Below are 57671 nucleotides of genomic sequence, written 5' to 3'. Positions count from 1 at the left end.
CCGTACTTGGTTTAGGCGGAGGCTGCCTTATAAGAGCGCTCTTAGATACAGTACCTGGTATCAAGTTAACGGCTGTCGAGCTTCGTCCAGAGGTCATTAGAATCGCCGAAAAGTACTTTCATCTCCCTCGCTCAAAAAGGCTACAAATACTCGAACAAGACGCTAAAACCTATATTACTCAAAAACCAGACAAGAAAGTGGACCTACTCTTTACCGATCTCTACCTAGAGGAAGGTATGGATAAGGCAGTAATAGCTGAGAACTTTATCGAGGATTGTGACAAACACTTAAAGAATGAAGGTTGGTTAGTTATAAATTGCTGGGAAGAAGATCACAATTACACCAACTTAATCGAAGTATTACGTAATTATTTTATTGATATTAGAAGCATCAATACCAGTAGTGGTAATTGGGTTATCTTGGCAGGTAAACGGATAAACTATCAAACAGCCAAAGCCCTTAAGCAAGATGCACAAAAGCTATCTTCTGACCTGGACTTTCAATTAGGCAAATGGTTAAACCGATTAGCGGAAGTTTAAAGGCTAATTTTTGTCCTTAACCTTTAATCACCATGGTCTTATTCTCATTCTGAGGATAAGGCCTTCATACTTTCTTCTCATTACAAGTAAAACAGTTACACCAAGCTACATATCATTACATCTGCCTAACTGTTTTTACACGAATTTTCCATAGACTTATATCATGTAAAGTAGCATTAAGTAAGATTTTATATTGTGAAAAATAAGGATATATCACTATGGACTATCTCAGACTTAGTTACATATCTTTTTATCCTTATGAGAAACTCACATGTCATTATCAAAAAAGCTTCTTAGTATCATTTCGATTGCTATTGCAGCAGCATTAATAGTTGCCCTTGTTGCCATTGCCAATATCAATCGTGGCTTTGAGAGTTACGATCAAATATTCACCACAGAGCTAAATGCTGAAAGAACTGCTCTCACCCTAAATATTGAATTCAAACGACAAGTCCAAGAATGGAAGAACGTTTTAATTCGAGGTAAAGACCCTAAGCAGTTAAAGAAATATTGGGGTAAGTTCAAAGACCAAGAAAAGAAAGTACAAGATATTTCAACTCAGCTAATTGCCTATCTTGATAACTACCCTGAGCAACTGACGGTAGCCAAAGAGTTTAAAAGTAATCACCTACAAATGGGTGAAAAGTATCAGCAAGGCTATAACGTCTTTGTCGCCGCAAATTTTGACATCAAAACGGGTGATAAAGCGGTTTCAGGCATAGACAGAAAACCCTCTGCGCAAGTTGAGTCTCTTTCTGATACGTTAGCTGAAATTAGTAAATCTAAGCGTGATTCTGTTTCAACCGATGTAACAAATAACATCATTTGGTCACTCGCTACATTAATCATTATCTTAATCGTGATTACCTTGTCGGCATCAAGCTTAATCAATAGGTTGATTATTAACCCGCTATTATCGCTTATCAATAATGTATCAGAGTTAGCACAGGGTAAGATAATTGCAGATTTAAACCTTGAGAGAAAAGATGAATTAGGCGATTTAAGTAAGGCTACTCAAAATTTAAAAAGCTTCTTATCGACTCTTTCAGACAAGCTACAGTCTTCAACTATCTCTCTAACTAACAGCTCTCAGAATTTGCATAATGTTGCTGAAAACCTGACAGTGAATTCTGACACTCAAACCCAACAAAGCCATGAAGCTCAGACAGCTATTTCTGAAATGAACACACAAGCAGATGACTCTGTCAGACAGGTTGAACAAACAGCTCAAGCCAGTGATCATAGCCAAAAGATTGCGATTGAAAGTAAAGATGCAATGCATTTAACACTTAACGGCATTGATAAGCTTGTAGGAGATATTGACTCAGCTTCCTCTGCAATAGAATCGCTTGCTAGCCAAACTGAACAAGTAAATTCTGTATTAGAGGTCATTCAAGGTATTGCAGAACAAACCAACCTTCTTGCTTTGAACGCAGCGATAGAAGCAGCACGAGCGGGAGAACAAGGCCGAGGTTTTGCAGTTGTAGCAGACGAAGTACGAAACTTAGCACAAAAAACCCATGTCTCCACTGAAGAGATCCAGAAAGTATTGTTAAATGTTACTACCGGAACAAATGAAGCCGTAAAAGCAATCCAAGGTGGTAAGGATCAAAGTAACCACATTCAAGAGACGGTCAATAAAGCCAGTGAAAAACTTACTATTGCCGTTGACTCAATTGCTGAAATTAACCAATTAAATAATTTGGTTAAATCTGCAATGGAAACTCAACAAACCTCTTCACAACAAGTTGAACAGCTAATAGGTGAGATAAACCATAAAATTACCGACAACGCAGAACAGGTCACACAAGCTACTCAGGCAAGTAACCAGATTATGCATGTGGTGGATGACTTCAATGATTTATCAGGTTGGTTTAAACGCTAAATCTATTTAGCACTAAAAAAGGGAGCGAATAGCTCCCTTTTTTAGTGCTAGGGGAGCTGCGAATAAGTCCTCCCGCCTCAGCGTGTGGATAAAAGCCCCTAGATTTACGGCGAGGAATGCAACTTAATAGTGATTCTATTGATAAGCTCTTCAACGTAAAGATAGGACTTTTAGACCACACCCTTCGGGTCTTTGAAGAATACCTAAACGGCATTTCAGAAAAAGTAACACCCCGTGTTGTCACTTCTCGAACAGTGCTTTTTATGTAAAGACAGAGAAGAGGTGACTTAATCGCAAGTTCCCTAGGCCAAGGCCTCATCAACCAAATTTTTTGCGCCTTCTTCAAGCTCACTTAAATGAGCTTCAGAAACAAAGCTTTCTAGGTAAATTTTATAAACATTCTCTGTGCCTGATGGCCTTGCTGCAAACCAGCCATTGGCCGTTTCAACTTTGAGCCCTCCAATTGCCGCTTGATTCCCTGGCGCTTTAGTCAATACACGACTTATATTATCTCCCGCTAGGGTATCCCCTTTTACAGACTCAGCACTTAAATTAGCCAAGATAGCTTTTGCTTCACCAGAGCAAGGTACATCAATACGCTTATAAAAAGGCGTACCATATTTTGCAACTTGTTCTTGGCTTAGCTGGTAAGGATCTTTACCTGTCACAGCAAGGATTTCAGCGGCAAGTAGCGCAAGAATGAAACCATCTTTGTCTGTCGTCCATACACTGCCATCATGACGTAAGAAAGAGGCACCTGCACTTTCTTCTCCACCAAAGCCCATCGCACCAGAATAAAGTCCATCAACGTACCACTTAAAACCGACTGGCACTTCACATAATGTACGGCCTAAACCTTCAACAACACGATCAATCATGCCACTTGAAACTAAGGTTTTACCAAACAAGGTATCTGCTGGCCATTCCGGTCTATTGTTAGCTAGGTATTCTATAGCGACGGCGAGGTAAGCGTTCGGGTTCATTAATCCAGATGATGCACATACAATACCGTGACGATCGAAATCAGGATCGTTCCCCACAGCAATATCAAAATCATCTTTCATTTTGAGAAGATTATTCATGGCATAAGGTGATGAACAGTCCATACGAATACGACCATCTTTATCCAAAGGCATAAAAGCAAAGCAGGCATCTAGATTTGGATTTACGATTTCGATATTTAATCCATACTTATCTGCGATAGGCTGCCAGAACTGAATCCCTGAACCACCCATAGGATCAACACCGATACGAATGCCAGCTTTAGCAATCGCCTTCATATCAATCACTTTATCAAGGTCAGAAACATAGTGATCTATATAGTCAAACTCTTCGACTAGATCAGACTGACTTAAAGCATTACCTCTTAAGCGTTTAACCCCTTCTAAACCAAGGCTTAAAAGCTCATTCGCACGTATCGCTATTTTATTTGTAATATCCGTATCAGCAGGGCCTCCTTTAGGTGGGTTATATTTAATACCGCCATCTTCTGGTGGGTTATGAGAAGGTGTGATGACAATGCCATCTGCAACATCTTGCTGAGCTTGATTATGAGTAAGAATTGCATGGGAAATAACGGGTGTTGGGGTATAGCTATTTGATTGAACTCTTACTCTCACTCCATTTGCAGTAAGCACTTCTAATGCGGTTTGAAAAGCCGCATCTGATAAAGCGTGAGTATCTTTACCCAAATAAAGCGGTCCGCCTATACCCTGCTCTTGTCTGTGCTCAGCAATGGCTTGGCAAATCGCCAAAATATGGTCTTCATTAAAACTTGCGCTTAGAGCGGTTCCTCTATGTCCTGAGGTACCAAAAACGACTTTTTGATCTGCATTTGATTCAATATCAGGCTTTTTACAGAAATATGCCGTCATCAATGCGGGGATATTTACGAGTTGATCAAGGGGAGCAAGTTGTCCAGCTTGAGGGTGAATTGCCATATTTACCTCTAAAATGAAGAATCTCAACTTATGGTCGCTTAAATTTATTTCAGATTCAATCACTTAAAAAAAACTTAATTTAAGGAAACATGAGTTCAAAACCCAACTGCCTTGGTAGCGCTAACATAGAGATCACTTTAGAGTGATAAAAATCAAACTGAACAGAAAAGCTTTGCCCTCTTACCCACTGACCACCTAAATCTCTTTCAAGCGACAGCTCAGCACTTCCTTGTAACCAATCTATTGCGATGACACTCATATCATCAAAATATAAATAGCTTAAAATAAGAGGTGATAAGGCTTTGATAACGCTCTTTTTCACTGAATAAATGAGTGCAAGAGTCAGTTCATCCAAATGAGTCGCAAATCTCAATCTCTCAGCCTGAGTTAAGACGCCAAAGGCTGTATTAGAACTGAGAGCAAACTCAGCTCTTGATTCTGCCCTTGCAACGATACTGACACCTATAGATTGATAGTCTTTGCTTTTTGCAATCATAACCAATGCATAAGGATAACAATGGGCAATACTGCCTATAATACCCTTCGGCCAGATTGGCACATTCTTGTCATCACTTTCTAAATACTCATGATGCACAGCAAAATCAAATAGCAATTGATGGGCACATAAGCGACCAGCAAGATATTCTGCTTGCCGAGTTTGTGTCATTTTTTGCCAAAGGTGATTTAGCGGAAAATCAAAGTATGAAAAGGTATCCTTGCCTTGATAAGCTTTATGAAAATGCTCAAGACTAAAATTGGTTGCCGCAAAAGCAATTTTCTTACTGGGCTCTTGACTCCGTTTCAGCGGCCAAGTTTTATCAAATCTTGGCCAAAACAAGTTTGATGCTAACATTTCCACGGTTAAGCCCCTAAGGTTGCACCGCCATCCACGACAATATCTTGCATTGTGATATGGGACGCCAAGTCAGATGCTAAGAAAAGCGCAGTATTTGCGACCTCTTCAACCTGCGCGATTTTATTCAGTGGAATACCTAGTTTGAAGCGATCTGCTTGCCCCAAAATAGTGGCAGCATATGCCGCTTTATCTTTAAGCATTGCCTGTAACATAGGCGTATCAGTTGATCCTGGTGATACACAATTACATCTTACTGAGTAAGGTGCTAGCTCTAACGCTAAATTGTGACTCAAACTGATCAAAGCCGCTTTAGAGGCACTGTAAGCCAACATACCTTTACGAGGAACATGGCCTGCATTAGAGGCAATATTAACAATCGCACCTGATTTTTGAGCTTTAAATTCTGGCATTAACGCCTGCATCAAATAAAAAACACCAGATACATTCACATCAAAACAGGTTTGCCAGTCTTGTTGAGATATTTCATTGGTTTCACCCAAGCGCAAAATACCAGCAGCATTAATTAAAACATCAATATCATAACTTTTAAGCAAGGTCGAAACGACGCGACTCACCGCCTCAGCATCTCTAATATCCAAGGCTTGAACAACAAAGCCATAGTCTTGATCAAAATCGCTTTTGCGTACCCCATGAAAAGCTTTATCCAAGGCTATCACCTTAGCGCCTTGTTCATGCAGCATTTGCGCAATACATAAACCGACGCCTTGAGCGGCACCCGTTACCCAAACCGTTTTACCTTTAAACTTCATATTTGCCTTCTACTCACACTAAGTCTTTCTGACTCAGCTCAATCTTTTACGTCATTTAAAATTAAATAACTTTTAGTGCTTGAGTTTTTAACGCCTGTTTATCAATTTTGCCCACTGGAGTTAATGGCATATTTGACAAAAATTGAAACGCATCAGGCAAACTGTCTTTTCCTATCCCTAAAGACACAAGGTGTTTACGAATAACCAAGGGCTTAATATCTTTATTTTTTAACACCAGAAAAGCACAGCTTTTTTCACCTAACTCAGCATCAGGCACAGCCACTAATGCCACTTGCGAGATAGCCTCATGTTTCAGCAAAAGGTTCTCTACCTCATGTAAAGCAAGCGTTTCATGGCCTCGTTTAATTTGCTCATTCACCCTACCTACTACTTTTATATTTCCCAGAGCATCCTGCTGTACAAGATCGCCAGAGCAATAAAAGCCTTCAGCATCAAAAGAACTCTGGTTATATTCTGGGCTATTAAAGTAACCTCTAAAGGTATAAGGGCCGCGTGTCATTAACATACCAATTTGACCCACAGCGACTTCCTGACAAGCCTGATTCACCACTCTAACTTCGTCAGCCTCACTCATAGGCCGACCCTGTGTCGTGTAATTAAGCTCTTCATCTAAGCGCGTATAATTCACCAGACCTTCAGCCATTCCAAAGACCTGCTGTAACTGACAACCTAATACTTGCGACACTAATCTCGCTTGCGCTTCTGCAAAGCTTGCACCGCCCACTTGAAGTAACTTTAAGCTTTTTAACTTGGCTTGATGTTCAGGTGCTGCATCTAACCACAAAGCAACCGCTGGCGGCACTAAGGCTGTCATATTGACTTGATGCTTACTAATAAGCTCAAAGCAATGTATTGGCTCCGATGACTGGGCAATAATCAAAGTAGCCCCAGCATAAAAAACGCCTAAGGCCCCTGGTGAACTCATTGGAAAATTATGTTGAATCGGTAAAGCACACAAATACCGTGTATCTTGGTCAAGCCCACACACCTCAACACTCTTTCTAACACTATAAAGATAATCATTATGGGTTCTTGGAATGAGCTTTGAGAGGCCTGTACTACCACTCGATAGCTGAAAAAAAGCCACTTCATCAGCATCAGATGCCTGATCAAAACTCGGGTTTTCAATTATCTTATGATCCGCAGAATAGAGAATATCCTGCATAGAGACGGCATAGTCACAGGCTTTTAAAGAAAGGATAGTCTCTATACTTGTTGAAGCCGTTTTTAAACCAGAAACAAACTCTTGGTTAGCAAACAATTCATGCTCTGGTGAAACAATTAATAAACTCGGCGCTAACTGCTCAACATAAGCACTAATTTCCAGCGCCTGCTGATGAAAAAAAGCATTAACCGCCGCCACACCCAGCTTTAGTAATGCAAAATATGTCACATAAAACTCTAAACAATTAGGCAGCTGAACAAGCGCCGTATCAAATCGCTTAACTCCTTGCTGATCTAAATAGATAGCAAGGGTATTAGCCATTTGATCAAGTTCGAGATAAGTTACTTGTCTTTCACCGTCTATAATCGCGACACTATTAGGATTGCTTTCCACTTGATCTTCAATCATTTGGGTTAGTGGCTCATCGCTCCAATATCCCGCTTTACGATAAGCTTCTTCAAAATTCTTTGGCCAACGACTATAGGCAATGCTCATAACCCTTCTCCTCCACCCACCTCGGTTTTATGAAAACCAAAGGCGTCCATCATGGTTGCTAACTTAGCTTGAGTTTCTAACCATTCAGCATCAGGGCTGGACGCTTCAACGATTCCTGCCCCTGCAAACAGCCTTACTTCATTATGGGAAACCGTACCGCAACGTATCGTCACGACCCATTCACCATTACCTTGTGCATCACACCAACCGACCATGCCAGTAAATAAACCACGCTCGAAAGGCTCTACCAAGTCAATCAACTTTTTTGCTAATCGAGTAGGATAACCACACACAGCCGGTGTTGGATGTAACTGGCAAGCTAAAGTCAAAACAGATTCATCTGCCTGCTTTAGCTCACCTTTAATTTGAGTTGATAAATGCCACATGCGCGAAGTGCTCATTAACTCAGGTTCATATGGCGCATCTAGCGTGTCGCAATAAGGTGCTAATACATTGCGAACATCATCAATCACCAACTTATGTTCAAAATTGTCTTTTTGAGAATGCTTAAGATCATATGCATGTTGTTCATCTATTTCTTTGTCCGCCATTCGCTTAGCCGAGCCAGCAAGCGGATTAGAAAAGACACGCACACCTTCTTTTCTGAGAAGTAGCTCTGGGCTTGCGCCAATTAAATCTGTGCTTTCATTCAGAGGGATTTTAAAATGGTAACCAGCGGGATTTTGGCTTAGCAGGTTTTTTATTACTTTTTGCGTATTAACAGGCTCTTTCGTCTTAACTTCGTATACACGAGATAAAACAGCTTTTTGAATATCACTGTGCTCAAAGTTAGCAATTGCCTGTTTTACACCACGTTTAAAGGTGATTTCATCAGGAATACTCTTCGCCATTTCAATCAGGTTTGAATAGCCCGAACTTGAATCTTCTTCTTGTTTAAGCAAGTCGTCACGGTCAAAAAATTCATACTCGCTTGGTACGTAAAGACATGACTCTTGGTTTAAATCAAATGGAATAGCGCCAATGAGAATTGGGTTCTCTTGGCCAAGTTCACGAGCCTTATCAAAGGCCTGACTGACAACACGTTGAAATCTTCCTCTTTCGCTTTCTTCACCAAATGCTGGGGTAGAAACTTTAACTAACTGTCCCTTTGCCCTTATGCTCTTATGAGCTGACATATACAAATAGTCAGCTAACTCTTCAGTATCTGATAATTCAGAAGCTGAAGTTTGATTAGAGCTGTTGTTCATCCCTGTCTCCATGAAAATGATATTTGATTCCTTATTGTTTTTTATTTCTAAAAAGCACTAATTCATCGATTAAATGACGTTAAACTGGCAACTAAGTACAAGTGAAAAACAAAAGAGACAATTGCGTACTTGAAAGATCCAAGCAAAAACCGCCCTATCTATTTCTCCTAATTCATACTTTATTTCACTAGAGATTTAGGCTGGGCCCAATGGCGATCAATATAATCAATACAGGTGTCACGATCTCCAGGACCGTATTCTAGATACCAGCCCATAGGAATATCCTGTAACTTTGGCCATAAGCTGTACTGCTCATTAAGATTACTTAAGACAACAAAGCCAACTTCATCCTGCTTGTTATTTGAAGTTCCCATCTCTATACACCTCCAAGCGTTACCAATGTTTTATTTTTGATAGCAGAGTCCAAATCAGAGGCACTCTCCTATGCGATAAATAAAATATACGTCAAGCTTTAAATGATTTCAAGAATCATTCTCATTTAGATTTATATTTATTGTTTCACCTCCTTACAGTTAAACATCAAAAAAAAACCACCTTGATTTGCATCAAGGTGGTTTTTTAAACAAAGAAAAGAATGATTAACGTTTTTTAAGAACCAAACTACCAATAGAGTAACCAGCACCAAAAGAACAAATCACACCAATATCATCTTTTATCAAGTCTTCGTGATTTTTCGCAAAAGCAATAATTGAACCTGCAGAAGCCGTATTGGCAAAGGTATCCAATACTACAGGGGCTTCATCAGCTGTGGCATCTCTGCCTAATAAGCGTTTGCTGATCAATAAATTCATATTGATATTGGCCTGATGTAGCCACCAACGTCTCAATTGGGAAACTTGCACACCCACGTCATTTAAGTGACTCTCGATATGCTCTGCCGCCATTGGACAGACTTCTTTAAAGACTTTACGGCCATTTTGATGGAAAAGCTTATCTGTCGCGAATGGGTCTTCATCTGTGACTCTCGCAACATAACCAAAATTTGAACGAATATTATTTGAGTAAGAGGTTACGCAACGTGTACCTAATACATCAAAGCTATGTTCAGATTGACAAGTCCCAGCGGTTTCAACAACAACCGCTGTGGCAACATCACCAAAGATAAAGTGCGAATCTCTATCTGTGTAGTTCACTTGAGGAGAAGTTAATTCTGGGTTGATAACAAGCACGCATTTAGCACTGCCAGCAGCAACCGAATCATGGGCACGCTGCAAACCAAAGGTTGCAGCCGAGCATGCCACTAACATATCAAATCCAAAACCTTGAATACCGAGTTTTGCTTGCACTTCAATCGCGATAGCAGGATAAGAACGCTCAGTATAAGCACAGGCAACAATGACCATATCAACATCAGCTGGCGTTTTATTTGCCGCGAGCAAGGCTTTCTCTGCTGCTGCAACCGCCATTTCAGCTTGATGGGATAATTCATCATCCCCTCTCGCTTCAAGCTTAGGTCGCATACGATTGATATCTAATACACCTTCTTTTGAATAAATATAACGGCTTTTAATACCTGATGCTTTTTCAATAAACGCAGCGCTGGATAAAGGTTTTGGTCTTAATTCATCGGCTTCAATTTGGGCGGCATGATCAATATTGTATTGCGTTGCCCAAGCATTATAACTGTCGACTAATTCTTCATTGGTAATTGTATTAGCTGGCGTCCAAAGGCCAACTCCACTGATGACAACATTATTTTTATTACTGACTTGGTTTTCCATAGGATTTACTCGTGTTTTGTCAATCATTTAGTAACATTGTCTCGTAACTGAAACAATTAGTCCATTTACATTATGTTGATATTGTTAATAATAACTATAAGTAATAACTATAATTTACCTTTTTCTTCTTCTTTCTTTTGTATAGCACAAATTATCTTAATTAAATTTATCCAGCGCTTCCTTAAAGCTAGCAAAAAACCAACAACCTGTAGCCATTTGCTTGATTCATAAACAAAATTAATAAGTGAGTTACAAAAAACGTTATTGAGGCTTGCCTATCTCTAGCATATGCTTAAATGACTAAAAGGAAGGAGACGCTGTGATGAAACAAAATCATACCGCTTTAATTCTCTCTGGCGGCGGCGCTAGAGCGGCTTATCAAGTTGGCGTTTTATCAGCAATAGGTAAGATGATGCCTAAACACTCCAGTATCCCCTTTCCTATCCTATGTGGTACCTCTGCCGGCGCACTTAACGCCGCCATGTTGGCATCTAATGCTGATAACTTTACTCGGGCAATCAGTAAGCTGGCCTATCTTTGGCGCCATTTATCACCGGATCAGATTTATCATGTGGACTCTCTATCTATGATGTCTTCTGTGAGTCGGATTCTGTTGTCTTTATTTCAGCAGGGTAACCCAAAACAACAACTCTCTTTGCTCAACAATCAGCCGCTTAGGCAATTATTACAGCGTTTTTTAGATCTTGATCGTATCAACACTTGCATTCATAGAAAGCATTTACGTGCCCTTAGCATCACAGCCATGAGCTATAGCTCAGGTAAAACCACTAGCTTTTTTCAGGGGACTTCAAGTCTTGAGAACTGGGAAAACAACCGTAACCTGGGGTTAAGAAGCAGGCTAACTTATAACCACTTACTCGCTTCCAGCGCCATACCGACTATTTTCCCTGCTCAAAAAATTGGGGAACATTATTTTGCCGATGGTGCAATGAGACAACAATCTCCTATTAGCCCTGCACTTCACTTAGGCGCTAAGAAGGTCATGATTATTGGTGTCAGTGGTAATCGTGCACCAAAACATTGGCACAACGAAATGGCCAGACCTCACCCTCCGTCTATTGCTCAAATCACTGGCCAACTACTTAACAGTGCTTTCATTGATAATCTCGAAGATGATATTCAGCAGCTAGAACGCATAAACCAGCTGAGCATGAATCAACCTCAGAGTAATTACGAGCCGATTGATACCTTAATCATTTCGCCCTCTGTCGAGTTAGACCAATTAGCCGCACAGCATTATTCTGATCTACCTCGCAGCTTGAAATATGTCATGAGCTCTATTGGTGCTACCCCTAAAGCCGGTGGAAGTTCGGCGGCAAGCTACCTTCTTTTCACTAAAGATTATTGCCGTAGCCTGATTGAGTTAGGACAAAAAGATGCCAATTGGGAAAAAGATAAAATCATGTCTTTTTTAAATATACCGGTTCATGAGAAGCCTGTTTACGAATAACTCATTTTTCTTTGTGATTAGATTCCTTGCTAAATCATCACTTAATTTCTACTTAAACCCTAAACACGTTAATTAAGAACTTGCTTATAAAGCACACATATCGGGCCTTTGAGCCTCCTTTCAAAAAACTGACATCTAACCGTCATATGTTTGCACTAAATCAGTCATAATAAATCGGCACTATCTAATCTAACCAAATCACATAAAGCCATAACTTGTTAACAAGAGGTTAGAATGAAAACCACTTTGCTGTCTCAAAAACGTGCAATGAAACATTTACCTAAAACTCTATTGGGTTTAGCTATTATCTCAGCGATGGGCTCAGCTCAAGCTGAATCATTTAACCGTATCGCGACTTGGTCGGTTAAAGACAACCTACCAACTAATCTTGCACAAAGCACAGAAACATCAGCAGAAATCATTACAGCAAGTAAAGATGGCAACACCTTAATTTATTCTGATAGCCCATTAGGTGGTCTTGGTTTTATTGATATCAAAAACGCTAATGCACCAAAGGCCGCTGGTTTTCTTGCCCTTGATGGCGAACCGACATCGGTTTCAACTACAAAAAAGTATGCTTTAACTGGGGTTAACACCTCAGCAAGTTACACGGCGCCAAGTGGTAAACTTAGTGCGATTGATCTAAACACTCATAAAGAAATAAGATCCTGTGACCTTGGCGGCCAACCAGACTCAGTCGCAGTATCTAAAGATGAGAAGTTTGTTGCCATCGCCATTGAAAACGAACGTGATGAAGACCTAAACGATGGCGCCATGCCGCAATATCCTGCAGGTAACCTTGTCATTCTGCCACTAGATCAAGGTTTACCAGTATGTGCTCAGAAGAAAATGGTAGACCTTAGAGGTCTAGCAAAAGTTGCTCCTACCGATCCAGAGCCTGAATTTGTTGACTTTAATGACGCCAACGAAATCGTAGTGACACTACAAGAAAACAACCATCTCGTTGTTGTTGACGCTGCAAGCGGTAAGATCTTGTCACACTTCCCTGCAGGTGCTGTAAACCTTAACAATGTTGACCTGAAAGAAGAAAGAGCCCTGACATTTGATGGCCAACAAGTACAAAGAAAGCGTGAACCTGATGCGGTTCAATGGCTGGATAATGATCGCTTTGTTACCGCCAACGAAGGTGATTTTGAAGGTGGATCCCGTGGCTTCACCATCTTTAATAAACAAGGTGATGTGTTATTTGAGTCAGGCTTAGAGCTTGAGTATCGCATGGCAATGGCAGGTCACTATCCTGATAAACGCTCAGGTAATAAAGGTGTAGAGCCTGAAGGCCTTGAAGTGGCTAGCTTTAACGGTGAGACCTATATTTTTGTGTTAGCAGAACGTGCTGGCCTTGTGGGTGTTTATAAAGATACAGGTGCTAAACCTGAGTTTGTACAGCTTTTACCTTCAGGTATTGCACCAGAAGGAGCCATTGCGATTCCTGGTCGTAACCTATTTGTCACAGCGAACGAAAAAGACTTAATCGAAGATAAAGGCCCTCGCTCTCACGTGATGATCTACCAACGTAGCCAAAAAGCAGCAGCCTATCCGCAAATTGAATCTGTGATGAATGGTGAGCGTCCTCTAGGTTGGGGCGCATTATCTGGCCTTGTTAGTGATACCAAGCAGAGCAAAAAATTCTATGCTGTTAACGATAGTTTTTATCGTAACCAAGCAAGTATTTTCACTATAGATGCAAGCACGACACCGGCAAAAATCATCAGCGCCCTACCTGTATTAAGAGACGGTTTACCTGCTCAAAAGCTTGACCTTGAAGGGATCACAAATGATGGTAAAGGCGGCTTTTGGGTAGCGTCTGAGGGTCGTACAGATCGTTTAACACCCCATGCGATTTACAACATCAACAAAAAAGGTGAAATCAAAAAAGAAATCCCTTTCCCCGCTGAACTACTAGCAGTTGAAAAGCGTTTTGGTGCTGAAGGTATTACCCGAATAGGCGATACCCTATGGATTGCGATTCAACGTCAATGGAAGGATGATCCAAAAAACACCACCAAGCTGGTCTCATATAACACTAAAACCAAAGAATGGGGTGCAGTTCGCTACCCTACGCAAGAAAGCAAAAAAGGCTGGGTTGGTTTATCTGAAATCACGGCTCACGGTGATTGGGTATACATAATAGAGCGTGACAACCAAATAGATGACAACGCAAAAATTAAGCGTTTATACAAGGTTGCAGTCTCTCAGTTAAAACCAGCCAAATTAGGCTCGAAACTGCCTTTGGTTAAAAAAGAGTTAGCCCACGACTTCATCCCTAACCTGAAAGAAGGTAATGGCTATGTTACTGACAAGATCGAAGGCTTTGCAATTGATAGCAAAGGCGTAGGTTTTGCACTAACCGATAATGACGGTGTGGATGACAGCTCTGGCGAGACACTTTTCTTTACTATCGGAAAAATGTAAAACTCGTTGAGCAAAAAAAGGCCAGACATTATGTCTGGCCTTTTTATTTAAAATACAGCCCTTTCTGGATTAGGCCCTTTCACTCAATCACAAACCAATTTAAAAATATGAAACTAAAATTTAATACTCAAAATTTTGTAAAACTTATTTTGCGTTATTTAAACTAAAAGCCAAAAATATAGTTAAAAAACCTGCTAAGAAAAACACCATGATGCCCAATAAAATACGGCTTAACCACTGAACCTCTTTATCTTTGCAATAACGCCACTCCTGTTTAAAGAGAAACTTAACAAAGGTTAGGTTACTGGTAACTGGATTAAAACTTAGAAGCGTTGGTCTACCTAAAGCATCGAAAACCTTAGGAAACTTCAATTCCAACACTTTAAAAACACGGTAAGTTAGCAACAGCCAAATTAGAAAAGAACAAAAAAGCACGATGACAGATAAAGTAACAAACGTTTCCAATCCTAACTCCTTAATGCCAAACAATAATGTAGAGCATATTAAACAAGAGACATATGTAAAGTAAGCGAAAAGAAAGGTACCACATTCATTCCAAACTTAAGAGTTTAGTTGGGAAAAGTTACTCTTTTTTTAGTCACCTACAGATATAAAGTTTAGCAAAAATTATTAAACTGGCTGTGAAGTGAGTCAGAGAATTGGAAAATAAATGAGATTATTTATTAGTTCCATTATAAGAAAGAGCTGAATGAGTTGTTGTTTTGCAAAAAACCAACAACTCATCTCAAACAGCTAAAAATTTCAGTAAAGATAAAGTGGACTTAGGGCCTTAAATCATACGGCTTAGTACATCGCTATCTTTACCATCAAAGAGTTTGTGCTTAATAACCCCTAATATATGAGCAGCCAAGACAAAGACCAACAACCAAGAAGTTAAGCTGTGTACTTGATGGAAAATACCTGTCCATAATGCACTTTTCGAGGTTATATCAGGCACGGTAAAGAGACCAAACATATCAATACCATCAGAATAAGCGTAAGTTGACGTCATCAAATATCCCGATAAAGGCATCATTACCATACATAGATACAGAAGGCGATGGACCCATTTGGACAACATAAGCTCCCACGGTTTTAACCCTGTCGCAGGTGTTGGGATAGGACCTTTTTTACGAAAGAAAATCCTAGCGGTTATCAAAACCATAGCCAAAATGCCAAGGGATTGATGAATAGGATAAAAGTCATACTTATTTGCGGCATCAGGATCCAGTTCTGCCATATAAATACCCACGACCAAAAGAAAAATAATAGTTAATGCACTCACCCAATGTACAAGACGTAGCCCTAAAGGATACTTTTTAACTTGGTTTGAATCTGCCATTTTGCAACCTGCTGAACTTAAAAAAATTATTATTATGTTGAAATAAGCTAGCCAAAATACGCTGTTCATTTTGGCTAGCTAAAAGAAAGTCCTTAAGAAAATAAGCCTTCATCAGCCATGGATCTCACCACTTGAGGACGTTCAGCAATACGGCCAACAAAAGCCGCCAAGTCAGGCCATTCATCTAAGTTAATCCCTAAAGGCATAGTCCAACCCGTAATCACAAACAGGTAGATATCCGCAACTGAGTATTTGTTTTCTACCAAGTATTCTCTATCTGATAACACCTTATCTAGGTAACTGAATTTAGCTGCAATCAGAGCTAAATTGCTCTCCCGCACCTCATCGGAACAATTCATAAATAAAGGGCCAAATGCTTTATGCAAATCTGAGGTTAGAAAGTTAAGTATTTCATGTAATCTAGCTCTGGCTAAGGTTCCTGACTCTGGCACCAAACCAGCCTCTGGGTGTTGATCAGCAATGTATTGCAGAACAGCAACAGACTCAGTTAATACTTCTTGATTATCCAGAGTTAAAGTCGGTACGCGACCATGAGGGTTAACTAAAGTGAAGTCGTCACCGTCTTGAGTTACCTTAGCTCTTAGGTCAACCTGAACTAAATCGAACTTAACGCCGATTTCATTTAATACTATGTGTGGAGCAAGCGAACACGCACCTGGGCTGTAATAAAGTTTCATCATGTTTTCTCCTTAGTGTCTAAATTAAGAGTCAATGAAGATTAAATTACGCCCATATCATCTGTTAATAAATAGACACATATGTAGAATAGTTCTGCATAAATGCACAGACAGATTTTAAGGGGAGATAAGCTAATGCAAGCTAACTGGGATGACTTTCGAATCGCTCTACAAGTTGCCGAATCTGGCACACTAACCAAAGCAGGTAGGATGCTAAATATGAATCACACTACGGTTCTAAGGCATATCAACCAGTTAGAAGAAAGCCTAAACCTTAAGTTATTTATCAGACATCAAAGGGGATACCAGCTAACAGATGCAGGCAGGCTAATGCTTAATTCTGTACCCAGTATCAGGCAGGACTTCGACAAGTTAGTACATGACCTAACCAGTGTGGAACAAGGAGAACATGGCAAACTCAGGATCACCACATTAAGCGGCCACTCTCCCCTGTTAAATAATGCCATTGAGTCATTCTATCGAGAGTTCCCCAATACTAAGATTCAAATCATAGCGACAGAGAAAACCATACCAGTCGAATCTGGCATCACACATATTTCAATTCGTATTGGTGCTCAGCCTAAAGAGCCCGATATTATTGTTAAAAAGCTAATGCACTTAAATGTGGGCTATTACGCCTCTGAAGACTATATTGCTCGCTATAACTTACCTAAGTCCATCAGCGACTATAATCAGCATTATTGGGCTTTTCCAAGCGGGTTAAAACAAAGCGTTCCTTTCATCAAACAAGTCGCTATGCATGTCAAAGAAGAGAGAATTATTTATCAAAGTAATTTATTTTCAGATCTACACTCTGTGATCAACAAAGGTATGGCAATTGGGCCAATGGCAGAATACGAAGCGAAGAAGTATCAGGGTTTAAAACGTTTACCGATTGAATTAGACCAAGATGGCGAAGTACTTTGGTTTGTGTATCACAAAGACTTAAAAACCAATATTCACATACAAGCTTTCTATCGCCATCTGATTAATTCTTTATCTTAAGCAGTCTGACCGATGCTTTTTAACTAGGGCTTTCCCGGTAACACCAAGTTCATTGTCAGCGCCACCAAAGAGCCTGTCGTAATGCCAGACGCCAAGACAACCTGCATTACTTCAGGTAAATGCGCCAGCAACTCTGGTCTTACGGTTACCGCCATACCCGCACAAATCCCCATAGCTACAATGGCGCTATTACGTTTACTTTGCTCTGTTTTAGCTAATATCTTGACTCCACCAGACACTATCATGGCAAAGATGACCAAACCCGCTCCGCCTAAAACCGGTAAAGGGATAATCACAACCAAGGCCGCCAGCACTGGAAACAAGCCAGCGAGCACCAACATTCCCCCCGTTAACGCCACCACATGACGGCTAGCAACCCCTGTCATACTGACAATCCCCACGTTTTGAGAAAATGACGATAAAGGGGTAGTAGAACAAGTTGAAGCTAAGGCCGAACCTAATCCTTCACATAAAATTCCACGGGAAAGCTTCTTACCCGTCAGCTTGGTGTTAGTGACATCAGATAAAGCGAGGAAGTCACCAGTAGACTCTATGGTGGTCACCAGATAAGCGATAGACATCCCAATGATGCCACTCACAGGAAAACTCATACCAAAATGAAACGGGCTAGGTAAAGCCACCCAAACAGCCTCTTTTACCGGATTAAAATCAACCAACCCCATAAAAATGCAGGCAATAAAGCCTATTATCATGCCCAATAAAGCAGCCGAGGCAGAAATAATACCGCGCCCCCATTGAGACAGAGCCATCACCACAACAAGGACTAAAAAGCCAATAGTGAGGTTATCTAGGGTGGCATAACCTGGCTCCCCTACTTGTCCACCAGCAAACCAATCTACCGCAACAGGGATAAGAGATAAGCCGATGAGAGTCACAACTGTCCCTGTCACAATAGGCGGAAAGAGCTTTCGAATACTGGCCATGTAAAAGCTGCCAATGATCATCACTAGAGATGATACAAGTGCAGAGCCTAAAATGCCTTCAACACCATGCTCTAGCCCTATGGCAATGGATACGCCTACAAAGGTAAAACTGGTTCCCATAACACTGGGCAAACGTATCCCTAAAGACCCAACGCCCTTACATTGAATAAAGGTCACCACACCCGAGATCAACATGGCGGCATTCACCAAAACCACCTTATCTTGAGTTGATAATTCCAGCACACCACCCACCACTAAAGGCACAGCAATAATCGCCCCTAATGCCGCTAACAAGTGTTGGGCCGCTAAAATTAGTGCCGTGAGTATGGGTGGCTTTTCTTCCACCTTATAAAAAAGAGACATTCATCTTCCTTAAAAGGGTACAAACAAGGGCAAGGCCCAGATAATAGAATCAAGCAGTTTAACAAAACTAAGTGTCTGATCACACAATGAAAAACACCTTGCCAGCTAAGCCAACAAGGTGTTTTATTTAAACAAAGTAACTAAGAAGTGTTAACTCAATTAAGCTTGCGCTAATTCAGTCGCATCATCGTCTTCTGTTACTTCAACTTCACGTCCTGGTAAGAAGAGGTTCAAACCCAATGCGACCAAGGAACCTGTTGTAATACCTGAAGCAAAAATCACCTTCATAAATTCAGGTAAGTTCGCTAATAATTCAGGCCTTACTGTCACGGCCATTCCAGCGCCAATACCTACCGCAACGATAATGCCATTGCGCTTACTATGAGCGGTTTTAGACAGAATGTTTACCCCAGCAGTAATAATCATGGCGAACATTACTAATCCAGCACCGCCTAATACAGACAGAGGAATAATCACAATCAAAGCTGCTAATACAGGGAATAGTCCAGCCAATACCAGCATTAAGCCAGTAATCGCAACCACATAACGGCTAGCAACCCCTGTCATACCAACAATGCCAACATTCTGTGAGAAAGATGAGAAAGGCGTGGTAGAGAAAACAGACGCGAGCGCCGACCCCAAACCATCGCACAAAATACCGCGAGACAATTTTTTACCAGTTAGCTTGGTTTTCGTCACATCGGATAAGGCTAAGAAATCACCCGTCGATTCAATGATAGTTACAAGATAAGCGATCGACATGCCAATAATGCCACTAATAGGAAAAGCTAAACCAAAGTGTAGCGGGCTAGGCAAAGCAACCAATTCAGCCTCTTTCACAGGGGCGAAGTCAACCAAGCCAAGCATGATACAAGCGATAAAGCCCAATACTATGCCAATCACAACCGCCGATGCAGCAAAAATACCACGACCAAATTGAGACAGAACAATCACAGTAAAAAGCACAAAGAAACCTATCATAAGGTTGCTTATCGAAGCATAACCTTCTTGCCCTACTTGACCACCTGCAATCCAATCAACAGCAACAGGAATCAAGGTTAAGCCGATCAAGGTCACCACAGTCCCTGTTACCACAGGGGGAAAAAGCTTGCGAATCACTGGCATAAAAAAACTACCAATAATCATGACAAGAGATGCCACTAAAGCGGACCCTAATATCCCAGCAACCCCATGCTCAAAACCAATGGCAATAGATACCCCCACAAAGGTAAAACTGGTACCCATAACACAAGGTAAGCGTATCCCCACAGGGCCAGCACCACGACATTGGATAATAGTCACCACACCAGAAATCAACATAGCAGCATTCACTAATACAACCATATCTGAAGTAGAAAGACCGAGGACACCGCCAACAACAAGCGGTACTGCGATAATGGCGCCTAATGCAGCAAGCAAATGCTGGGCAGCCAAAAGGATAGAGGTCGCCACAGGTGGCTTATCTTCAACTTTATACAAGAGTTCCATAGAACCCTCCTTTTATTTTTATATTATTGTTAATCAAATAGTTAGCCGGATGAACCGTGCTAAAAACCCGATAAGGTCACCAAGAACAAAAGTGTTAACCTTGCTCAACCGGATGCACCGTATTGATTAGGGTTAACAGGCTCTCCCTAATGGAGAGCAAAACAGCTGAACCTCTTGGTCACAGTTCAACTGCTGGGTTTACCTTGTAATCACAAGGCAAAACTAAGCTAATAAAAACGCTAACATTCAGCGCTCTCTTACCCATTCCTCATTTCCTGTAAAAATAAAAAAAGTGGAAATCTCTCATAGAGGCAAACTGTTCATTTCTGGCCAAGTGCCAGTGGCGAGCAATGGGCAAAGCTAATTAAGATCAAAGCAACAAGGGTTTTGTGCCTAAAAGTTTCGTTAAAACATACCTCCTATAAGGTTCGAATAGTCACAAAAGTAACTGGCTTTAAATCAAATTGGATTTTTGCAGGTTAATTCGGTTTTTCAGGAAAGTCTAGATCAAGTCACATTGTGAAACGGCTAATCAAATTTTCACAAAGAAGAATCGCCCTTAAGCTTGAGTTATTCGTAAAGGATTATTGAAAGGTAAAACAAAAAAAGCCTCTTAAGATACATCCTAAGAGGCTAAAAAAGGGAGGAGAGAAATAAGAGAGCTCATTCATTCCCTCTTATCATACCTAATAAAAAGCGACACTATGAGAAGTCAGTAAAACCTCTCTAGTTTGTACCTGTCGCCCATAAGGCTTGACCCGTACCCGAGTAGATGACTAGGTTACCATCTCCTTGTAGCGCTAGCTTGCTTCCTGACGGATTAGTACCAGAGGCCCATTTAGCAGAACCGTTAGCATCATAAATCACGAAATTACCGTCACCTTGGAAGCTTACTTTATAGTCTGATCCCCAATTGGTTCCGCTAGACCATAATGCATTTCCTATTTGACCATTACCATACTTGTAAAGAACGAGATTGCCATCACCTTGCATGCTCAATAATCTGTCATCCGTCACGATAGATTCACCTGCCTTTAGTACTAAACCACCAGCATTAAAGCTTAAAGATTCAGATGTAAGCGCTGAAAAATGAGTCACCTTACTTTGTACTAACCACTGACCTTCTGTTTCTGCATCCGTATGGTTTAACCAAACATGATTATAACCAACCGACTCTTTTGCTAATTTAAGCTTCTGGTTAGATTGGCTATTGGTTGGCATGCTAAAAGTGCCACCTAAGTTGGCACAGGCACTCACCCCTTCGGACCATGCGCCCGTCGTATTATCCGGAACAAACCAGTTACCACTGGCATCTTCACAGGCAAAGGCAAAACTTGCTGAGCAGGCATTATCATCCCAACGGCCATTTTCCCATTGCACAGCACAATCTTGATTGCCGCCTGAGTTATTAGGTTCATTGTTATCCCAACTCCATACAGCCGCCTCAATACGACCATCATCCATTACCATGTCATCTAAATTGACAATATTGGCCCCAGTTGCAAAGGCCTCACGGACTTCATTAGCCGATAAACTATCAATGCCACCTTCAAAGAATTCCTTAATAGTGCCCAGTGTCGTCGCATCTTCCCAAATACGCCCTACTTTACCTAACCCAGTAAAGGCAAGGTTTGACAAGTTTCCATCACTTGAACAACCACTGTCTTTCCATAAAATTATCTGCTTACCAGCAGCTAAAACATCTGCTTTAGTTAAAGTGTCAGGGATATCACCACAACCATTACTTGGGTAGATTTTATCGCCAAACCTTTCGTTCATTTGGCTATACAAATCACTATGATGCCCTTCTGTCGCATCTTCTATGTATAAGATAAGAACTTCATCTTGGCTTTCTGCACTTGCTAGCCAATCTTTGATTTCATTAAACCCTTCCGTGGCATATTTGTCGTTAATACTACAAAACCCGTGGCACATCAGAAGCCTTTTCGGATAAGAGAACAGGCTTTCCATTTTAGTCGTCCAATGAACGTCTATTTCAATGAAACGTGCTCCCATTCTTAACTGATCTCTGATGGAGTATTTTTGCTGCGGATCGAGATAACGACACCCTACAGAGAAATTACAACTGGTATAAACCTCTGAGTTATAGGTATTGTGTGTGCCTAAAATATTGTTATCGATAATAGGTGCGTAATTATCTAATGCCCTTTGATAATCCATGGCTTTACCCAACCAAGCATTATTAAAATCATCGATAGAGTCTGCGTGAACAGCAGGAGAAAAAACAAAGCTTGAACCAATAATAGTGACGCTTGATGCAGCCAAACTAAAAAGCTTATTAAGAGAATTTTTCATTCATGATTCCTTGTTATTTTTATTTTGAGAAAACAAGCACTCGGCCTGTCTTCGTCATCGTCTGCAAGAAATCAATAAGTCTGCTCACTAATTATCACATTCAAAACGCCATTTAATATCACTAATATCGAGTCGATAAATTAGCGCCATAAAAAAACAGTTTGAGGAAAAATAGCTAGCTTAATCCCAAACTTAAACGGTCATTCAAGAAACGAATCAAGTGCAGAGTAATAAATGAAATGAATAAAAAATATTACATCAAATTACTGAAATGAATAATATAAATTGCATAACTGATATTTAGTTATATATTTTTAATGTTAGTAGAAACAATGATTTACTATCTAAATAACCACATCCTGTACTTGCTTAAATGCTAATATAGCCTGCTCAAGCCTTTCAAGACCTTGGTCAAAATCAGCTCTAGCATCAAACCCACCTAAGGATAAACGTAAGCCATTTTCAACTAATTGCAGTTGGTCTTGGTCGGTAAATAAGTCTGCTGTTCTTACTTTAATATTTTGCTGCAACAAGGCGTTATTTAAGGCGTGCATATTGATATTGAGGGGCAAAGGTAACCATACATTGAGACCGCCCATTCGGGCTGAAAAGCCCAGATTGTTTAAGGTCTTAAGCATGGCATCTTGACGATAGCGCATCTCTTCTGCCAAACGATTTTGATTTTGAGAAAAAGCCGAGGTGAGAATAAAACGAGAGGCAATCTCCACTCCCATACTAGCATTCATCCAACACTGACTATGCAAGCTTTGGTTAAATTTCGCCTGCCAGATTTCAGGTACTAAGGCATAAGCGAGACGTAAGCCACCAGCAACATATTTGGATAAACTAGATAAATAAAAGACCCTATCATTCGCCATTTGTTGCAAAGGTGAACGCCAATTTTCAGGTAAAACATAATTTACATCGTCTTCGACAATATAAAAATCATAGCGCTTTGAAAGCCGAATAATCTGCTCTCTTTGTGTTTTGGAATATTGAATATTGGTAGGATTTTGTATGTTAGCTGTAAGATATAAAAGCTTAGGATTGTGTGTTTGGCAATAGGTTTCTAGTTGAACTAAATCGACCCCCTCTTCTGTGAGATCTAATGCTAACGTTTTCACCTTATTTGCCTTAGCTGCTTTGAAAAAGCCTGGGTATGCAAGGGCTTCATGCATCACAGCATCCCCTTGTACACACAGTATTTGCAAACAGGTAAAGATCCCTTGTTGCGCCCCTTGAGTGAAAATGATGCCTTCTGGCCTTACTTGAATCCCTTTAGTCCCTAACCATTTAGAAAAGAGCTGCTTATGTTTTAGTAAACCTTGATGAGCATAGGTCATTACATCAACTAAACCTACTGGGTCTTGGGCTAGCTCTTGCATCGCTTTAGCAAGGACATCCTGTTGCCCCAGCATTGGCTGCATACTCGAAGCAAAATCATATAACTTAGGGCCAGTCTCCCGCATCAAAGGTACAGCGCTGTCTCTCACATAGGTACCCGCACCAAGCTTTGCCGTCACCCAGCCACGCTTTTCAGCTAGATCATAAGCTCTGGTTACTGTGCCATGAGTCACTGCAAGTTCGTCAGCTAGCCAACGTTGGGCTGGGAGTTTTTCACTTGCTTTTAGCTCACCAGAGCGAATCGCATTCTCAATACAAGTTGCTAACGCCTTATATTTAGGCTCACTTTTACACTCATGTAAAAAGGCATTCTTGTCCACTTCCCAGTTATTTTTCATCACCTAGCACTCAAAGAATTAAAGCCACACAGACTTTGTACCCATACAATAAAGTTATTGCCCCTCAATAAACAGCATGAGAAGCTATAAAACAAATACAAACCTTAAATTGTATCGATACAATTTTCAAGTTTTTGTTTAATTGTCTTAATTTTATCTAAGGAGAGAGTTTTGGAAAGCGCCCTATTAAGCCTTGCACCCGCTATCATTGTTTTTAGCTTTATTAGTACCGTCACTCCCGGTCCAAACAACCTATTACTGGCTCATTCAGGTGCGCATTTTGGTATGCGAAAGACACTGCCTCACGTGCTAGGCATTCGTTGTGGCATGGTCATCTTACATCTGAGTATTTTATTAGGGCTTGGTAAGGTGTTTGAAGTGTGGCCAGTACTGCACCAAGTGTTTACTGTATTGGCTGCCAGCTATATTGTTTACATGTCAATTAAGATAGCGACAAGCAAGCAACCTAGTGAATCCAACAAAGGTGAGCCTATGGGGCTTTTTCAAGCAGCAAGTTTTCAATGGATCAACCCTAAATCTTGGGCAACCCTTATCACCCTAGGCACCGTCTTTACCTTAAGTGGAGATCTCTTTTGGCCATCAGCGCTTATGGGAATTATCCTGCATCAAATCGCGACGCTACCAGGCACCTTTATGTGGATCAGCATAGGGAAATTGGTCGCACATAAACTGAGTGATCCGACGTTTCATCGTCGCTTCAACCTCATCATGGGCGCGCTCTTATTAGCGAGTTTACCTCTTATCTTGATTGCCTAATTAGCTTGTTTTGATAGCAAACTGACAGAACGTTATGAGGTTTGAACGGCTAAATAAATATCCGTAATTGCCTCAGTTTCAGCAACATCAGGAAAGAAGCGCACTCTTTCAAGCACAAGAGGAAAGTCCCTTAAATCGTAGCCCTCTTGTCCAATACATGCTTGATAAAGATCACTAATTGTAACTGCAAGTTCGTCATCACTACCAAGATGACGCACTTTCAAAAACGGGCCTTGCTCTAATCGTCTCAATTCTAGCCCTGTTTCAATGCTATTAGAGTCCAATGAATCCTTTAGATATTCACAAGCAATATCGAATCGAAACTCACTCGCTGACACAGTACCAGGGTCATGATAAAGCAAATTAAACGTTCGGCTCTTACTCGGCGGTAAGCTCGATATTTTACGCCAATCAATAAAGCCCCGTATCGTCTGGCCCAATAAAGCAGAATCACCTTTATGGCTCAAATAAGCTAATGTCATACTTTCAAGGGTAACAAGCTCAACGGGGGAGCTTGCATGATTAACCGACTTAGCTTTCCTATCAGCTAAAGCAAAGTGATGATTTTTCTGCCAGAAAGACCAGTCTGCTACTTGCCTAAAAGCACTTGGTGTTTGATCAAACACCTTCAAAAAAGCCCGACTAAAAGCTTCAGGGCTTTGATAATGCGCATTTAAAGCAATATCAATTATTTTATCTTCACGATAAGCCAGCTGATAAGCAGCTCGTTTAAGCCTCAAATTCTTTATCAAGTCATAAAAATTAAGCCCGTAATAGGCTTTAAACTGTCGTTGAAAGTGGAACTGAGACAAGCCAACGAAAGCACTAATCTCTTCGGCATTAAGCTTTTTATCTAAATGAGATTCAATATAACTAAGTGCATCATCTAGCTTTTCATCATGCATAACCCTATTCCCTACTAATCGTTTAAATCAACAGATGTCTATTCAGGTGTCAGAATAGACATTTTAAGCAAGGAAAACTTGATCAATCCTGCTTTTCGAAAATAATCGACAAACAGGCCTCAGATTCAGGCAAGAATTTATGTAAAAGATTCGCTTCTATGGTGAATTGCTGGCCTTGCTTCAATACTAAGCTGTCTTCTTTAAGCATGAGGTGACATTCACCTTCTAATACCAGAATGGTTTCGCTGGCATGAGTGTGGAGTTCGTCGGGATACTCAACGCCTTCGCCTAAACGTAATAACAATTGCGTAAGCTTATCTGTCTGGCGTACTAAATGGTCTGTGTCTATTTCGAGTTGTCTTGCTGTCGTAAGTAAATCTTGTACCTGAATCATAATCTCTTCTCATTAAATTTTTAAAAGGCTAAACATTAGCCGCGAAATCATTTGGAATAAGACAGATTCAATTCAGGCAAGGCTGAAAACACCAAAAGCATGTAGAAAAATGCGGGCGTTCTAGCTGATTGCATAAGATTTGTGATGAGGTTTATAAGCATGGCTGGAGTCTAGCAAAGAAACCAAGCATCTTAAACTGATTCAGTTTCACGCCTAATCATCCAAAATGAATCAAGCGATTTTCAAATAGGATAAGGCTCTCACCTCATTTTAGATAAAACTGCTTCTTTAAAAGAGATTAAAGAGCTAAGGCCCCGAATCCATTAGGCTAGCCGCCATCACTAAGCAGAAGGTTTAAATTTTAGTAAATAGCTTGGTGAGCAACATTCTACTTTAAAGGATTCAAACACATGAAAAAGCAACTTATTAGCCTTGCTCTCATTGCAGCAGGCGTAGCAGGAAATGCAATTGCTGCTGACGTAGAAGCAGGTGTCGTAAAGCGCCTTGCGGATCTAGAAAACATGGCACCTAAAGGTATTTCACCGCTTGATCTAGCCAGTATCACCATGGATACAGGAGCAAAAGCAACGACGTCTTTAGCCCCAGCTACGGGAATTAGTTTCTTCGAGATTGGTCATATAGGCTCTAGCAATTATGGTGATTGGGAAGTCATTCAAAGCTACCAAACCAGCACAGCTTACGATCATGGTGGTGCCCAACTTTATGCTTATGTTTGGCAAATGGGCTACGGTAATATCGGTACAGCATCCTTCAATGGCGTTAGTAAGACACCAGAGCAAAGCCAGTACCGTTGCGGCTCTGACCTTCATTACTGTGCAACAGGAGAAACAGTGACAGGTTGGCTTTATGTATATAATTTAAGCGGTCAAGAAAGCGGCACCTTTAACGTTTCTGCTAATTCAGTCGCATCCCCGTTTGGTTATTGGAGCGATTCAATCTATATCCAATAAAATTTTGTAGGCCTGTATTCAATATCTTTACTCAATACAGGCCTATAAGCTAACAAGTGTAAGCTTTATTCAAGGTGCATAGAGATAATTCGGTTCGCTTCTCTCTCCCCAGATAAATAGGCGCCATGAACTGTGGCAGAGTATTTAGCATGGGTGGCTTCTCCAGCGAAAAACACCTTGTCATACATGGGTTCAGCTAACTTATCCCTCATACTGGCACTCACACCTTTAGGCACATAAGAGTAAGAACCATAACTAAAAGGGTCTTGGCTCCAACGGGTAATAATGTTGCCTGTAGGGTCTGGAATATCCTTCCCATAAATCTTTCTTAATTCTCCCATAGCCAAACTGATGATTTCTTCATTCGAGAAGTTCTCAACTTCTTTGCCATACTGGGCCACATTAAATGCGGTCAAAATTGGTAAACCTGTCGCTGGCTCAAGGTTAATCCAGTAACTCCAATGGCCTTTTTGCTCACTTACCTTAGCAAGGTTGGTCACATCCTTATCCCAAAATACCTCATCAAAGGCTAGATAGACCTTATTAAGTACACCCATAGAAAGGCTATTGATCGCCGCTTGTTTTTGCTCTGGTAACTGAGGCTCAAAGGCAATTTTGTTTTTCTTCAACACCCCTAAAGGTACAGTCACTATCACGTGATCCGCTTTAAACACACCATTACTGGTACCTACTTCAACTTGCTTATTGGTGTAATTAATACTGCTTACCCAAGTATTTAGGCGAACATCGAGACCTCTCGCTAATGCTTTTACTAAAGCATCATAACCTTCTGGAAAAATAACATCTGGGCCATCAAAGCCTTCATCCTTCCATAAACCTGCCAATGAGATATCTCGGCTATCGGCTGCTGCATCTTGCTCTATCATGGCATTGGCAAAAAACTCGACTTCAGCCTGGCTAAAGTTGTTAAGATCGCCACTTTTTACACCCACATCAATGGCATCCTGCACACTTGCTTCACTGTCATTAAACAAGGCTTTGGCTGCCCAAAAATAAAAGCTATCTTGCTTCTCTGCTAAAGCATCATCTATTTTTGTCGTCTCATTACCATCAATGTCATAGGTAACTTGGTTTTCATAATCCCACTCGTACATGGGGACACCCAAATCTTTCGCTAAAGTATGGATAGGGTTACCTTCTATTCCATGAATCCAACTGGCGCCAAGGTCCACAGGCTTACCAAGAGAGTCATCACTCCAGACACGCCCACCAATTCTATCTCTACCTTCAAGCACTGTGACATCAAACCCTTGTTGGTTTAATTGATTGGCCGCCTTGATACCAGACATACCAGCGCCAATAACAAGCACACTGATTTTGGCATTCTTCGCACCTTGGCTTACAGACTGCTGACTATCTGTTGTGGCGCTACATGCAAACAGTGTCACGGTTGAGAGCATAAGCCCTAATTTTTTATATAACCCCATCCTAAACTGCCTTGATCGTTTCGATTATCATGTCTAAATCAGTCTAAAATTTAACAAACTCACTCAGGTAAGGCTGTCAGCCAGTCTTATATTTTGTCAGCTGATGTAAGCTTGTCACTTTTAATAGATGAAAAAGCTTAAAATGACTGTCACCTGTTAAATGAGCTCAGCACCTTTAACAGAATGAAAGAAAGCCATAAAAGTAAGGATAGTAGGTGAAAACTAACGATAAGTTTAATCTTCTCATTGTTGAAGATGACCAAAGAATCGCCAAGTTATTAATGCAATTTCTTCGCTTAGAAGGCTTTGAAGTAGACTGGCGAGATACAGGAGAAGCCGCCATTGACTATCTTCAACAGCACTCCCCCGACCTTATTATTCTAGATTTAATGCTACCTAAAATGGATGGTCTCGAAGTTTGTGAAGCCATTCGCCCCACATTTAAAAACAGCATATTGATGCTGACAGCCAGTGAAGGCGACCTACAAGAAGTCACAGCATTAAACGCAGGCATTGATGATTTTTTAAATAAGCCTATTCGCACTCATGTGTTACTGGCACGCATCAATGCGTTACTGCGCAGACAAGCCCCCAAAGAATTGAGTGTTTTAAAAATAAAAGACTTGCTGATTGATAATAAAAAGCGCCAAGTGACTCGAAATGACATCCTGATTGATCTCTCAGATTCTGAATTTGAATTACTCTGGGTCATGGCAAATCGCGCCGGTACAGTGATAAAAAGGGATGACCTTTTCTATCAATTAAGAGGAATAGAATATGATGGCTTAGACAGATCCATTGATATGCGAATCTCTCAACTTAGAAAGAAATTAGCAGCACCAGATATCAGCACAGATTACATCAAAACATTACGCCAACTTGGCTACTTATTTATGCAGGATTAAAGGAAGACTCTTTCCATGCGCTCATTGGTCATCTCACTCTACATTTTAGTGCTTGGTTGCATGTTTCTCATTAGCTTTGTGGTGGAACAATGGGGCGAATCTTATTACAAACAAGAGACAGGTGAAGAGTATCTTGCCTATTCGCAAAAACTGGCGCCTTTAATTGAAAAAGACATTTTAGAAAACCCGCAAGACACTCAAGGTATTTTACGATTTTGGTCCGACATTATTGAAGATGACCCTGAGGCAATTCAGATCATAGAACTTGGCGCTCTAAATCAAAAAAGCACAGCAAGTTTAGAGGCTTATATCGATACGCTAGACATCACAAACCAAACGGATCATGTGCATATCATTAGCCCGTTTAAAGACAGTTCACTGCAAAACCAAGCCATTTCCTTCACTTATTACGACAGTTTCTCAGATGCCATAGTAATTAAGTATTACATTGGCCGCTTTATTATTTATGCCTTCATGACATTAATTCTGACCTTAATCGCTTGGCTAGTTTATCGGTATATCAATCAAATTAGCCAAGTAGCTAAATCTGTCTCCTCTGGCCGTTTTGATCTTAGAATGCCTAATAGCAGGCTTCAAGCTGTGCAAAATTTGGCAACAGATATCAATAATATGGCTGCCAGTATCGAAGAGAAGAACAATGAAAACCTGATTCTCACTGGCGCAATACACCACGAACTTCGTATCCCTATCACGCGAATACGTCTCGCCTTAGATATGCTAATTCAGATGAAGCAGGACACTACGTCATTAGAGTTATTAGCAGATATGGATCAGGACCTTGAAGAGCTCTCAAGTTTGATGGAAGAATTGCTCACTATCTCACGTTTACGCTTAAGAGGAGTCGAGCTGGATAAAGAAGATATTTCCTTATCTCAGCAAGTCTCAACTCTGGTTCAAAAGCTGAATCACGACAAGGTTCATCTTACTATCCATGAAGACTTAACCCTTCAAGCCAATCAAACTCTGTTAGACAGAGCCTTAATCAACATTATCAATAACGGCATTAAATACTCAGACACAAAGCTCGTCATCTCAGCGAGAAAAGAAGCAAATCTCTTTATTCTAACCTTCGAAGACGACGGTATTGGTATCCCAGAAAATGAAAGAGACATGATTTTAAAGCCTTTTTATCGAACAGATAAAAGCCGCAACAGAAATACTGGCGGCTTTGGTTTAGGCTTGGCTATTGCTGATCTTGTGATTAAAGATTGCCAAGGTCAGATTAAAATAGCGCAAAGCGAGCTTGGTGGCGCCGCTATCTCTATTCACTGGCACCTTTAGTTTTAAAGCTCTTAAAACATGTAAGAATAAAGCAGTCCAAAGCTCGTATTATGGGATTTATCCGCTATGCTACTTTGCTTAATTTCATCAGAATAAAACGTTGTAATAAGGGATAATCCAATCGAGTTATGGCTATTTAATTCATACTCTGCATTGATACCAGCTGCGTAATTTATCCCAGAATCTGGTGTATATAAGGCTCTGGAAGCGGTTACATCCTCAGCTTTGACGCCGTAATAATACGCCGCTGATTTCTTATCAAACCATTGAGCACTCACCAAGGGCATCAGGCTCCAGTCCTTTAAATACAATGGGTAGCTATAACTCAAGCTAGCAAGATTACCCTTATGTTTGCTCGACACATCGGTTGTTAATGTGGCTTCTATCGCACCCCAAGAGGCTTCTTGCTCAAAGGTTAGATTCATCACTACTACATCCGATAGCTTCGTCATATCTGCCAATGCTTTACTGTCGCCCCTATCACTATCACCAAGTGAATCGGAGCTGATAGAGGCTGAAATACCCCAAGAGTCTTCACCATATAGATAAGCTCCTAAAGACTCTCCATCAAAAAATAATGGCCCCCAGCTAATGCTAAGATAAGGCGTAATTTCAGACTCTTGCTGGCTACCTATATAGGGTGTTTGAGAAACAAAGTAACCTAAGCCGATGCTAGTTTCCCATTCAAACGCTTCTTTCTCAGTGTATTCATTTGCCAATGTGTTCCCAGCACTTAATACTAAGACCCCAGTTAAACTTAATGCCTGAATATAATTCGCCATGCTCTGCCCTTCCATACTGTGTTTAAGCCTTTAATTTCTCATAATAAATAACTTAGGTGACAGGACACATAGCGGCTGACACTAACTGACAATTCACCGCTTAAATTGACATTAGAAAGTAGTTGAACTCGCCTTATTAACCTTTTCTTGCTCACTTAATAACCATGCTGTAAGTAGGTGTAATATCACTTATTACTCATATAGGATTAGCTTGCAAATATGTTTAAGCAGTATCAAAAAATGACACTTTTTGATTTGAGCACTTATGCCATTAATTTATACAAGGAATTGTAATATGACATTGCCCTCTTACTCGAACAAGCTAATAGGCGCCTCTTTGGTATTAGGCCTAGTTGGCTGTAGTAGCCTCTATACCCATCATGAATGGTACAGTGAAGCCGAAGACATCACGCCACTGCAATCAGAACAAGATGTACCAGAAAGGGTGACCTTAGAACAAGCTTGGGATGAAGACACACGACAAGGCTTTTGGTACACAAGCCAAGGCTCACAAATCATCCCTTATTCTTGGTTCACCTGGCTTGAAGTCGCCGACTCAAAAGACTTGTTTCGCAGTTACGAACACATGAGCTATCTAGGTTACTTACCTATGGAATCTTCCAAGATGAATCCATCGGGTCTGCCGATTGGCTTTGCTTTGAATATGGATAAGAAAGGCGATGCTTGGATGGGGATGACCTGTGCAGCTTGCCATACAAATCAGCTAGACTATCAAGGGACACAATACTTAATTGAAGGTGCACCGACATTAGGTAATTTTGTTCTTTTCTTCGATCGTCTTACCGAGGCAATGAACGCGACAAACTCTGATCCTCTTAAATTTACCCGCTTCGCTAAAAACGTCCTAGCAGATGACTACTCCCTTAAAAGTGCCGCAAAATTGAAAGTGGCGTTTGATGCCATGGCGTTTAAAATTGCTCAGCGACAAGCCGTGAATGCGCTACCAGCGGATTACCCTGAAGATTTTACCAGTTATGCAAGGCTGGACGCCTTTGGCAATATTCAAAACGAAGGCACAGCCTTTGCTCTTCATGATGTTTCCAATAAAAATACACCTAATGGCCCAGTGTCCTACCCATTTTTGTGGGGCACACACCAGTCTGATGTGGTGCAATGGAATGCCTCTGCACCGAATACCCCTATCGTTGGTCCACTTGCTAGAAATATAGGCGAAGTCGTCGGTGTATTTGGTGGTTTAAGTATTGAGAAAGCCCCTTTCTGGAAAAGAATCTTTGGTATCAAAACCAGTTATTCATCCAGTGTCGACATGCTAGGTTTAGGTCAATTAGAAACCTGGGTTAAAGCCTTAAAATCACCCCAATGGCCAGAACAGATGCCTGCGATTGATATGCAAAAAGCGGCTTCTGGTAGCATTCTTTACCAAGATCAATGTGCAAGTTGTCACCAAGTCATCGCCCGTAAAGATGAATACAAGCTTTACGATGCGGTTAAGACACCGGTTGCCGACATAGGTACTGACCCTAAAACCGCATGGAATGCTGAATTCCATCAAGCTAAGTCACTTATTCTTGAAGGCACTAAGGAGTTCATCCTAGCGGGCGATAAATTCAAAGCCGAAACCGATGCCATCAGTGTGCCGGTAAATGGTGTTGTCGGTATCATTTTGAAAGATCCTGAGACAGCACTAAAAGCTGGCCTGATGCCATTGGGTGAAAATGCAAAATCTCGCACCAAATCCTTGGTTGAATATGCCGAGCTTAACGTGCTGAAGAGAAAGAAAATTCACGATCCAACCGTGAACAACACAGGCTTTAAAGAGAATGGCGAACTTAACCTAGCAGGTTTAGTGTATAAAGCCCGTCCTTTAAATGGCATCTGGGCAACAGCCCCTTATATGCATAATGGCTCGGTCGCGAACCTTTGGGAAACTTTACAAAAACCAGAAGATAGACAAACGAATTTCTGGGTAGGTAACCGTAACTTTGACCCAGTGAAAGTCGGTTTTGTGAATGAGGCAGCACCTGCAGGCAAGCTCTACCCTAGTCCATCAAATAAGTTTGAAGTATTGGGTAAAAACGGCAAAATTTTCCCAGGTAACTCAAACCTAGGACACGATTTTGGTACAGACCTAACGGATAAAGAGAAATGGGAACTGGTTGAGTTTATGAAGACTTTATAAATCAAAGCGTTAAGTCGAGCTTACTTTTTAAAAGTAAGCTCGACCATTTCCCCGTTACTTTGAGAAAAACGTCAAGCTTTTAAAACAAGTAACGCGCCACAAGAAGCTAAAATACTACTCGATATTTTATTCAAAATACCTTTATCACCTCTTATAAAGTTTCGTGCCTTAGCCCCTGCACAAGCGTACATAGTTAATACGCCACCTATGGCAAAGCTGGCTATCATCATTATGGTTAGCACTTCGTAAAAACCAATACTCGATAACTCAACAAAAGCAGGAAAAAAGCCCATATAAAATAAGATGGCTTTAGGGTTTGAAATGCCCACTAACAATCCCATAATTCCATTAGATATCAGCCCCGTATTTTTCTGCTCTTCGGGTTGATCCAAACTCACATCAGCCCGCCAAGTAAAATACGCTATTACCATCAAATAAAGTGCGCCAATGTATTTTAGATAAATAGAAAGCTCACCTAATAGTGAGGCTACTGCTAGCAACCCAGATAAAGCAAGGGCAATAAATATATAGTCTGCCAGCAGTATTCCAAGGGTCACCATCAAGCCACTTTTCACGCCAAAAGTGATAGATCGAGAAATCACTGTCATGACACTTGGTCCTGGGATAAGCGCAGAAACTAACATAGCAAAGAAGAGCGCAATTGCAGAAAGTAATGTCATTCAATCTCCTTACAAATCATAGCATCAGAGCGAAGTGTTACCCTTTTGCAAAATCCACCAAGGTTTGCCCTGTCATACGATAGCCAATCCACTCATCTTGCGATTTTGCGCCAATGGCTTCGTAAAACTCACGGGATGGCGTATTCCAATCTAAACAGCTCCATTCAAACCGAGCACAATCTTTTTCCAAAGCAATTTGAGCCAAGGTTTTAAGCAATTTAAGCCCAGCCCCTTTACCTCTGTATTCAGGCGAGATATACAAGTCTTCTAAATAAAGTCCAGATTTTGCTAACCAAGTTGAATAATTAAAGAAGTAAATGGCAGAACCCACTGGCACACCATCAAGCTCACAAATCAAAGCATAAGAATGAGTGTCGGGGGCAAATAAGGTGTTGTTAATCGTCTCTTCTGTGGCGAGTACTTCATGCTCTGCTTTTTCATAGATGGCAAGGTCAGTGATAAATTTCAAAATGGTCTTGGTATCTTTGCGGCTGGCTTCTCTTACAATTAAATTGCTCATCATTTTTCCTTTTCAGATATAGGGCTAACTTACGTTTAAAACCAGATTAATCCGCTTTTCAATATGACACCAGTGCATTCTAATCAGATACACCTGTATAATATTCATATCACTAGTTTGCTTATTCCAGAGGTATCGATGGACCTTCATCAAATCGATTTAAATCTACTGATATTATTTGATGCTCTTTATCGCCATCAGTCTGTCTCCCTCGCCGCCGATGAAGTCTGCATCAGCCAATCCGCCTTTAGCCATGGCATTGCAAGATTAAGAAAGCGTATGAATGACGAGCTTTTCGTACGGGTAAATAACCAAATGCAGCCCACTCCAAGAGCCGAAGAGATCGCCCAACATCTACATCAGGCCCTGCCATTTATTCATAATGCGATTAACGACAGCGATCACTTTGATGCCAGCATGGATAAGAGTGAGTTTAAAATCTCAGCAACAGATTATACCGAGTTCAGTTTGCTTCCTAAGTTGGTTGGCCAAGTCAGTCGCCAAGCACCAAATATCAAGCTCACCGTGGTGGGTGCCAAAGCGCCACAGCCTTTGACTCACTTAGAAAATAACGAGGTAGATTTTGCCTTAGGTTTTAGCCATGAAATAGAAACATCTAGCCTGATAGAGCACCATACTTGGTTGACTGATAGCTATTGCACAGTGGCTCGAAAAAACCATCCTGCATTAGCCCAAGGGTTAGATTTAGACACTTTCTTGGCATTAAAGCATGTAAGAGTGTCACCTTGGGGCGAGAAGCAAGGCATAGTTGATCAGGTGTTAGCTCAGCATAAATTGAAGCGCCATGTGAGTCTGCAACTTCCCAGTGTCTTGGTTGCACCCCACACCATCATTCACTCAGACATGATACTCACCATGCCACGTATCGTGGCCGAACAAGTCGCAAAACAGGTTGAAATAGAGATCTTCACGCCTCCTATTCCTATCCCTGATTACCATTTAAATATCTACTGGCACAAAATCAATGCCGATAAAGCCAGCTTCAAATGGATGAAGCAGCTGTTTCAAAACTTAAACTTTTAGCCTTTTCTATCAAGCTTAGCGCTCCAGTTCGGGCAGCTCCCATTCCCCACAAATATTAAAAGGCGAGACCAATGTGGTCCATTTCACCGGAATAAGTTTGTCCTTGGGTAAAAAGCTTTCATCTTGATACGCCTGCTTACGATATTGGCGCGATAAGTTAGCTAAATCTTGATTTAACGCCATCAAGGTATGCTCACTCATAAAGCGAAAGGCACTGCTAAACTGTGTCCCCTTCTCGCCATCATGTTGCACTACATAGTTAAGAAACTGCTCGTTCTTTTGCAAAATATTATGATGCACAGGCCCATGTAACTGCATCAATAACTTGCCTTGAATACGCAGTTTATAGCTATTATTTGGGCCTAATTCGATCAAACCTTCTCTGTCTAAATCCCTTAAATAACGAAACACACTCACATCACTTAAGCCATAGGTGGTTTGTATTTGTTCAATTGGGTGGTCTGTGGTCAGCAGAATCAAAAAGTTAAAATGGTATGGGTTTTCTCCCAAATACACCTGTTGTTGGTAGCTTAATTTAGCCAAAGGCTCATTGTAGTTTTTGGCAAAATCTAACAAGTCGAAAATAGATAAATCGATCAAATCACAAATGTCATTCAATCTGGTTAAAGAACAATCTTTATCTCGAAATAAGCGTTTTATCGTCTTCTCTGAAAGGTCTAGTTTTTCGGCCACTTCTCGATACGTCATCCCTTTGGATTTCAGTGCGCCTTTCAAAGCATTGGTAATTTCAGCATTTGCCGCGGTTCGCATATGTCACCTTAAAGTTAGAAAAAGAGACATATATTGTCCCTTATTTTTACATGCTTGAAGCTTGGTGTCGTTAAAGGCACCTTAGCACAAGCTTTAGAGCAGACACAATTGCTCAAATCTAAATTAACTAATTCTTAAAGACAGGATGACATTCATGAAAAATACAAGACTAAAAGCACTTACCAACTCACTAACAAGTGCCTTAACACTTTCTACTATCACACTCACTGCTTTCTCTTTTACATCTCACTCCCTAGCATCTCAATCGATAACAAGCACTAAGCTAGAACCCGTGTGGGAAGTTTCAGGTTTTAAAACCCCAGAGTCAGTCGTATATGACAGCCAAAGGCAGCAATATTATGTGGCCAACATTAACGACAACCCAATGTCAGCAGACGGTAATGGTTCAATTGGCTTAATCAAACAAGACGGGAAATCGTCTGTAATCGAATGGGTAAAAGGTCTTAGCTCTCCAAAAGGATTAGAGATAAAAGGCAATAAATTGTATGTGGCAGACGTACACGAACTTGTGGTGATTAATCTTGATGACGCCAATATTATCGCCCGCTACCCGGCCCCAAAAGCCAAGGTATTAAATGGCATTGCCATTAGCGATTCGGGCCAAGTCTTTGTTTCCGATTGGGCAGGTAACGCCTTGTACCAATTACAAGATGGCGAGCTAGTTAACTGGCTAGACAGCGCTAAACTTGAAAGCCCAAATGGTCTATTCGTTAATCAAGATTACCTTTACATCGCCGCTTGGGGTGCCGATATTCAAGCCGACTTTACGACCCTAACCTCAGGTAACTTAAAGCGTGTTGCCATTACTAAAGGCTCTCAAATACCTCAAACCAGTAAGGTAGAAAGCCTAGGAAATAAAGCCAGTTGGCAGAACCTTGATGGTCTTCATGCCTATCAAGAAAATAACTGGTTAACTACAGACTTCCTCAAGGGTCAGTTGCTTAACATGAATGCTAAAGGGGATATTGAAACCATCTACAAACTAGAGCCTGGTTCTGCTGACTTCTATTACCGTGAAGATAAAGATTTGGTGATAGTGCCTTACTTTATGTCTAATAAAGTGGTGGCTTACAAGCTAGATAAATAAGTTTTAGGGTAACTCGCTTCCCCAAAAAACGCCTCATTCATCATGGTTTGAATGAGGCGTATTTGCTAGAAAAAACATTAATCACATAAATGTCAGTCGTTTCTTGAATCGATTAAGACTCGGCAAGGCTTCAGCGAGTGCTGCATCATCAAGTCCAAACCAACGGCCAATTGGCTCAGCCATTTGCTCGATCGATAAGGTCGGAATCAAGCGTCCATGGCCTGCATCCAATGCATGTCCATAACCCAGCTCTGGAATCTGACCATAAATTTTCTGACCTTTTACCGCACCACCCACAACAAAATGGTGTCCTCCCCAACCATGATCAGTGCCATCATCATTCACCGACAAGGTTCGGCCAAATTCAGATGCAGTAAATAAGGTGACATTGTTTGTTAGCTCTAACTCTTCTAACGCCTTATAAAAATTAGCCACACCTTGGTCTAAATCTGTCTGTAACTGAGGTAGGTCTTGGGCTTGGTCCGAATGGGTATCAAAGCCATCAATCCCCACAATAAAAACTTGTCGTTTTACGCCCAATCGATTTCGAGCTGCGATAGTTTGTGCCACAACTTTCAGTTGGTTAGTTAAATCCCCTTCATCAAACAGGTATTTGACCGAATCAAACTCAGCAACCGATTTATTGTATTTACGGTTACTGACGAGAGATTGCTGAAAAGCGTTTGCTACGTCTTGTTCAGCGAGCAAAGCAAGTTTATTGTCGCTGGCTAAGAAGTGCTCGTTTAAGAGGCGATTAAGGCGACGATCACCACGACTCTCTGCCAAGGCATCAATGTATTGCGGCCCTTCAGGATCAATTTGAAAAGCCGTACTGCGTTTTCCAGTGAGAAATAACGCATTATCTCCTGTGGTAATGGCACTAAATTCAGGACTAACATTAGCCCCTTGCCGAATAAAGTGATCGGAGAAAGCCCCACCCCAACCAAACCTTGCTTGGTTCATAGAACCTGATAACCATGCGGCCTGCTGATCATTATGGGAAAAGAGACGCTGTGGCAAGGTGACAGACTCTTGCTCAAATGTCGTGGCATTGGTACTTGCTAACAAGGGACCCACATTCGCCACTAAAGCGGCATTACCTTGGTTAAACATGTGCGCAAGGTTGGGCATTTCAGCGGGTAAAGCAAAAGATCTAGCTTGATGTTGAGTATCATTGAGAGGCTTTAAAGGTAAGAGTTTAGACCTATCACGGCTGCCCTGATAACGAGCCATTAAAGACGGCCTTAGGGACACATACTTATCATAAGATGCTTCATCATAAGGCAAAACTGTATCGTAATTATCTAGCCCACCGAGTAAATACACACAAACAATGGCCTTATAGTCATCCGCACCTGCAGCCATTAAATCAAAACTGGTTAAGGCTGCGGCGACAGAAGTTACAGATGCAACGACAGAAGTTGCAGAAGCCACAGCTGTGACCTTACCTGATCGCTTTAAAAACGCTCTTCTGTTTAAAAAATCTTTCTTATTTAAAGGCGCTTTTTTACTGGAAAACATGACTAATACCTCAACTTTGTACTAAGAACTCTGGTGCTGTCATCACCATTAGAATCGCGATTTCTACTCGCCTTTGCTTGTCCCTTTTAGGAACCAGATTAATGGCTTTCGCAATACGGCCCTTAGTTTGCGGGGATAACCTGCCATAAGTTAACAAGGTATCCAGATGAGCAATTAAAGCATCTGGATTATGAGCAAGCTGGCTTTCACGCTTATACGGGGAATAAAAGCTGTGCTTAACCTGCTTAATATCGAGGTCTAACTCATCTTCTTTTGCGAATTCAGCAAATTCCTCGACATATTCTCTACTGCGCATTTCGCGATTAATAAAGAAGCTCATAAAATTGATATAGCTAGGTATCGTGGTGGAGTTCACCAACTGTAATTCAGGCATAGCAAGGTTCGCCACCCCCGTCTTGGTGCCATAAGCCATATGATCCGGTTGATAAAAATTAAACACACTAGGAGAACGGTAAGGGTGCTGGCCTAAAGCGGTACTGCGACTTGTATCCCAGAGGTCAAAAATATACATGGGCGTCACCTCTTCTACCTCAAAGGCTCGCGCCCAAACGGTAAATCGTAAAATAGGCTCTCTCACCTTACCAAAAGAGGTATCAGCTTGATCATTTCTGGCTTCTTCATCAAACAAAATGGCGGCCAAGGTTGCTTTTAAATCCCCTCTTTTATATGTCCCTACGGTTTCTCCATTAGGCAGTTCGAAATAGCCAGAAGCAAAGCTATAAGCCACTCTTTCAATATATTGAGGAGACGGGTTACTGGTAACAAAACGCTGAATTAATTGACGGCTAATAAAAGGCGGTACATTGGGATGCATGAAGATTTTATCTAACGCCATACTAATGCTTTCTTTCGCCTTAGTATTCGCTGGTATCGTCAGACCTAAAAACGCTTTTTCTAACTCAGAATGGCTATCTTCAAATACCTGCATGGGCACTGTGTAGGCGGTTTCATCAAAGTCATCTTCCTCTTCTTCATTCTCGGCAAAAAAAGCGTCTTCAGAATTAAAATCATCACCAAAGTCATCCTCAAAATCCTCGTCATCAAATTCAAAGGCTTCGTTTTCTCTAAAATCATCATTGAAGCCATCATCTCTAAAGTCTTCATCCTCTTCTTTAAGATGCGCTTCACTTAAATTAAGTCCAGTAAATACCTTAGCAAGGCCGGTAACATCACGGTTAGTGTAGGTTTCCATGGCTTGCCCTTGGGCATCTAGTACAGGGCTTGCATCCATATTTAACCGCACTAGGCCAATAGAAAAGAGTTGTAGAATTTCTCTCGCATAGTTCTCATCTGGCACACGGCCTGTTCGCTTATCCCCTTTTTCATTTCCCATATAGGTCAGGTAAAAACCCATGGCAGGGGAATAAGTGACGGCTTCAAGCAAATCCCGATAATTGCCAAAAGCATGCTTTATCAATAAGTCTTGGTAGGTAGAAACCGCTGTTGGGTAATCAAAAAGCTCATTCTCACTGAAATCAGATATCACGAAGATTTGCGACAAAGCAAAGGCCATACGCTGGCGTAATTGATCATCAGCAGCAACAGCATTCTTCCAAAATGCCATACCTGAGGTATGTACTTCTAACTCTGAATAACCTTCGACTATGGGTGTTTGGTAACTTGCTGGCTTTAATGTTTGCTCAAGAAACCAGCCACTAAAGCCAAGTTGAAAAACATCTTTAATTTCCCCAACTTTTGGTCCAAAAGTAGCCTGAGTTAAAAAGCGGCTATTGCTTTGTTCGGCATTAAGTAGGCTTGTTTCTTGAGCCTTTGCATGGGGAAGCAGTGTGAATAAAACACCGCTTAATAAAGTAGGAATGAGTCGAGGCATAGCAGTAATCTTTTCGTTTTAAGACGTAAATATTCTGCTACACCAAGAAACGCTAAGTCTATGAAACCCAGACAGGGTTAATGAAATGTTAATGTTTACACTTGTTATATCGATGCAAAAGCCCTATTCAAAAGGCGCAAATACAGCTAAGCAAATTCAAACCTTATAGAGCAAACGAAAGCCCTTCTTCTTCCATCATATTTTGAATAGATGGCAAGGCTAACATAGCTTGCATGTGCTGTTTTAAATTAGGAAAGTCCTGTGCTCTAGAACCATAACGCCTGCTCCAATAGGCAATCATGAAGAGATGATAATCTACCCCAGAAACACTATCGCCTAATAACCAAGGCCCTTGTTTTGCAAGATCATTTTCTATGATCTGCCAACATCTTGCGAGTTCTTGAGTCGCTTTATCTACCACATAACTAAGGCTCTTTGCCCTATCTTCAGACAAGTTAAACTCAAGATAATGTTCAGGGTGTGCCCAACGATTTGCGGCTTCTTGCAAGGTACTCGCCATCCAAAACAAGTACTGATAATAAGTACCTCGTTTAGGCGAATTTAACCTTGGCGCCAAGCTAGATTCAGGATGTTGATCCAACACATAAGCCAAAATCGCAGCCTATTCATACACAAGGTGATCACCCTCACTTTTATGATGAATAAGACTAGGTACCTTGCCATTTGGGTTAATCGCCAAATACTCAGGGGACTTTTGCTCACCTTTTGAAAGATCAATTTCCTCCAGTTTATAGTCCACACCTAGCACTTCAAAAAGTGCATGGGAGGCCATATTAGCGCCACCTTTGTCCCAGTATAATGTATAGATATGACTCCCCTTTTCTTTCTATTTAACGTTAAGATTGTGTGTTCAGCGTTAGAATTGCTTGTGAAGCTAAACTAAAAGATTTAAGTCTCGCTTCTTGATCAACTATCTGCTCATTTATCACCATCTCATACAGCGAATAAGTGGCCATATTTGCACCACCTTCATCCACTCTATTCTAGATAAATGTATAGATATGATTCTCCTAAATAACCTTCTTTGACATTTAAGTTAACGAATAGCCTGAATGGCCTCTGCCGCTAAACTAAAGGATTTAAGCCGCGCTTCCTGATCAAAAATAGGTCCGTTTATCATAATCTCATCCGGCTGATATTGATCAATCAAACCTGCAAGTTGTGCCCTCACCTTATCTAAAGTACCCGAAGCGGTGCAACTTAATGCCGAATTCACTCTCGCTAATGTTAACCCATCCACATGCTGTTCGATATTTTCAACTGGTTGAGGTAATAAGCCAGGCTTACCCAAAATCAAGTTAGCAAAGCCCCGTTGGTGAGATGACATAAGATAATCGGCTTCGGCCTGAGAGTCTGCTGCAAATACATTAACTGCAAACATAAAGTAAGGTTTATCTAGCACGTTAGAGGGTTTGAATTTATGACGATACACTTTAGCTGCTTGCCCTAAAGCATCAGGGGCAAAATGCGAGGCAAACACATATGGTAAACCAAGTTCTGCTGCTAAATGCGCACCATAAAGGCTAGAGCCTAATATCCAAATCGGCACATTCGTCCCTTCACCGGGTATAGCACGTACATGCTTTTGCAAAGGGTCGTAGTCGCTTAAATAGGCTTGTAACTCAGCAAGGTCTTCTGGGAATCTATCTTGGTTTGCAAAGTCTCGTCTTAGGGCTTTAGTCGTTATTCCATCAGATCCAGGCGCTCGGCCAACACCTAAATCAATCCGATTTGGGTACAAACTGTCTAAGGTGCCATATTGCTCAGCAATCACAAGAGGTGAATGGTTAGGCAACATAACACCACCCGCCCCTACTCGTATTTTTTGCGTACCAGAGGCGATATGCCCTACCACAATCGACGTGGCCGCACTGGCAATGCCCGGCATACTGTGATGCTCAGCCACCCAAAAGCGCTCAAAGCCCAATTGCTCTGTGTGCTGTGCTAATTTTAATGAGTTTTGCAGCGACACCGCCGCGTTAGAACCTTCCACGATAGGAGAAAGATCCAATACTGAATAAGGAATCATAAGCGCCTTCTTTGATGTCAGCCATGACCTTAAATCAGGCTAAAAGAATAATGTTTGAATAGGAAAGATATGGTGCTGGCCGATTAGGATTAAAAGGGTGAAGGCGCTAAACAATTAAGAAAAGAATGAGGATGGGGGTGAGAACTAGAGGAATAAGACTATGTTATAATATAGATGTTCACACTAATAATAAAACCATAGCCCTCAAACACAATGCGTTCTTTTTTGGCTGAGCTTAAAAGTGAGCAAAAATTGCAAAATTAAACTTTTCTAATATAAGTAACTATCTTAGATCAATGAAGGCATTTATTTGATAAAGAAATAAAAAATCATTTCAACTCGTTATCTGCAACATTAGAAAACCCTTCCCTAAAAAGGTATATCATCATCGAAATCAACTGAACTCGAAAACAGTTTATTATTACTCGAACTAGGTTGTATTTTTTTTTCATTCTTTAATAAAGTGTCAATTCCATATTCTGTAATTTTGTAAGAAAAATAATCATTTTCATACTCCTCACTTGTAATAATGGTTTTTTCAAGCATCCCCATTCTTTCAAGTTTTATAGAAGATATCTGTAATAGTGAATCATTATAAGTTCTAAGACTATTAGATATCTGATAAAACTGCATACCTCCTGGCTCATTCGTATGACTACCTAAACAAGCTGCAAGGAAGTGAAAGTCTGCTGCTGTAAGCTTGTATTCAACGGGGTTAGCAATAATACGCTTAGTTTCAGAAAGGCTAGCGTGATTAATAATTCCAATTCGTTTTACTTCGGATTTTATAAGAGCACAAGCTCTATTCGTAGCTGAAACAAGGTCTTCATCTGATCTTTTTGAGTCATAGTCTGCAGGGGTTACTCCAAGTAAATCCGTTGGTAAATGAATAACTTCATCTCGTGGTTTCAAGATGAAAGATCGCTCTTTTCCTATTGCACCTACAAATAAACCCATTTCAAAAACCACATTATCCCTTACTACATGCTGTTTACTATTTCTAATAGTTGCAATATCGTCAGCTGCAAAAATAAAAAGAGCAAAATCAACTGTCGATGATTTTTCTACCAAATCATCGATGGTAGTTGAAGATAATTTGAATGTTCCATTTTTCCATATAGTGACCTCTAAGTCATGATCAAGGTTTACATTGATTGCTTCTGCAATAGCTACGTTCTCAACAGATGACGCTATAAAAAGTCTTGGCTTTCTCATTTATAATATGTCCTAAAAGTGAGTTTTTGTTCCAAAAGAATCCTTTAAAATCCTCATAGGTTTAGCTTAATTTTCTACTGATATTTATAATGCTAATAAACTATATTACGATCAAAGAAAATTAGGTTATTCACTCTGCTCCGTAACATCTTTGTATTCCCCATTTAATCTATGATATGTCTTTTCATGTACTTTAATTTCACAATCGTGAAAACCCTCAATAAATTTCAATTCTAAATCATCCACGCTGACTTCAAAATTAATCAACCCATCGTCTTTCATTTCTCGCAAATATATTTTCTTAAAATTTATATTAATAGATTTTTTGGGACGTTCTAAACTCTGTAATGTATGAACAAAAGAAATGTAGTGGGGTTCCATAAGACCTACTTTCTCAAGAATTAAAGCAACATTAAAGTGAAGGGAAAGTACGTTTCTAATATAACTAGAGTGAGCACTGTCTATTTCAATCAAATCAATAGCAACAACAATTAACATCTTTAATTGAGAAGAAATTGTATGATGATTACTTTTATAACTTTCATCATAATTTCTATACAATTCAACATAACTTAATTTCGGGTTTTCTTTTTTCGTCATGGTCAAAAAAGCATTAAGATTCTGAATAGTTCCGCCAGTCCATTCAATATTTTTTTTGCGCCCATTTGAAAATTCGATTTCTGTAATTTTTGCAGAGTGATTGTTTTCATAACGACATTTATTAACCCCAAACCCTATAGCTGAATTAGTCATTATTTTTTTAATCATAGAATCTGTAGGCTTCTCAATCTTATGCGAAAATTCTAATATACGATCAGAAATCTTATTCATTTCATCTATTATTTGATCTGACTTTTTATGTCTTTTTAATTCTTCGATCTGCTCTTCTTGAATTTTAATCTGAATAGATGTTTGATTTATCCGAAACCATAATGCATAAAATGCGAGTATAGCAAAGCCGCTCGAAGCTATAAGTTTAGGAATATAAATAACATTACCTATATTAGAATATGAATTCAGGTCGTCTAATGTCAATTTCAATTCTAATTGATAACAAATGAAAGTGAATGATAGTATTGTTAGTAATAAGGTAAAAATACAAATCAATTTAAATATAAGTTGCTTATGTAACACACCATCATTCTTCATTCAGTTAATGCCCTTCTACCTTGAGCTATATAAAACCTATTCTAAAATCCATTCGGCTTATATCAGACTCTTCAAAAACAAAGATTTTACTCTCTTCGACTTATAATTTCTAACTCTTCTAACCCATAAGTCATTGTTCTTAAAGTGAGTACTTCTCACTTTTATCCTCCCTTTTTCGAAACATCTAAAGCCCAACACCAGCAGAGCTGGCAGGTATACATTCCAACGGCTGACCATTGGAACGAGTGGTAGTAGAGGTCGATGGCTAATTTGAGGATGCTCTTTGAAGCGCTTTCCTTTTCAGGCAACTGAGCCTTAATGCCAGCAGAGCTGACAGGTATGCATTCCAATGGTGGACCATTGGAACGAGTAGAGAGAGAAGTTCTTTATCTTTTAGAAAGTTTAATCAGTACTGATCTGGTTAAAGTTTTTTGAATCGCACAAAAAAACGGGGAAGTATTTCTACTCCCCCGCTTCGTACTCAGATTCAATAAAATTCATATTTATTTAATCGAGTGATTATTGCTGTACACCCTTTTTATTAATATAAACTTGGGTTGAGTACTCATCTAGCGGCAGTTTTTCGATTGTGCCGACTTTGATTACGTAATCAACAAAGCTTTGAGCATAATCTAGGTAGGTGTCGACTACACGGCCTTCTTTAACGACTTTACCAAAGGTTTTGTAGCCGTCTTTTCCGCCTGCGATATAGTCATTGGTAGCGACTTTATAAGAAGCGTTTAGATCAAGAGCCGTCCAGCTTTCGCCTTTACGCATTACTTCTAATTCAGAGAAACGCTCGCCTTTAGGCTGAGACGCATCGACTTTCCAACGCATACCAGAGGCATAAGGGTAAGCACCTGATGAACCGCCTTCGCTGATTGCATAATCCAAGGCTTCTTCTAGAACGGTTTTCAGTTCATTACCTGTCATATCCAATTCAACAATGGTGTTTGAGAAAGGCAGTAGTGTGTAAGCATCACCAATGGTTAGCTCACCTTCAGCGATATCAACACGTACACCACCACCGTTTTGAATCGCAATATCAGAGGTTTTACTCATATCACGGAAGGCTTTGGCAACAATGTTTGAAATATCAGCACCATGGCTTGCTGTCATAGCGCGATCACACAGCTTAGAACGACCTTGACCAGGAATACGCTCTAAACATAGGTTTGATGCCGATTTACCAATTACTTGGCCTTTCATTGCATCAACTTGTGAAGAGAATGTCGCCAACGTTGCAGCTGCCGCGGCATCAGCTTCGACAATAGATACAGCATTATTCGCTTCGATATCTGCGTAAACGGCTTGACGTGCTTCACCTGTTAACTCAACACGCTTTCCATCAGAGTTTTTACGTTTAAAGCTATCAGCCAATAACAAGTGTGGCGTACCAGAACAGCTAGTCACAACGCCGTTCTCATCCCATGCAACGTTTAGCTCACCAACGACTGCAGAATATTGCCATGCTTGAGCAACACATACAGGGTTACCTGCTGCATCGGTTAATTGAGTTGGGTAAGGCCCAGCTGAATCAAGACCAACTGACTTAAAGTCACCTAATAGTGTATGTGAGTCACCGCCAATAATAACGTCTGCGCCTTTTAATTTAGCGGCTAGTTTTACGTCATTTTGATATTGGTAATGGGTCACAAGAACAATTTTATTGATGCCCATACCTTGCAGTTTATCTATGTACTTCTGAGCTGTTTTTGCTTCATCTAAGAAAATGGTTGTCTCATCTGGACTAGACGAGTTTTTGGTTTTCTTGGCAATATCAATACCAATGAAACCCACTTTTTCACCATTATATTCTTTGATTGTATAAGGCGTGAAATAGTCTTCTGCACTATTTAACGTTAATGGAGATACACCTACTTCTGGTTGAACATTGGCAGAGATGACATCTGTGCTACAGCCAGGATCAGACTTTAACCAATCTAGGAATTTAACCAAGCCAGCATCGCCCGCATCAAACTCGTGGTTACCTAAGGTAAAGATATCAAAACAAGCTTCGTTCATTAATGCAGCGTCTGCTTCACCCTTAAACAAGGTATAGAAAAGATCACCTGTGATAGCATCACCCGCGTGTACTTTTACAAAAGGCTCGCTGGTGTTTGTTAGCTCATTAATTTTGGTGACAACAGAAGGGAATCCACCCACTGCGACACGCGTTTTCTCGCCACCCAACTTCATATCTACACCTTTATCAGCACTTAGGTGAGAGTGATGGTCGTTTACATGAACAATTTTTAGTTCTAGAGGTTGTGTCGCCACAGAGGAAGTCGAGATTGATTGACAGCCAGTCAGAAAAATAGACGCTGTGGCCGCTGCTACTAAGGTTTTTCTAAACATAGAAATTTCCTTTATGATTATTGATGTTTAAAAATTCGTGTTAGTTCCGATTTATAAAAACAGTCATCGGTCCGATCGTCTTTCTACTTTTTATTATTAATCTGTAAATTGTCAGCCTCATAAAGAGTTTGAGGCGGCAGTTAAAGATTGGAAAACTTGAAGGAAATCCCAAAAAATCAATTATTTAGTAAGTAAGTGCTTTTACTCTCAGATAAATTGATCTTATCACTCAATAGAAAGAATTTTTTGTGTCCCACACCCTTCAAGCGATAAAACTATGCATTAACTTGTCTAAATGATCAACAATATTGATACCTTATTCATATTAATCTTAAGAAGCTGCAATTAAGTTACGCACCCTATAAGCTTGGAATTAATTTATCTTGATGATGAGTCCGCAATTCAGCCGAACAATAGAATAGGAGACAGAACAGAAAATGGAACGAAAAATGGATATTCTAACGCTCGATCAGGCACTCAATGATAAAGACAGAGCCGAGCTTTTGTTTGCAGGCAATTTGTTGGTATTTAAACAGCGCCCTGCCATGCTTGAGTTAATCAAGGTTTGTCAGCAACAACTCGAACACGCCCTATCCGGCTTAGATCCCATGTTTGCACAACAAGCATTAGGGCAAGCTGAATTCATCAGGATAACAGCCCAAGTACAGGCTAAATTCAAGCAAGATAAAGACGTGAGGCAACTCTTTTTCCAAGTGCTTGAGGAATGTGGCCTTGATACAGGATCCGCCTATTACGATCATTTCCCTTTAAGAGTGGTTCCTGCTAACCATGAAAAAAATGGTACCCACAGATCTTCCATTGCTCACCATAGAGATACTTGGGGCAGTAACTTAGATAGCCAACAAAATTGGTGGGCACCTTTATACCCTCTTACTCAAGAAAGAACTATTGCCTTCTTCCCTGAATATTGGACAACGCCTTTGGCAAATAATACGGATACTTGGTCCTTCGAAGACTATCTCGCTAAACGCAAGCAAACCTTAAAACAAGATGAAGTGGGCTACCCTATTGCGCCAATGGCAAAAGAAGCCGTGGATGAAAGTCAGATAATTAAACTGGTAATCGAACCTGGGGATGTTCTCAATTTTGCCAGCGCTCAATTACATGCCAGCGTACCGAATACAACAGATGCAGCGCGATATAGTGTGGAAATGAGAACCCTTAGTTTAGAGGATATAAACCATGGCAGAGCGGCCCCCAACGTCGATAATGCTGGGACAACCCCTATGTACAATTGGTTTAAACGAATTACAGATGATGAGAGGTTAAGGCTTTAAATTCTAAACTTTAAACTCTGGTTTTTCGGCTTATTTATTTGACTCTCTATTCGAGTGGTTCTGTATCTGTGACATTCTCTTTTTGAGCTCTTTTTGAAGAATATTCATGTGATAAGGCTTCATTGATTTCCACTTCTGGCATTCTGGCCGTGTCCTCCCACAGCCTAAACACCAGCCTTTAGGGCCAGAAAAATCACACACATCAATACAAGGGCTCTTTTGTATTTTCATTTTTTTTTGCCTCAACTTATTCGCAGGTTCCCTAGCTTAAAGTTTAAGTAGTACTTTTTCGACACTGGCTTCAAGCACTCGCAGACGGTTAAATTCTTCAAATAACTTCTGCTCTAAATTTTTAAAGTTTAGCGGCATTGTGCGCCTGCAAATATCATAGTTATTTTCTAAGGTTTTATAGCCTTTCCAACCCTTTATTCGATCACCTTCAAGTGCCATAAACTCACGAATGAATTCAGATTGATTGGGACAATCTTCCTCGACATGCATGCACACAGGGAATGACTTTTGTTTGATTTGTGGCGCTTCGATAAATGTCTCAAAGTGAATGCCACCTTGGTTATGATTAAACCAATTGTTTTTATAAAGTTGCAGGTAGCTCCCTCGATTGTAAATTTCCCATTCATCATCAAACCAGCTTGCCTGTTGCAGCATCTTCTCAAGATTACGGAATACACCTTTTACATCTTTCATAAAGTCTTTCCACCCTGTGTTCTTTGTAGGTTATCAAACCTGAAAATCAGTAATTACAGTGGTTTATCTAGTTATAAAGTCGCAGCTTATAAAGGTAACACCATTGAATCGCGACCATCTTCTCGCTTAGCACGGATAAAGGCAGGCCTTTCTTGAATGCGTTTTAACCAAGCAAGAGTAAGCGGATAATCGTCTGTGATAAAGCCACGTTTATGGGCAGATTCGAGTGGGTAGCTTAATAAAATATCGGCTAAGGTGAGGTCTTTCCCACCGAACCACTGGGCAGTCGCAAGATCAACTTCGGCTTGTTCAAGCAGCTTTACCATGCGTGCTTTGGTAAAACCTGCTGATGCTTTTGCTAGCACTGGTTTTATCACTAATCTTAAAATACCAGGCACACGTTTTTGAATGATATGGAAGATACTTTCCATCAACATAAGCGGCATGATGGAGCCTTGAGCCGCATGGAACCAAAACAGATGCCTTGCTCTATCTGGAGAGCCAACTTCTGGCCTTAAAAATTCATCAGGATACAAGTCGATTATGTAGTCCATGATAGCGGCTGTTTCGGATATGGCTCTATCGCCATGGGTAATCACAGGTGCTGTGCCCATAGGAGAAATCGCTTTATATTCTGCTGGCGCAAGGTGCGTCACGGGATCTCTATTATACTTTTCTAGGCCATATTCAACTTTCAACTCTTCTAGCAACCAGAGGATACGAAACGATTGAGAGTATTCTAAGTGGTGTAAAATAATCATTTTTACCTTTCCTTTGGTTTGTTTTATAACGCAACTTAACATCGCATATTTTAAACGTTTAGGACAAAACCTAATACCATTAATTACTTATAAAAAAGCCCACCTCTTATTTAAGATATGGGCTTTTAATTACTTTTAAGATATGGGCTTTTAATTACTTTCTTTATCTGGCGAATTCTTAGGTTTGTACCAAAAACATGCTTTCAGTAAAGACTCTAGGCGATTTCAAACTCGTCGCTCAAGGCTTTTAGCTTCTTACTTTGAGAGCTGATATGCGAGCTAGATTCAGAGATTTCACCCATGCCCATTGAGTTTTGCTTCGCGGCTTCATTAATGGTGACAAGTGCCTGATTAATCTCTTCGGAAGCGGCCGACTGCTGCATGGCAGCGGTTGCAATTTGGCTAGCATCTAGGCTAATCACTTCAGCTTCCTTGAAAGAAAGGTTAATCGACGCTTCTGTTTCTTGTGTTTCAGCCACAGACCTTTCAGCAATATCATTACTGCGATTAATCACATTAACCACCTGTTTCACATCTTCTTGAAGCAGGTTAATCATGTTTTCAATGTCAGAAGTCGATAGCTGTGTTTTTTGCGCTAACTGTCTTACTTCATCTGCAACAACTGAGAAACCGCGACCTTGATCGCCTGCTCGTGCCGCTTCAATCGCAGCATTTAAAGCCAGTAAGTTAGTCTGATCAGCAATACCACGTATTACTTCCAGAATCGCACCAATCTCTTGGGATTTACTGTCTACTGTTTGAATCGAGGCTTTTGCATTACCTAGTTCGCTAGATAAGCTAGCGATGGTATCAATTGTTTTTGTTACTTGATTCTTAGCTTGAGCAGAAGCATTTTTCGCTGACAAGCTAGACTCAGCAACATGCTGTGCGTTGGATGAAACATCTTGAATAGTGACAGACATTTCGTTCATGGCAGTCGATACACTTTCAATACTTGCCTGCTGCTCTAACAAAGACACATTCACCTGCTCTGAAGCCACACTACTCTGGCTCGCACCGGATGCTAAAGAGTGAGACATCTGATTAATGTTGCCTATCATCATGTTAAGCTGTTTATTCATTTTTTGCATTGAGCCATAAATACCCGAATGCTGTGTAGCCTGATCGAACTTTGATGTCAGGTTACCCTCAGAAATAAGGTGCGCTATCTTGCTTATCTTATCTGGCTCACCACCGATAGGACGTGTAATTGAGCGAGCCATATTCATGGCAATAAAGACGACAATCAAGGCTGTAATAGCGATAACAATCAACATGATGTTTCTTAGTTCAACCACAGGAATCAAAGCTTCAGCTTCATCAATTTCAGCTAACAACACCCACTTTAAATCATTAAGCTTTAAAGGAGCATAGGCTGATAAAACTGGATTGCCGTTGTAATCAATCACAATTTTGCTATCTGTTTCACCGGCAAGCGCGGCATTGACTGCATCTGAGTTAACACCATTTTTCGCCACTGTCCCTGCAAAACTGGCTGCAACCGTATGGTTAATTGGGTCTAAAAAAGAGTCAGAGCGCATCTTATGGTCCGAGCCAACTAGATAGCTTTCACCGGTCTCACCCATGCCGCCTCTTTGTTGCATCAACTCATTAATATGATCAATAGAAAGTTTTAACACTAAAACACTATCAAGTTTGCCATGTACCAAGATAGGCGCAGAAATAAAGGCTTCTGGCTTGTTGTTATTGGCAGGGTATGGCGAAAAGTCCTCAATATGAGTCACGTTATGCTTAGTTTCTGGCAAGGTTTTACTAAAAATACGACCAAGACCAGTACGGCTAAATGGCCCAGTAATTAGGTTAGTCTGATAGTCGCTCAGCTTTTCAACACTGTAAAAAACATCTCCATCAGGCTTAATTAAAAGCAAATCATCGTAACCATAGGCTTTAATAAAGTGATCAAAATACCCTTGGTTTGCTTCAGCCGCTTTGATTTCATCCGCTTTTGAATGAGTATCTTTAAAGATTAGGCTTTCAACCGCATGCTCAAGCATGACAATGTCAGCTTCTCTTTGTTCAAAGTATTCTTCTATTTGAGTTTCTTTAATCTCACGCACTGCCTCTAGTTTTTTAAAGGCTTCTTCTTCTAACGACACAGTTGCTAAGTGGAGTGACAGGTAACCAAAAAAAGCCAGAGGAAGCAGTCCAATTGCTAGAAACGCGAGCATAATTTTGTTTTTCAATTTCATCGTACACTTAACCCTATTTTAATATCGATAAAGCAGATGCAAGGAAAATGCATCGCTTAATTTTTTTAAAAATGACATCAGACCCATGTATAAAAAGCCTTCCTTAAAAAACAATACACTTGATATATGTCAGTTTTCATAAAAAAATCAGCAACCAGAATACTCATATAAAATGAATTATCAATGAATTTCACAAACAAAAGTTAACAAGCTGGCACAAAACTGACACTCTTGATTTACAAACTATATAAAAATCTAATTAGAACAATATCAAAATTACATAAGTACACACTATTTCTTAATTTAAAATAATGTGTATCAAATAATGAAACTAACCTATTTTTTCTAGCCTAGATCTAACATGCGCCTTAAACGCTGTTTGCTTCAGCGTGGATTGTTGATCTTTTTTAAAGATGAGATACAAGTTTTTTTGTGGTAGTTCTGGCTTTAATTCAGGAAAAATAGGCACAAGCTCACCGGCATCTAAATCCGCCTGTATGGAAAGATCGAGTAACAAACCTATCCCTAAATTGGCCTTTACGCTTTGATAGATACCTTCAATATCATCACTTCTGTGAAGTGGCAAAAGGTCTGGTTTGATATTTTGCTTCTGGAAAAAAAGCTTTAAAGCGTGTGACCCATGAAGAGGTGACATAAGAATTAAACGGTGATTAGCTAAGTTAGAAAGGCTTTCAGGTTTACCAAACTGTTCTAAGTAACTGGGTGTCACACAGGCAAGCAATTGGGTTTTAATTAATGGCGTCGCAATGACACTGCTACTATCAGTAAGCTTTCCTAGTCGAAAAGCAAAATCGATTTTATCCTGATGAAGATCGACCAGATCATCACTGAAACTTAGGTCTAAGGTTAACTTAGGATGCTGCTTAATAAAGTCCGCAATGATAGGAATTACTGGGCCTCTAGCCAATACCTTTGGCAAGCTAATGGCTAACTTTCCTTGAATTTCTTGGTTCTCTTGGTAGAGCAAGGACTCTGCCGTCAGAATGTCCAACATAATCTGTTTACAAGCGGGATAGAAGCGCTCTCCAGAAGAGGTAATTTCAAGCTTTTTATGGCTACGGTTAAAGAGTTTAACACCTAGATTCTGCTCAAAATTAGCGAGCTGTTTACTCACAGCAGCAGGCGTAATATTTAAATGCAAAGCGGCTTTTGCAATACTCCCCAGCTCAACAATGGCAATAAACACCTGATAATGCATAAGCTTTGACATTCTACTTCTCCCTAAGATTTAGCTAATTTTAACGCTATTAGCCCTCAAGCTGCATTCCAAAAAGTTAATCAAGCCTTAACTTTTAGTTCCTTTAAGTATTTCTATGCTTCTTTAAACTCACTCAGACCTAAACGTTCCACGTCAAATTTAGAGGAAATACCATGATTCCATTAACTAACGTGTCCTTATCCATAGAACAAGACATTGATACTGTATTTGCTTATGCAACAAATCTTGAGAATTATGCAAATTGGTTTGAAGGTGTGATTGATATTAAATCGGCTAATAATTTAGGCCAATTCGAATTAGGTAAAACCTATCAAGAAACACTGCTAATTAATGGCCAACAAGCCATGCTTACCATTCAAGTTCATGAATGCTCTCAACCTAACTTATTCGTCACTCAGGGGGATCTAGCCGGTTTTTTGCCACAAATGGCCATGTCATTCGAACGGTTAGCAGAACAAGAAACCCTCTTCCATCTTGCTTATGCCAGTCGAGAAACCACAATTGCAAAAGACGATGCTTTTTTGACGCCATTAAAAGCTGACTTAACAGTAAGAGCACAAAAAGCAGTACTTAATTTGAAGAGTATTTTGGAAAGTAACTAAGCAAAAAGCGGATAGGTTTTCGATTAGAAAAATACACCCTATCCGCTTTCTATTGTTGGTTTGATAGTGACATCAAACCCACTTAAACTCTCTTAGAATTTACCGTTCGCGTTTTGTCTTTTAGCTTCTGGTAAAATGGTTTCGATAACATCCCAATGCTCTACAATCTTGCCGTTTTCAACACGGAAAAGATCATAAAAGGAGGTATCTTTACCCGCAAAAGTCCCTTCACTTACTGACAATACAAAGTTACCTTGTCCCAATACTAGGTGATTTTTGTTATATACCATTTCAATGCCTTGAGATGCCATATAAGCCAATGCTTTGCTTAAGCCTGACAGGCCATCCGCAACCTGAGTATTATGCTGTAAGTAGTAATCTCCTTCGAAGAAGTTACCGACTTTATCAAACTCGCCCTTCATCAAGATAGTCTCAACAAAATCAGCCACTAGAGCTTTGTTGGCTTCAGTTTTATCTAGATCAACTGCTTTAGTTGCACCATCTAGCTGTGTGCGGCCACTTGGATTAGGTGAGGTTGCTGTTGGCTGCAAGTTATCCCAATGCTCAACCATTTTGCCATCTTCAAAACGGAAAATATCAAAACCAACCTCTGGCTCAAATAGATTGTAATCTGTGTGAGTAAAGACATAATCACCATCGCTATAAGCTCTTATCACATCTGCTTTCACATCCGTTTTAGGCAAGATAGATAAGAAGTGTTTAAAGCCTTCAATACCATCTGCAGCCATTAGGTTATGCTGCACATATTTATCAGAATCGATATAGGCTAAAGCAGCTTTGTCTTTTGTTTCAAAGCTAGTAATTAAAGCTACGGCTTTTTCTTGGTTGATAAGCTGCACTTCTGCATTATCTTTAGTATTACCGCCACAAGCGGTTAATAAAACACTGGCAGATATCGCTGCGATAGGAAGTAATTTGTTCATAATGACCTCTGAGTTAAGTTTCGGTCATAGTATGTTTAAGGAGGATTTAGAGGCAGGTTAAAGATGACTTAAAAAAGGTAAATATCGTACCTTTTTTATCAGATCAAAGTGAAAGTGTTTTAACTTGATAAGCAATTTCTAAATTTTGCAGGAGTGAACCCAGTGTGCTTCTTAAAGTACTTCACAAAGTTACTAAGTTCATCAAAGCCTAATTCAAATGCCAAGATTTGGATTTGACACTGGCTAATAGCAAGCTCTCTTTTAGCTTGTAGTATCACCTCTTCATCTATCAGGTGTTTAGTGGTTTTTTTTGCCACCAGCTTACATAATAAATTTAACGATTTATAACTCATGCTCATCATATTGGCATATTCTGCAGCGCTTTTGATGGTGCGACAATGGCGAGTCAATAACCCCATAAATTCACTAAACTGCTCCACTTGCCTTGCACTGAGTAAATTCGAAACCCCATGATCTCTGTGTTTATCAAGTTTTAATAGGATACTAGAGAATAACAGCTGTAACATGAGAGGATCACACTTATCCTCTTTATGCTCCTTTAATAACTCCCCCAATAGCGCTTCAAAGCTTTGCTTCACATCTGCATCTAGCTTTATCACAGGAGATGAGGCCTGAAAGTAATGCATTGGGGCAAACAAATGGGTACGAATATTCGTTCTCGCCTTTTCAATAAAGTCTTCTGTAATGAGCAAGAGCTTACCTTCAGGACGGCTATTTAAGTCAAAGGCATGTACCTGATGACGATTAATAAAAACACAGGTATGCGCATCTAGAGGGTAATGATTAAAGTCGATGAAATGTTGGCAATGACCTTTTTCAATATAAAGAAGACAGTGAAAATCGACCCTATGAGGTAAAAAAGGAGAATGATCTAAGCTCTCTTTTTGATAAAGAGAACTTAGCTCAACAATATCTAACCCTGTATCAACTTGATCGGCATTATTAAAATGCACATATGGAATAGCAGCGTGTTTGTTTGCTTGAGTTCGAGACATGCTATAAGCCTAGGTTCCCTAGTAAAATCATATTACAGAATATGCTATCTCAAGAGTTAGGGAACCTGCAATTAAGTCACCTCTTCTCAGTCTGCTCTTCTAAGGCATATGGGAAAAAGTATCACACAAGGTGTTACTTTTTTCTGAAATGCCGTTTAGGTATTCTTCAAAGACCCGAAGGGCGTGGTCTAAAAGCCCTATATCTATGTTGAGGACCTTATCAATAGAATCACTATTAAGTTACGCTCCTCGCCATAAATCTAGCGGCTTTTATCCACACGCTGAGGCGGGAGGACTTATTCGCAGGCTCCCTAGCCAAATCACAGAGTTGAATTGGCTAAATCAAGCTATCTATATTAGTAAATTAAGCTGACTTCCTCTTTACTGGGATATGTAAATACAGTTCGCTTTTAGGGTCTGCAATATTAAAGCCTTGACCATAGAGCTCAAAGTCTGGCTTTTCTACATAATCATAATCAGACTTAGGTAACCAGCTTCCCCAAATATACTTTAGAGTTTGCTCTAAGTTTGCCACCGAGCCCCTATGCACAAATTTCGC

50 protein-coding genes and 1 pseudogene (2 of these 51 cut by a window edge) are annotated in these 57671 nt (G+C 40.4%); 14 read left to right on the top strand and 37 right to left on the bottom strand.

Annotated elements, in window-relative coordinates; all coding sequences use genetic code 11:
* On the top strand, nucleotides 1-539 hold the 3' portion of the coding sequence (locus TW85_RS17170; protein WP_046018358.1) for a fused MFS/spermidine synthase. It extends 202 nt beyond the left edge of the window; the window shows 539 of its 741 coding nt (coding positions 203-741); the start codon falls outside the window, past its left edge; the stop codon is at nucleotides 537-539.
* A gap of 271 nt (nucleotides 540-810) precedes the next feature.
* Nucleotides 811-2424, top strand: coding sequence for a methyl-accepting chemotaxis protein (locus TW85_RS17165; protein ID WP_046018357.1), 1614 nt, complete (start codon nucleotides 811-813; stop codon nucleotides 2422-2424).
* Nucleotides 2425-2726: 302 nt separating this feature from the next.
* On the opposite strand, the gene pgm is transcribed toward TW85_RS17165, so the two are convergent.
* The 7 genes from pgm to TW85_RS17130 form a co-directional block, all read right to left on the bottom strand.
* Complete coding sequence (pgm, locus tag TW85_RS17160; RefSeq protein WP_046018356.1) at nucleotides 2727-4364, bottom strand: phosphoglucomutase (alpha-D-glucose-1,6-bisphosphate-dependent); 1638 nt, start codon at nucleotides 4362-4364, stop codon at nucleotides 2727-2729.
* A gap of 79 nt (nucleotides 4365-4443) precedes the next feature.
* Nucleotides 4444-5217, bottom strand: coding sequence for a 4'-phosphopantetheinyl transferase superfamily protein (locus TW85_RS17155; protein ID WP_238326242.1), 774 nt, complete (start codon nucleotides 5215-5217; stop codon nucleotides 4444-4446).
* An 8-nt stretch (nucleotides 5218-5225) separates the two neighbouring features.
* Nucleotides 5226-5990 carry a 2,3-dihydro-2,3-dihydroxybenzoate dehydrogenase gene (gene dhbA / locus TW85_RS17150; RefSeq protein ID WP_046018354.1) on the bottom strand — a complete coding sequence of 255 codons (765 nt, stop codon included), beginning with the start codon at nucleotides 5988-5990 and terminating at the stop codon, nucleotides 5226-5228.
* Between the two features lie 61 nt (nucleotides 5991-6051).
* Nucleotides 6052-7671, bottom strand: coding sequence for an AMP-binding protein (locus tag TW85_RS17145; protein WP_046018353.1), 1620 nt, complete (start codon nucleotides 7669-7671; stop codon nucleotides 6052-6054).
* The gene (locus TW85_RS17140; protein WP_202904877.1) at nucleotides 7668-8879 is read right to left on the bottom strand and encodes an isochorismate synthase; all 1212 of its coding nucleotides are present in this window, start codon (nucleotides 8877-8879) and stop codon (nucleotides 7668-7670) included. Before TW85_RS17140 ends, TW85_RS17145 begins: the two co-directional genes overlap by 4 nt.
* Before the next feature lie 179 nt (nucleotides 8880-9058).
* Nucleotides 9059-9253 carry an MbtH family NRPS accessory protein gene (locus tag TW85_RS17135; RefSeq protein ID WP_046018351.1) on the bottom strand — a complete coding sequence of 65 codons (195 nt, stop codon included), beginning with the start codon at nucleotides 9251-9253 and terminating at the stop codon, nucleotides 9059-9061.
* A 225-nt stretch (nucleotides 9254-9478) separates the two neighbouring features.
* Nucleotides 9479-10648, bottom strand: a complete 1170-nt coding sequence (locus TW85_RS17130) for a beta-ketoacyl-ACP synthase III (RefSeq protein WP_238326240.1) — start codon at nucleotides 10646-10648, stop codon at nucleotides 9479-9481.
* A 295-nt stretch (nucleotides 10649-10943) separates the two neighbouring features.
* On the opposite strand from TW85_RS17130, the gene TW85_RS17125 reads away from it, so the two are divergent.
* Both TW85_RS17125 and TW85_RS17120 read left to right on the top strand, forming a co-directional pair.
* Nucleotides 10944-12092 (top strand): patatin-like phospholipase family protein, encoded by a 1149-nt coding sequence (locus TW85_RS17125; RefSeq protein ID WP_046018349.1) that lies wholly within the window; start codon nucleotides 10944-10946, stop codon nucleotides 12090-12092.
* Nucleotides 12093-12326: 234 nt separating this feature from the next.
* Complete coding sequence (locus TW85_RS17120; RefSeq protein WP_238326239.1) at nucleotides 12327-14525, top strand: esterase-like activity of phytase family protein; 2199 nt, start codon at nucleotides 12327-12329, stop codon at nucleotides 14523-14525.
* Between the two features lie 144 nt (nucleotides 14526-14669).
* On the opposite strand, the gene TW85_RS17115 is transcribed toward TW85_RS17120, so the two are convergent.
* From TW85_RS17115 to gstA, 3 genes are all read right to left on the bottom strand, one after another.
* The gene (locus TW85_RS17115) at nucleotides 14670-14990 is read right to left on the bottom strand and encodes a hypothetical protein (RefSeq protein ID WP_046018348.1); all 321 of its coding nucleotides are present in this window, start codon (nucleotides 14988-14990) and stop codon (nucleotides 14670-14672) included.
* A 325-nt stretch (nucleotides 14991-15315) separates the two neighbouring features.
* The gene (locus tag TW85_RS17110) at nucleotides 15316-15867 is read right to left on the bottom strand and encodes a cytochrome b (protein WP_046018347.1); all 552 of its coding nucleotides are present in this window, start codon (nucleotides 15865-15867) and stop codon (nucleotides 15316-15318) included.
* 92 nt (nucleotides 15868-15959) lie between these two features.
* Nucleotides 15960-16568: a glutathione transferase GstA gene (gene gstA / locus TW85_RS17105; protein ID WP_202904876.1), complete on the bottom strand. Its 609-nt coding sequence runs from the start codon at nucleotides 16566-16568 to the stop codon at nucleotides 15960-15962.
* Nucleotides 16569-16700: 132 nt separating this feature from the next.
* Here gstA and TW85_RS17100 point away from each other — a divergent pair, with 132 nt between their 5' ends.
* Nucleotides 16701-17570, top strand: a complete 870-nt coding sequence (locus TW85_RS17100) for a LysR family transcriptional regulator (RefSeq protein ID WP_046018346.1) — start codon at nucleotides 16701-16703, stop codon at nucleotides 17568-17570.
* A gap of 23 nt (nucleotides 17571-17593) precedes the next feature.
* On the opposite strand, the gene TW85_RS17095 is transcribed toward TW85_RS17100, so the two are convergent.
* The 4 genes from TW85_RS17095 to TW85_RS17080 all read right to left on the bottom strand — a co-directional run bounded on the left by TW85_RS17095 (nucleotide 17594) and on the right by TW85_RS17080 (nucleotide 24423).
* Nucleotides 17594-18877, bottom strand: a complete 1284-nt coding sequence (locus tag TW85_RS17095; protein ID WP_046018345.1) for a nucleobase:cation symporter-2 family protein — start codon at nucleotides 18875-18877, stop codon at nucleotides 17594-17596.
* Nucleotides 18878-19036: 159 nt separating this feature from the next.
* A complete protein-coding gene (locus TW85_RS17090; protein WP_046018344.1) occupies nucleotides 19037-20365 on the bottom strand; it encodes a nucleobase:cation symporter-2 family protein in 1329 nt (442 codons plus the stop codon).
* A gap of 726 nt (nucleotides 20366-21091) precedes the next feature.
* On the bottom strand, nucleotides 21092-22681 hold the full coding sequence (locus TW85_RS17085; RefSeq protein WP_202904875.1) for a lectin-like protein: 1590 nt from the start codon (nucleotides 22679-22681) through the stop codon (nucleotides 21092-21094).
* Nucleotides 22682-23025: 344 nt separating this feature from the next.
* Entirely contained in the window at nucleotides 23026-24423 is a 1398-nt protein-coding gene (locus TW85_RS17080; protein ID WP_046018343.1) for a PLP-dependent aminotransferase family protein, read from the bottom strand.
* Nucleotides 24424-24594: 171 nt separating this feature from the next.
* Here TW85_RS17080 and TW85_RS17075 point away from each other — a divergent pair, with 171 nt between their 5' ends.
* Nucleotides 24595-25200 carry a LysE family translocator gene (locus TW85_RS17075; protein WP_052702267.1) on the top strand — a complete coding sequence of 202 codons (606 nt, stop codon included), beginning with the start codon at nucleotides 24595-24597 and terminating at the stop codon, nucleotides 25198-25200.
* Between the two features lie 32 nt (nucleotides 25201-25232).
* On the opposite strand, the gene TW85_RS17070 is transcribed toward TW85_RS17075, so the two are convergent.
* Nucleotides 25233-26105: a GyrI-like domain-containing protein gene (locus TW85_RS17070; protein ID WP_046018341.1), complete on the bottom strand. Its 873-nt coding sequence runs from the start codon at nucleotides 26103-26105 to the stop codon at nucleotides 25233-25235.
* Nucleotides 26106-26187: 82 nt separating this feature from the next.
* Nucleotides 26188-26499: a cupin domain-containing protein gene (locus TW85_RS17065; RefSeq protein WP_046018340.1), complete on the bottom strand. Its 312-nt coding sequence runs from the start codon at nucleotides 26497-26499 to the stop codon at nucleotides 26188-26190.
* A gap of 410 nt (nucleotides 26500-26909) precedes the next feature.
* On the opposite strand from TW85_RS17065, the gene TW85_RS17060 reads away from it, so the two are divergent.
* A complete protein-coding gene (locus TW85_RS17060; protein WP_202904874.1) occupies nucleotides 26910-27470 on the top strand; it encodes a DUF4879 domain-containing protein in 561 nt (186 codons plus the stop codon).
* Nucleotides 27471-27535: 65 nt separating this feature from the next.
* On the opposite strand, the gene TW85_RS17055 is transcribed toward TW85_RS17060, so the two are convergent.
* A complete protein-coding gene (locus TW85_RS17055) occupies nucleotides 27536-28918 on the bottom strand; it encodes an FAD-dependent oxidoreductase (protein ID WP_046018339.1) in 1383 nt (460 codons plus the stop codon).
* A gap of 215 nt (nucleotides 28919-29133) precedes the next feature.
* On the opposite strand from TW85_RS17055, the gene TW85_RS17050 reads away from it, so the two are divergent.
* Both TW85_RS17050 and TW85_RS17045 read left to right on the top strand, forming a co-directional pair.
* Nucleotides 29134-29823: a response regulator transcription factor gene (locus TW85_RS17050; RefSeq protein WP_046018338.1), complete on the top strand. Its 690-nt coding sequence runs from the start codon at nucleotides 29134-29136 to the stop codon at nucleotides 29821-29823.
* 15 nt (nucleotides 29824-29838) lie between these two features.
* Nucleotides 29839-31125: an ATP-binding protein gene (locus TW85_RS17045; protein ID WP_046018337.1), complete on the top strand. Its 1287-nt coding sequence runs from the start codon at nucleotides 29839-29841 to the stop codon at nucleotides 31123-31125.
* A gap of 11 nt (nucleotides 31126-31136) precedes the next feature.
* On the opposite strand, the gene TW85_RS17040 is transcribed toward TW85_RS17045, so the two are convergent.
* The gene (locus TW85_RS17040; protein WP_162197509.1) at nucleotides 31137-31907 is read right to left on the bottom strand and encodes a MipA/OmpV family protein; all 771 of its coding nucleotides are present in this window, start codon (nucleotides 31905-31907) and stop codon (nucleotides 31137-31139) included.
* A gap of 295 nt (nucleotides 31908-32202) precedes the next feature.
* On the opposite strand from TW85_RS17040, the gene TW85_RS17035 reads away from it, so the two are divergent.
* Nucleotides 32203-34068, top strand: coding sequence for a di-heme-cytochrome C peroxidase (locus TW85_RS17035; protein WP_046018335.1), 1866 nt, complete (start codon nucleotides 32203-32205; stop codon nucleotides 34066-34068).
* A gap of 71 nt (nucleotides 34069-34139) precedes the next feature.
* Here TW85_RS17035 and TW85_RS17030 read toward each other — a convergent pair whose 3' ends face one another.
* The gene (locus TW85_RS17030) at nucleotides 34140-34748 is read right to left on the bottom strand and encodes a LysE family translocator (protein WP_046018334.1); all 609 of its coding nucleotides are present in this window, start codon (nucleotides 34746-34748) and stop codon (nucleotides 34140-34142) included.
* A gap of 37 nt (nucleotides 34749-34785) precedes the next feature.
* On the bottom strand, nucleotides 34786-35271 hold the full coding sequence (locus TW85_RS17025; protein ID WP_084616397.1) for a GNAT family N-acetyltransferase: 486 nt from the start codon (nucleotides 35269-35271) through the stop codon (nucleotides 34786-34788).
* A 135-nt stretch (nucleotides 35272-35406) separates the two neighbouring features.
* On the opposite strand from TW85_RS17025, the gene TW85_RS17020 reads away from it, so the two are divergent.
* Nucleotides 35407-36312 (top strand): LysR family transcriptional regulator, encoded by a 906-nt coding sequence (locus TW85_RS17020; RefSeq protein ID WP_046018332.1) that lies wholly within the window; start codon nucleotides 35407-35409, stop codon nucleotides 36310-36312.
* A 15-nt stretch (nucleotides 36313-36327) separates the two neighbouring features.
* On the opposite strand, the gene TW85_RS17015 is transcribed toward TW85_RS17020, so the two are convergent.
* Nucleotides 36328-37083, bottom strand: coding sequence for a helix-turn-helix transcriptional regulator (locus TW85_RS17015; RefSeq protein WP_046018331.1), 756 nt, complete (start codon nucleotides 37081-37083; stop codon nucleotides 36328-36330).
* Between the two features lie 154 nt (nucleotides 37084-37237).
* Between TW85_RS17015 and TW85_RS17010 the strand changes: the two genes are divergently transcribed.
* Entirely contained in the window at nucleotides 37238-38191 is a 954-nt protein-coding gene (locus TW85_RS17010; protein WP_046018330.1) for a GTP-binding protein, read from the top strand.
* Nucleotides 38192-38272: 81 nt separating this feature from the next.
* Here the strand turns inward: TW85_RS17010 and TW85_RS17005 are convergent, their stop codons facing one another.
* From TW85_RS17005 to nadN, 8 genes are all read right to left on the bottom strand, one after another.
* Nucleotides 38273-39712 (bottom strand): DUF1501 domain-containing protein, encoded by a 1440-nt coding sequence (locus TW85_RS17005; RefSeq protein WP_046018329.1) that lies wholly within the window; start codon nucleotides 39710-39712, stop codon nucleotides 38273-38275.
* A 10-nt stretch (nucleotides 39713-39722) separates the two neighbouring features.
* A complete protein-coding gene (locus TW85_RS17000; protein ID WP_052702266.1) occupies nucleotides 39723-41564 on the bottom strand; it encodes a DUF1800 family protein in 1842 nt (613 codons plus the stop codon).
* A 163-nt stretch (nucleotides 41565-41727) separates the two neighbouring features.
* Nucleotides 41728-42168: a glutathione binding-like protein gene (locus tag TW85_RS16995; protein ID WP_238326241.1), complete on the bottom strand. Its 441-nt coding sequence runs from the start codon at nucleotides 42166-42168 to the stop codon at nucleotides 41728-41730.
* 18 nt (nucleotides 42169-42186) lie between these two features.
* Nucleotides 42187-42393, bottom strand: coding sequence for a glutathione S-transferase N-terminal domain-containing protein (locus tag TW85_RS26505; protein ID WP_272947171.1), 207 nt, complete (start codon nucleotides 42391-42393; stop codon nucleotides 42187-42189).
* Nucleotides 42394-42621: 228 nt separating this feature from the next.
* A complete protein-coding gene (locus tag TW85_RS16990; RefSeq protein ID WP_046018328.1) occupies nucleotides 42622-43614 on the bottom strand; it encodes an LLM class flavin-dependent oxidoreductase in 993 nt (330 codons plus the stop codon).
* Nucleotides 43615-43983: 369 nt separating this feature from the next.
* Complete coding sequence (locus TW85_RS16985; protein WP_046018327.1) at nucleotides 43984-44829, bottom strand: nucleotide-binding protein; 846 nt, start codon at nucleotides 44827-44829, stop codon at nucleotides 43984-43986.
* Nucleotides 44830-44955: 126 nt separating this feature from the next.
* Nucleotides 44956-45864, bottom strand: coding sequence for a hypothetical protein (locus TW85_RS16980; RefSeq protein WP_157196968.1), 909 nt, complete (start codon nucleotides 45862-45864; stop codon nucleotides 44956-44958).
* 633 nt (nucleotides 45865-46497) lie between these two features.
* Nucleotides 46498-48336, bottom strand: a complete 1839-nt coding sequence (nadN, locus tag TW85_RS16975) for an NAD nucleotidase (RefSeq protein WP_046018325.1) — start codon at nucleotides 48334-48336, stop codon at nucleotides 46498-46500.
* Nucleotides 48337-48773: 437 nt separating this feature from the next.
* On the opposite strand from nadN, the gene TW85_RS16970 reads away from it, so the two are divergent.
* A complete protein-coding gene (locus tag TW85_RS16970) occupies nucleotides 48774-49634 on the top strand; it encodes a hypothetical protein (RefSeq protein ID WP_084616395.1) in 861 nt (286 codons plus the stop codon).
* Nucleotides 49635-49769: 135 nt separating this feature from the next.
* Here TW85_RS16970 and TW85_RS26500 read toward each other — a convergent pair.
* The 5 genes and pseudogenes from TW85_RS26500 to TW85_RS25615 all read right to left on the bottom strand — a co-directional run.
* Nucleotides 49770-49865 (bottom strand): annotated as a pseudogene (locus tag TW85_RS26500) (DUF1289 domain-containing protein); the annotation flags it as partial.
* A gap of 36 nt (nucleotides 49866-49901) precedes the next feature.
* The gene (locus tag TW85_RS16965) at nucleotides 49902-50339 is read right to left on the bottom strand and encodes a hypothetical protein (RefSeq protein WP_046018324.1); all 438 of its coding nucleotides are present in this window, start codon (nucleotides 50337-50339) and stop codon (nucleotides 49902-49904) included.
* Nucleotides 50340-50425: 86 nt separating this feature from the next.
* Nucleotides 50426-51100 (bottom strand): glutathione S-transferase family protein, encoded by a 675-nt coding sequence (locus TW85_RS16960; RefSeq protein ID WP_046018323.1) that lies wholly within the window; start codon nucleotides 51098-51100, stop codon nucleotides 50426-50428.
* Nucleotides 51101-51315: 215 nt separating this feature from the next.
* A complete protein-coding gene (locus TW85_RS16955; RefSeq protein ID WP_046018322.1) occupies nucleotides 51316-53310 on the bottom strand; it encodes a methyl-accepting chemotaxis protein in 1995 nt (664 codons plus the stop codon).
* 331 nt (nucleotides 53311-53641) lie between these two features.
* Nucleotides 53642-54541 carry a LysR family transcriptional regulator gene (locus TW85_RS25615; RefSeq protein ID WP_052702265.1) on the bottom strand — a complete coding sequence of 300 codons (900 nt, stop codon included), beginning with the start codon at nucleotides 54539-54541 and terminating at the stop codon, nucleotides 53642-53644.
* A gap of 161 nt (nucleotides 54542-54702) precedes the next feature.
* Here TW85_RS25615 and TW85_RS16945 point away from each other — a divergent pair, with 161 nt between their 5' ends.
* Nucleotides 54703-55152, top strand: coding sequence for an SRPBCC family protein (locus TW85_RS16945; protein ID WP_046018321.1), 450 nt, complete (start codon nucleotides 54703-54705; stop codon nucleotides 55150-55152).
* A gap of 92 nt (nucleotides 55153-55244) precedes the next feature.
* On the opposite strand, the gene TW85_RS16940 is transcribed toward TW85_RS16945, so the two are convergent.
* From TW85_RS16940 to TW85_RS16930, 3 genes are all read right to left on the bottom strand, one after another.
* Nucleotides 55245-56096: a nuclear transport factor 2 family protein gene (locus TW85_RS16940; RefSeq protein WP_046018320.1), complete on the bottom strand. Its 852-nt coding sequence runs from the start codon at nucleotides 56094-56096 to the stop codon at nucleotides 55245-55247.
* Between the two features lie 119 nt (nucleotides 56097-56215).
* Nucleotides 56216-57112 (bottom strand): helix-turn-helix transcriptional regulator, encoded by an 897-nt coding sequence (locus TW85_RS16935; RefSeq protein ID WP_046018319.1) that lies wholly within the window; start codon nucleotides 57110-57112, stop codon nucleotides 56216-56218.
* Between the two features lie 364 nt (nucleotides 57113-57476).
* Nucleotides 57477-57671: the 3' portion of an AraC family transcriptional regulator gene (locus TW85_RS16930; protein ID WP_046018318.1), read on the bottom strand. The gene runs 663 nt beyond the window's last position; the window shows 195 of its 858 coding nt (coding positions 664-858); the start codon falls outside the window, past its right edge — the gene reads right to left on this strand; its stop codon occupies nucleotides 57477-57479.

Origin of the sequence: Marinomonas sp. S3726, assembly GCF_000967665.1 — a bacterium.
GTDB lineage: Bacteria > Pseudomonadota > Gammaproteobacteria > Pseudomonadales > Marinomonadaceae > Marinomonas.
This window is presented reverse-complemented; position numbering and strand designations above follow the sequence as displayed.

Excerpts from the sequence above, each read along its gene's own strand:
- TW85_RS17030 (WP_046018334.1), bottom strand. The coding sequence starts at position 34,748 with ATGACATTACTTTCTGCAATTGCGCTCTTCTTTGCTATGTTAGTTTCT.
- TW85_RS16990 (WP_046018328.1), bottom strand. The coding sequence starts at position 43,614 with ATGATTCCTTATTCAGTATTGGATCTTTCTCCTATCGTGGAAGGTTCT.
- TW85_RS17015 (WP_046018331.1), bottom strand. The coding sequence starts at position 37,083 with ATGCGAACCGCGGCAAATGCTGAAATTACCAATGCTTTGAAAGGCGCA.
- TW85_RS17095 (WP_046018345.1), bottom strand. The coding sequence starts at position 18,877 with ATGTCTCTTTTTTATAAGGTGGAAGAAAAGCCACCCATACTCACGGCA.
- TW85_RS17040 (WP_162197509.1), bottom strand. The coding sequence starts at position 31,907 with ATGGCGAATTATATTCAGGCATTAAGTTTAACTGGGGTCTTAGTATTA.
- TW85_RS16945 (WP_046018321.1), top strand. The coding sequence starts at position 54,703 with ATGATTCCATTAACTAACGTGTCCTTATCCATAGAACAAGACATTGAT.
- TW85_RS17020 (WP_046018332.1), top strand. The coding sequence starts at position 35,407 with ATGGACCTTCATCAAATCGATTTAAATCTACTGATATTATTTGATGCT.
- TW85_RS17090 (WP_046018344.1), bottom strand. The coding sequence starts at position 20,365 with ATGGAACTCTTGTATAAAGTTGAAGATAAGCCACCTGTGGCGACCTCT.
- TW85_RS17055 (WP_046018339.1), bottom strand. The coding sequence starts at position 28,918 with ATGGGGTTATATAAAAAATTAGGGCTTATGCTCTCAACCGTGACACTG.
- TW85_RS17135 (WP_046018351.1), bottom strand. The coding sequence starts at position 9,253 with ATGGGAACTTCAAATAACAAGCAGGATGAAGTTGGCTTTGTTGTCTTA.
- TW85_RS17085 (WP_202904875.1), bottom strand. The coding sequence starts at position 22,681 with ATGAAAAATTCTCTTAATAAGCTTTTTAGTTTGGCTGCATCAAGCGTC.
- nadN (WP_046018325.1), bottom strand. The coding sequence starts at position 48,336 with ATGTTTAGAAAAACCTTAGTAGCAGCGGCCACAGCGTCTATTTTTCTG.
- TW85_RS17130 (WP_238326240.1), bottom strand. The coding sequence starts at position 10,648 with ATGATTGACAAAACACGAGTAAATCCTATGGAAAACCAAGTCAGTAAT.
- TW85_RS17070 (WP_046018341.1), bottom strand. The coding sequence starts at position 26,105 with ATGCATGATGAAAAGCTAGATGATGCACTTAGTTATATTGAATCTCAT.
- TW85_RS17045 (WP_046018337.1), top strand. The coding sequence starts at position 29,839 with ATGCGCTCATTGGTCATCTCACTCTACATTTTAGTGCTTGGTTGCATG.
- TW85_RS17100 (WP_046018346.1), top strand. The coding sequence starts at position 16,701 with ATGCAAGCTAACTGGGATGACTTTCGAATCGCTCTACAAGTTGCCGAA.
- TW85_RS17005 (WP_046018329.1), bottom strand. The coding sequence starts at position 39,712 with ATGTTTTCCAGTAAAAAAGCGCCTTTAAATAAGAAAGATTTTTTAAAC.
- TW85_RS17145 (WP_046018353.1), bottom strand. The coding sequence starts at position 7,671 with ATGAGCATTGCCTATAGTCGTTGGCCAAAGAATTTTGAAGAAGCTTAT.
- TW85_RS16935 (WP_046018319.1), bottom strand. The coding sequence starts at position 57,112 with ATGTCTCGAACTCAAGCAAACAAACACGCTGCTATTCCATATGTGCAT.
- TW85_RS17080 (WP_046018343.1), bottom strand. The coding sequence starts at position 24,423 with ATGAAAAATAACTGGGAAGTGGACAAGAATGCCTTTTTACATGAGTGT.
- TW85_RS17010 (WP_046018330.1), top strand. The coding sequence starts at position 37,238 with ATGAAAAATACAAGACTAAAAGCACTTACCAACTCACTAACAAGTGCC.
- TW85_RS17140 (WP_202904877.1), bottom strand. The coding sequence starts at position 8,879 with ATGAACAACAGCTCTAATCAAACTTCAGCTTCTGAATTATCAGATACT.
- pgm (WP_046018356.1), bottom strand. The coding sequence starts at position 4,364 with ATGGCAATTCACCCTCAAGCTGGACAACTTGCTCCCCTTGATCAACTC.
- TW85_RS16940 (WP_046018320.1), bottom strand. The coding sequence starts at position 56,096 with ATGAACAAATTACTTCCTATCGCAGCGATATCTGCCAGTGTTTTATTA.
- gstA (WP_202904876.1), bottom strand. The coding sequence starts at position 16,568 with ATGATGAAACTTTATTACAGCCCAGGTGCGTGTTCGCTTGCTCCACAC.
- TW85_RS17110 (WP_046018347.1), bottom strand. The coding sequence starts at position 15,867 with ATGGCAGATTCAAACCAAGTTAAAAAGTATCCTTTAGGGCTACGTCTT.
- TW85_RS17165 (WP_046018357.1), top strand. The coding sequence starts at position 811 with ATGTCATTATCAAAAAAGCTTCTTAGTATCATTTCGATTGCTATTGCA.
- TW85_RS17025 (WP_084616397.1), bottom strand. The coding sequence starts at position 35,271 with ATGATGAGCAATTTAATTGTAAGAGAAGCCAGCCGCAAAGATACCAAG.
- TW85_RS17000 (WP_052702266.1), bottom strand. The coding sequence starts at position 41,564 with ATGCCTCGACTCATTCCTACTTTATTAAGCGGTGTTTTATTCACACTG.
- TW85_RS17060 (WP_202904874.1), top strand. The coding sequence starts at position 26,910 with ATGAAAAAGCAACTTATTAGCCTTGCTCTCATTGCAGCAGGCGTAGCA.
- TW85_RS16955 (WP_046018322.1), bottom strand. The coding sequence starts at position 53,310 with ATGAAATTGAAAAACAAAATTATGCTCGCGTTTCTAGCAATTGGACTG.
- dhbA (WP_046018354.1), bottom strand. The coding sequence starts at position 5,990 with ATGAAGTTTAAAGGTAAAACGGTTTGGGTAACGGGTGCCGCTCAAGGC.
- TW85_RS17065 (WP_046018340.1), bottom strand. The coding sequence starts at position 26,499 with ATGATTCAGGTACAAGATTTACTTACGACAGCAAGACAACTCGAAATA.
- TW85_RS25615 (WP_052702265.1), bottom strand. The coding sequence starts at position 54,541 with ATGTCAAAGCTTATGCATTATCAGGTGTTTATTGCCATTGTTGAGCTG.
- TW85_RS16960 (WP_046018323.1), bottom strand. The coding sequence starts at position 51,100 with ATGATTATTTTACACCACTTAGAATACTCTCAATCGTTTCGTATCCTC.
- TW85_RS16970 (WP_084616395.1), top strand. The coding sequence starts at position 48,774 with ATGGAACGAAAAATGGATATTCTAACGCTCGATCAGGCACTCAATGAT.
- TW85_RS16985 (WP_046018327.1), bottom strand. The coding sequence starts at position 44,829 with ATGAGAAAGCCAAGACTTTTTATAGCGTCATCTGTTGAGAACGTAGCT.
- TW85_RS17155 (WP_238326242.1), bottom strand. The coding sequence starts at position 5,217 with ATGTTAGCATCAAACTTGTTTTGGCCAAGATTTGATAAAACTTGGCCG.
- TW85_RS17035 (WP_046018335.1), top strand. The coding sequence starts at position 32,203 with ATGACATTGCCCTCTTACTCGAACAAGCTAATAGGCGCCTCTTTGGTA.
- TW85_RS16965 (WP_046018324.1), bottom strand. The coding sequence starts at position 50,339 with ATGAAAGATGTAAAAGGTGTATTCCGTAATCTTGAGAAGATGCTGCAA.
- TW85_RS17125 (WP_046018349.1), top strand. The coding sequence starts at position 10,944 with ATGAAACAAAATCATACCGCTTTAATTCTCTCTGGCGGCGGCGCTAGA.
- TW85_RS17120 (WP_238326239.1), top strand. The coding sequence starts at position 12,327 with ATGAAAACCACTTTGCTGTCTCAAAAACGTGCAATGAAACATTTACCT.